Source organism: Afifella marina DSM 2698 (assembly GCF_900102695.1).
GTDB classification, from domain to species: domain Bacteria; phylum Pseudomonadota; class Alphaproteobacteria; order Rhizobiales; family Afifellaceae; genus Afifella; species Afifella marina.
This window is the reverse complement of sequence record NZ_FMVW01000006.1, coordinates 115,343-172,416: the sequence shown is the minus strand read 5'-3', so window position 1 is coordinate 172,416 and position 57,074 is coordinate 115,343. Positions and strand designations below refer to the sequence as shown.

At 62.9% G+C, this 57,074-nt stretch carries 49 protein-coding genes and 1 riboswitch (1 of these 50 cut by a window edge); of the genes, 29 read left to right on the top strand and 20 right to left on the bottom strand.

The annotated features are described in order from the left end of the window. The first annotated feature begins 112 nt into the window (after window positions 1-112). Genes BLP76_RS13555 through BLP76_RS13545 form a run of 3 tightly spaced genes read left to right on the top strand, consistent with a single transcriptional unit; the run spans window position 113 to window position 3,612 of the window. A complete protein-coding gene (locus BLP76_RS13555) occupies window positions 113-742 on the top strand; it encodes a TetR family transcriptional regulator C-terminal domain-containing protein (protein ID WP_092814385.1) in 630 nt (209 codons plus the stop codon). Between the two features lie 45 nt (window positions 743-787). After that, window positions 788-1,987, top strand: a complete 1,200-nt coding sequence (locus tag BLP76_RS13550) for a pyridoxal phosphate-dependent aminotransferase (protein WP_092814217.1) — start codon at window positions 788-790, stop codon at window positions 1,985-1,987. Beyond that, a complete protein-coding gene (locus BLP76_RS13545; protein WP_244514582.1) occupies window positions 1,984-3,612 on the top strand; it encodes a 5-guanidino-2-oxopentanoate decarboxylase in 1,629 nt (542 codons plus the stop codon). Before BLP76_RS13550 ends, BLP76_RS13545 begins: the two co-directional genes overlap by 4 nt. A 59-nt stretch (window positions 3,613-3,671) precedes the next feature. On the opposite strand, the gene BLP76_RS13540 is transcribed toward BLP76_RS13545, so the two are convergent. From BLP76_RS13540 to BLP76_RS13530, 3 genes are read right to left on the bottom strand one after another with little or no spacing between them, the layout of a single operon-like run. Beyond that, on the bottom strand, window positions 3,672-4,490 hold the full coding sequence (locus BLP76_RS13540) for an ABC transporter permease (RefSeq protein WP_092814214.1): 819 nt from the start codon (window positions 4,488-4,490) through the stop codon (window positions 3,672-3,674). After that, window positions 4,487-5,740, bottom strand: coding sequence for an ABC transporter permease (locus BLP76_RS13535; protein WP_200170559.1), 1,254 nt, complete (start codon window positions 5,738-5,740; stop codon window positions 4,487-4,489). The genes BLP76_RS13540 and BLP76_RS13535 overlap by 4 nt, the downstream gene beginning before the upstream one ends. Before the next feature lie 10 nt (window positions 5,741-5,750). After that, on the bottom strand, window positions 5,751-6,797 hold the full coding sequence (locus tag BLP76_RS13530) for an ABC transporter substrate-binding protein (protein WP_092814211.1): 1,047 nt from the start codon (window positions 6,795-6,797) through the stop codon (window positions 5,751-5,753). 316 nt (window positions 6,798-7,113) lie between these two features. On the opposite strand from BLP76_RS13530, the gene BLP76_RS13525 reads away from it, so the two are divergent. Continuing rightward, window positions 7,114-8,895, top strand: a complete 1,782-nt coding sequence (locus tag BLP76_RS13525; RefSeq protein ID WP_092814208.1) for a M10 family metallopeptidase C-terminal domain-containing protein — start codon at window positions 7,114-7,116, stop codon at window positions 8,893-8,895. A 104-nt stretch (window positions 8,896-8,999) separates the two neighbouring features. Here the strand turns inward: BLP76_RS13525 and BLP76_RS19180 are convergent, their stop codons facing one another. Beyond that, a complete protein-coding gene (locus BLP76_RS19180) occupies window positions 9,000-11,738 on the bottom strand; it encodes a calcium-binding protein (protein WP_092814205.1) in 2,739 nt (912 codons plus the stop codon). Between the two features lie 524 nt (window positions 11,739-12,262). Between BLP76_RS19180 and BLP76_RS13515 the strand changes: the two genes are divergently transcribed. Then, complete coding sequence (locus tag BLP76_RS13515) at window positions 12,263-12,496, top strand: hypothetical protein (RefSeq protein ID WP_092814202.1); 234 nt, start codon at window positions 12,263-12,265, stop codon at window positions 12,494-12,496. A gap of 201 nt (window positions 12,497-12,697) precedes the next feature. On the opposite strand, the gene ald is transcribed toward BLP76_RS13515, so the two are convergent. Beyond that, window positions 12,698-13,813 carry an alanine dehydrogenase gene (gene ald, locus BLP76_RS13510; RefSeq protein ID WP_092814199.1) on the bottom strand — a complete coding sequence of 372 codons (1,116 nt, stop codon included), beginning with the start codon at window positions 13,811-13,813 and terminating at the stop codon, window positions 12,698-12,700. 131 nt (window positions 13,814-13,944) lie between these two features. On the opposite strand from ald, the gene BLP76_RS13505 reads away from it, so the two are divergent. Further along, entirely contained in the window at window positions 13,945-14,427 is a 483-nt protein-coding gene (locus BLP76_RS13505) for an Lrp/AsnC family transcriptional regulator (RefSeq protein WP_092814376.1), read from the top strand. Window positions 14,428-14,459: 32 nt separating this feature from the next. Here the strand turns inward: BLP76_RS13505 and pncA are convergent, their stop codons facing one another. From pncA to BLP76_RS13480, 5 genes are all read right to left on the bottom strand, one after another. Next, window positions 14,460-15,092 carry a bifunctional nicotinamidase/pyrazinamidase gene (gene pncA, locus BLP76_RS13500; RefSeq protein WP_092814196.1) on the bottom strand — a complete coding sequence of 211 codons (633 nt, stop codon included), beginning with the start codon at window positions 15,090-15,092 and terminating at the stop codon, window positions 14,460-14,462. Window positions 15,093-15,215: 123 nt separating this feature from the next. Then, window positions 15,216-16,061 (bottom strand): carbohydrate ABC transporter permease, encoded by an 846-nt coding sequence (locus BLP76_RS13495; protein ID WP_092814194.1) that lies wholly within the window; start codon window positions 16,059-16,061, stop codon window positions 15,216-15,218. Next, entirely contained in the window at window positions 16,058-16,951 is an 894-nt protein-coding gene (locus tag BLP76_RS13490) for a carbohydrate ABC transporter permease (protein ID WP_092814191.1), read from the bottom strand. The genes BLP76_RS13495 and BLP76_RS13490 overlap by 4 nt, the downstream gene beginning before the upstream one ends. Window positions 16,952-16,963: 12 nt before the next feature. Next, window positions 16,964-18,217 (bottom strand): extracellular solute-binding protein, encoded by a 1,254-nt coding sequence (locus tag BLP76_RS13485; RefSeq protein ID WP_420867623.1) that lies wholly within the window; start codon window positions 18,215-18,217, stop codon window positions 16,964-16,966. Between the two features lie 275 nt (window positions 18,218-18,492). Next, window positions 18,493-19,674, bottom strand: a complete 1,182-nt coding sequence (locus BLP76_RS13480) for an ROK family transcriptional regulator (protein WP_171904406.1) — start codon at window positions 19,672-19,674, stop codon at window positions 18,493-18,495. A 153-nt stretch (window positions 19,675-19,827) separates the two neighbouring features. On the opposite strand from BLP76_RS13480, the gene BLP76_RS13475 reads away from it, so the two are divergent. The 5 genes from BLP76_RS13475 (at window position 19,828) to BLP76_RS13455 (ending at window position 25,823) form a co-directional block, all read left to right on the top strand. Then, complete coding sequence (locus BLP76_RS13475; RefSeq protein ID WP_092814180.1) at window positions 19,828-20,871, top strand: SIS domain-containing protein; 1,044 nt, start codon at window positions 19,828-19,830, stop codon at window positions 20,869-20,871. Further along, window positions 20,868-21,842 (top strand): ROK family protein, encoded by a 975-nt coding sequence (locus BLP76_RS13470; protein ID WP_170130457.1) that lies wholly within the window; start codon window positions 20,868-20,870, stop codon window positions 21,840-21,842. The genes BLP76_RS13475 and BLP76_RS13470 overlap by 4 nt, the downstream gene beginning before the upstream one ends. Window positions 21,843-21,856: 14 nt before the next feature. After that, entirely contained in the window at window positions 21,857-22,945 is a 1,089-nt protein-coding gene (locus BLP76_RS13465; RefSeq protein ID WP_092814373.1) for an ABC transporter ATP-binding protein, read from the top strand. A gap of 433 nt (window positions 22,946-23,378) precedes the next feature. Then, window positions 23,379-23,590, top strand: a riboswitch (cobalamin riboswitch). Between the two features lie 120 nt (window positions 23,591-23,710). Beyond that, window positions 23,711-24,961, top strand: a complete 1,251-nt coding sequence (locus BLP76_RS13460; protein ID WP_092814174.1) for a sensor histidine kinase — start codon at window positions 23,711-23,713, stop codon at window positions 24,959-24,961. Beyond that, window positions 24,954-25,823: a response regulator transcription factor gene (locus BLP76_RS13455; protein WP_170130458.1), complete on the top strand. Its 870-nt coding sequence runs from the start codon at window positions 24,954-24,956 to the stop codon at window positions 25,821-25,823. Before BLP76_RS13460 ends, BLP76_RS13455 begins: the two co-directional genes overlap by 8 nt. A gap of 12 nt (window positions 25,824-25,835) precedes the next feature. Here the strand turns inward: BLP76_RS13455 and eutJ are convergent, their stop codons facing one another. From eutJ to BLP76_RS13440, 3 genes are all read right to left on the bottom strand, one after another. Next, entirely contained in the window at window positions 25,836-26,684 is an 849-nt protein-coding gene (eutJ, locus tag BLP76_RS13450; protein ID WP_092814168.1) for an ethanolamine utilization protein EutJ, read from the bottom strand. Between the two features lie 10 nt (window positions 26,685-26,694). Next, complete coding sequence (locus tag BLP76_RS13445) at window positions 26,695-27,903, bottom strand: acetate/propionate family kinase (RefSeq protein ID WP_092814370.1); 1,209 nt, start codon at window positions 27,901-27,903, stop codon at window positions 26,695-26,697. Between the two features lie 98 nt (window positions 27,904-28,001). Continuing rightward, the gene (locus BLP76_RS13440) at window positions 28,002-29,123 is read right to left on the bottom strand and encodes a zinc-binding dehydrogenase (RefSeq protein WP_092814165.1); all 1,122 of its coding nucleotides are present in this window, start codon (window positions 29,121-29,123) and stop codon (window positions 28,002-28,004) included. A gap of 415 nt (window positions 29,124-29,538) precedes the next feature. Between BLP76_RS13440 and eutS the strand changes: the two genes are divergently transcribed. The 16 genes from eutS (at window position 29,539) to BLP76_RS13360 (ending at window position 43,528) form a co-directional block, all read left to right on the top strand. Next, window positions 29,539-29,901 (top strand): ethanolamine utilization microcompartment protein EutS, encoded by a 363-nt coding sequence (gene eutS / locus BLP76_RS13435; RefSeq protein WP_092814162.1) that lies wholly within the window; start codon window positions 29,539-29,541, stop codon window positions 29,899-29,901. Window positions 29,902-29,918: 17 nt separating this feature from the next. Continuing rightward, window positions 29,919-30,410 (top strand): EutP/PduV family microcompartment system protein, encoded by a 492-nt coding sequence (locus BLP76_RS13430; RefSeq protein ID WP_092814159.1) that lies wholly within the window; start codon window positions 29,919-29,921, stop codon window positions 30,408-30,410. Window positions 30,411-30,416: 6 nt separating this feature from the next. Further along, window positions 30,417-30,716: an ethanolamine utilization microcompartment protein EutM gene (eutM, locus tag BLP76_RS13425; protein ID WP_092814156.1), complete on the top strand. Its 300-nt coding sequence runs from the start codon at window positions 30,417-30,419 to the stop codon at window positions 30,714-30,716. A gap of 34 nt (window positions 30,717-30,750) precedes the next feature. Beyond that, window positions 30,751-31,548 (top strand): propanediol utilization microcompartment protein PduB, encoded by a 798-nt coding sequence (gene pduB / locus BLP76_RS13420; RefSeq protein ID WP_092814152.1) that lies wholly within the window; start codon window positions 30,751-30,753, stop codon window positions 31,546-31,548. Window positions 31,549-31,579: 31 nt separating this feature from the next. After that, entirely contained in the window at window positions 31,580-33,247 is a 1,668-nt protein-coding gene (locus BLP76_RS13415; RefSeq protein ID WP_092814150.1) for a propanediol/glycerol family dehydratase large subunit, read from the top strand. Window positions 33,248-33,271: 24 nt separating this feature from the next. Then, window positions 33,272-33,952, top strand: coding sequence for a propanediol/glycerol family dehydratase medium subunit (locus BLP76_RS13410; protein ID WP_092814147.1), 681 nt, complete (start codon window positions 33,272-33,274; stop codon window positions 33,950-33,952). Between the two features lie 19 nt (window positions 33,953-33,971). Continuing rightward, complete coding sequence (locus tag BLP76_RS13405; RefSeq protein WP_092814144.1) at window positions 33,972-34,487, top strand: diol dehydratase small subunit; 516 nt, start codon at window positions 33,972-33,974, stop codon at window positions 34,485-34,487. 129 nt (window positions 34,488-34,616) lie between these two features. Then, a complete protein-coding gene (locus BLP76_RS13400) occupies window positions 34,617-36,455 on the top strand; it encodes a diol dehydratase reactivase subunit alpha (protein WP_092814141.1) in 1,839 nt (612 codons plus the stop codon). Window positions 36,456-36,458: 3 nt separating this feature from the next. Continuing rightward, window positions 36,459-37,121: a glycerol dehydratase reactivase beta/small subunit family protein gene (locus BLP76_RS13395; RefSeq protein WP_092814138.1), complete on the top strand. Its 663-nt coding sequence runs from the start codon at window positions 36,459-36,461 to the stop codon at window positions 37,119-37,121. Then, window positions 37,112-37,804, top strand: coding sequence for a BMC domain-containing protein (locus BLP76_RS13390; protein WP_092814135.1), 693 nt, complete (start codon window positions 37,112-37,114; stop codon window positions 37,802-37,804). Before BLP76_RS13395 ends, BLP76_RS13390 begins: the two co-directional genes overlap by 10 nt. Before the next feature lie 79 nt (window positions 37,805-37,883). Continuing rightward, window positions 37,884-38,669 carry a PduL/EutD family phosphate acyltransferase gene (locus BLP76_RS13385; protein WP_092814132.1) on the top strand — a complete coding sequence of 262 codons (786 nt, stop codon included), beginning with the start codon at window positions 37,884-37,886 and terminating at the stop codon, window positions 38,667-38,669. 21 nt (window positions 38,670-38,690) lie between these two features. Beyond that, window positions 38,691-39,506 (top strand): flavoprotein, encoded by an 816-nt coding sequence (locus BLP76_RS13380; protein ID WP_092814129.1) that lies wholly within the window; start codon window positions 38,691-38,693, stop codon window positions 39,504-39,506. An 18-nt stretch (window positions 39,507-39,524) separates the two neighbouring features. Next, window positions 39,525-39,773, top strand: coding sequence for a EutN/CcmL family microcompartment protein (locus tag BLP76_RS13375; protein ID WP_092814126.1), 249 nt, complete (start codon window positions 39,525-39,527; stop codon window positions 39,771-39,773). Further along, the gene (locus BLP76_RS13370) at window positions 39,770-40,750 is read left to right on the top strand and encodes a cob(I)yrinic acid a,c-diamide adenosyltransferase (protein ID WP_092814123.1); all 981 of its coding nucleotides are present in this window, start codon (window positions 39,770-39,772) and stop codon (window positions 40,748-40,750) included. Before BLP76_RS13375 ends, BLP76_RS13370 begins: the two co-directional genes overlap by 4 nt. Before the next feature lie 27 nt (window positions 40,751-40,777). Next, window positions 40,778-42,202, top strand: coding sequence for an aldehyde dehydrogenase family protein (locus tag BLP76_RS13365; protein ID WP_092814120.1), 1,425 nt, complete (start codon window positions 40,778-40,780; stop codon window positions 42,200-42,202). A 414-nt stretch (window positions 42,203-42,616) separates the two neighbouring features. Beyond that, a complete protein-coding gene (locus BLP76_RS13360) occupies window positions 42,617-43,528 on the top strand; it encodes a DUF7973 family transport facilitator (RefSeq protein WP_092814367.1) in 912 nt (303 codons plus the stop codon). 276 nt (window positions 43,529-43,804) lie between these two features. Here the strand turns inward: BLP76_RS13360 and pflA are convergent, their stop codons facing one another. Beyond that, a complete protein-coding gene (gene pflA, locus BLP76_RS13355; protein ID WP_207145372.1) occupies window positions 43,805-44,623 on the bottom strand; it encodes a pyruvate formate-lyase-activating protein in 819 nt (272 codons plus the stop codon). Then, complete coding sequence (pflB, locus tag BLP76_RS13350) at window positions 44,586-46,871, bottom strand: formate C-acetyltransferase (protein WP_092814114.1); 2,286 nt, start codon at window positions 46,869-46,871, stop codon at window positions 44,586-44,588. Before pflB ends, pflA begins: the two co-directional genes overlap by 38 nt. Before the next feature lie 329 nt (window positions 46,872-47,200). Here pflB and BLP76_RS13345 point away from each other — a divergent pair, with 329 nt between their 5' ends. Further along, a complete protein-coding gene (locus tag BLP76_RS13345) occupies window positions 47,201-48,040 on the top strand; it encodes a MurR/RpiR family transcriptional regulator (protein WP_092814364.1) in 840 nt (279 codons plus the stop codon). A gap of 31 nt (window positions 48,041-48,071) precedes the next feature. Here BLP76_RS13345 and BLP76_RS13340 read toward each other — a convergent pair whose 3' ends face one another. The 5 genes from BLP76_RS13340 to ptsP form a co-directional block, all read right to left on the bottom strand. Beyond that, on the bottom strand, window positions 48,072-48,317 hold the full coding sequence (locus tag BLP76_RS13340) for a hypothetical protein (protein WP_092814111.1): 246 nt from the start codon (window positions 48,315-48,317) through the stop codon (window positions 48,072-48,074). A gap of 117 nt (window positions 48,318-48,434) precedes the next feature. Further along, window positions 48,435-51,092 (bottom strand): bifunctional acetaldehyde-CoA/alcohol dehydrogenase, encoded by a 2,658-nt coding sequence (adhE, locus tag BLP76_RS13335; protein WP_092814108.1) that lies wholly within the window; start codon window positions 51,090-51,092, stop codon window positions 48,435-48,437. 347 nt (window positions 51,093-51,439) lie between these two features. After that, window positions 51,440-53,194, bottom strand: a complete 1,755-nt coding sequence (locus BLP76_RS13330) for a PTS fructose transporter subunit IIC (RefSeq protein WP_092814105.1) — start codon at window positions 53,192-53,194, stop codon at window positions 51,440-51,442. 8 nt (window positions 53,195-53,202) lie between these two features. After that, window positions 53,203-54,192, bottom strand: coding sequence for a 1-phosphofructokinase (gene pfkB, locus BLP76_RS13325; RefSeq protein ID WP_092814102.1), 990 nt, complete (start codon window positions 54,190-54,192; stop codon window positions 53,203-53,205). Beyond that, window positions 54,189-56,705 carry a phosphoenolpyruvate--protein phosphotransferase gene (gene ptsP / locus BLP76_RS13320; protein ID WP_092814099.1) on the bottom strand — a complete coding sequence of 839 codons (2,517 nt, stop codon included), beginning with the start codon at window positions 56,703-56,705 and terminating at the stop codon, window positions 54,189-54,191. The genes pfkB and ptsP overlap by 4 nt, the downstream gene beginning before the upstream one ends. A 161-nt stretch (window positions 56,706-56,866) precedes the next feature. On the opposite strand from ptsP, the gene BLP76_RS13315 reads away from it, so the two are divergent. Then, window positions 56,867-57,074, top strand: partial view of a LacI family DNA-binding transcriptional regulator gene (locus BLP76_RS13315; RefSeq protein WP_092814096.1) — the 5' portion only. 839 nt of this gene lie beyond the right edge of the window; the window shows 208 of its 1,047 coding nt (coding positions 1-208); its start codon is at window positions 56,867-56,869; its stop codon lies beyond the right edge, outside the window.

Here is a 57,074-nt window from a genome sequence, read left to right as displayed (position 1 = left end):
GTACTGGACGGACAAAACTGCGCTCTTCACCCAGGATGGGACGGCTCGCGACGGTGATAACGTGCCCGCCGGTGGCGAGGTCTCGGGGCCTTCCGGCAAACGGTCGGGCCCCGTGACCCGGCGAAGCTTCAGGCGCGGGACACAGGACGAGCGGCGCCACGCCTTGATCCAGGCGACGCTCGATCTCATCGCCGAAAAGGGCCTCAAAGGGATCACCGTGCGCGAGGTCGCCGCCCGCGCCGGCGTCACCAATGGCCTCATCCGGCATTATTTCTCCGGCAAGACCCAGCTGATCGAAGCGGCCTATCAATCCGTCATGGAGGGCATGACGGAAGCCGCGAAAGCGGCGATCGCCACCACCGAGGGCAGCGCGAAAAGCCGGCTGCGCCACTTCATTGCCGCCAATTTGACGCCGCCGGTCGCCGACCCGCGCGCCCTGTCGCTTTGGGCGACGTTCATCAGCCTCATCCATGTCGATCCCGCCATGGCGGCAATTCACCGGGCTGGTTACTTGCAGTTTCGCCGTGAGTTGGAGGATCTCATCGCCTCCTTGTTCGCCGAAATCGGGCGCGAAGCGGAGGCTGCGGAGCGCGTGCGCCTCGCGATCCAGATCAATGCCGTCATCGATGGGCTTTGGGTCGAGCGCTGCCTGGCGGAAGACATGTTCGCCGAAGACGAATTGGTCGCTGCCGGTATCGAAGCCGTCGAGGCGCTCCTCGGCCTCAGTCTCGCTCAGTCATGACTCCAGCAAGCCAGCCATAACGCCAAACAAGAAGGTAGAAACGACATGCGCTACGCCTCCATCACGGAGCGGCTCGCCGATCTCGGCTCGGGCAAATGGGCCGTCCACTTCCGCGCTCGAGCCATGGCGGCAGAAGGCGCGGAGGTTCTGGAGTTGACGATCGGCGAGCCTGACATCCCGCCGGAGAAGGAGCTCTTGGACGAATGCAGCCGCGCCATGCATGCCGGCCGCACACGCTATTCGGCTGGGCGCGGCGATCCGGCGCTTCTCGACATCCTGGCCGAGAAATACACAAGCCGGTCCGGGCGTACGGTCACGCCGGAAAACGTATTGTGTTTTCCGGGCACGCAGACGGCGCTCTTCGCGGTTATGACGGGGCTCGTCGAAACGGGCGATGAAGTGCTCGTCGCCGATCCGCTCTACGCGACCTATGAAGGGGTTATCCGGGCAAACGGAGCCGAACTGCGCTCCGTGCCGCTTTATGCGCGCAACCGCTTTCACCTTGACCCGGCGGATCTCGAAAAGGCGATCACGCCGCGCTGTCGGGTTCTTCTTCTCAACTCGCCGCACAATCCGACGGGCGCCGTCCTGAGCCGTGACGAGCTTGAGGCGATCGGCGAGGTCTGCCGCCGCCACGATCTCTGGATCGTCTCTGACGAAGTCTACGAGGAACTCGTTTTTGAAGGCGCATTCGCTTCGCCCTTCGACATCCCCGAACTGGCAGAGCGCACCATTGCTCTTTCCTCGATTTCCAAATCGCATGCCGCGCCGGGCTTTCGCAGCGGCTGGGCCATCGGCCCTAAGGAATTCTGCTCTCGCCTTCTGCCGGTTTCCGAAACGATGCTCTTCGGCGGCCAGCCCTTTATCGCCGATATGACGGCCTATGCCTTGTCACGCCCGTCGCCCGCGGCAGCACGGATGCGCGAGGCGTATCACCGCCGGGCGCAATTCGTGACGACCTTCCTCGGGAATACGACCGGTGCGCGTCCGATCATGCCGGAGGGCGGCATGTTCATTCTCCTCGACGTGCGCGACAGCGGCCTGAGCGGCGAGGATTTCGCCTGGGGTCTCCTGGAGAGCGAAGGCGTGGCCGTCATGCCCGGAGCCTCTTTTGGCGAGGAAGCGCGGGGCTTCGTGCGCGTGAGCCTGACGGTGCCCGATGAGCGAATGGAAGAGGCCTGTACCCGCATTGCCCGCTTTGCCGAGAATGCGGTGGCGCCGAAAAGGGCAGGCGGCTGGGCATGAACGCTCAGGTGACGCAAGAAAACATGGCGGCAAGCACGGGCGAGGCGCTGATCGCGCTTCTGGAAAAGCACGACGTTGACGTCGTCTTCGGCATTCCCGGCGTCCATACGGCCGAGCTCTACCGCGGTCTTGCAGGCTCGAAGATCCGACACGTCACGCCCCGCCACGAGCAGGGCGCAGGCTTCATGGCGGACGGCTATGCGAGGGTCAGTGGCAAGCCCGGCGTCTGCCTCGTCATCACCGGGCCGGGCCTCACCAATACCATCACGGCGATGGCGCAGGCCCGAGCGGATTCCATCCCGATGCTGGTGATTTCCGGCGTCGGCCGCCGGGCGTCGCTTGGTCATGGCCGCGGCGCGTTGCATGAATTGCCGGACCAGCGCGCGATGATGGCAAGCTTCGCGCTCTTGTCCCACACGCTTTTGTCGGCCTCCGATCTTCCCGACGTGATGGCGAGGGCCTTTGCAATCCTGCATTCGGGCAGGCCCGGGCCGGTCCATATCGAGATCCCGGTCGATGTCATGCAGGAGCGGGTGGCCACGCATCCCGCCCGCCTGCCGGCCCTGCCGTCGCATCCGCATCCCGGAGCGACCGATCTTGAAGCCGCCGCCCGGCTCTTGTCCGCCGCGCGGCGGCCCGCGATCATCGCTGGTGGCGGCACAAAACGTGCCACTCAAGAGGTGACGGCGCTGGCGGAACGGCTCGACGCGCCGGTGGTGACGACGGCGAATGCCCGCGGTCTTCTCTCCGGCCACCCCTTGCGCGTGCCGGCAAGCCCGAGCCTCAAAGCCGTGCGCACCTTCCTGGCCGAATGCGATGCGGTCCTGGCGCTCGGCAGCGAGATGGGCCCGACGGATTTCGATGTCTATGAGGACGGCGGCTTTCCCGAGCTTAAAGGTCTCGTGCGTGTCGATATTGACGCTGGTCAGCTCGCTCGCGGGCCCCGTGCAGATATGGTGATTCTCGCAGATGCACGCGCCACCGTGGTCGAGCTTTGCAGTGCTCTCGCCGAGGCAAAGATCAGCGGCGAGCGAAGCGGTCGTGACATCGCGTGCAGGCTCCGAGCGGCAGCCTTCGAAGAGATCGGAGAAGCCTATCGCGGAGAGGTCGCGATCCTCGATACGATCCGCGAGACCCTGCCAGGCGCTCTTTTCGTCGGCGACAGCACGCAGCCCGTCTATGCCGGCAATCTCTATTGCGACATCGATACGCCCGGAGGCTGGTTCAATTCCGCAACCGGCTTCGGCGCTCTCGGCTATGGCGTGCCGGCTGCGATCGGCGCAGCGATCGCAGATCCTGAGCGGCCGGTCGTGGCGCTTCTGGGCGACGGTGGCCTGCAATTCTCGCTCGCCGAGCTCGGCTCCGCCATCGATGCCGGAACGCCTGTGATCTTCGTCGTCTGGAACAATTTCGGCTTCCGCGAGATCGAGACGTTCATGGTCGAGCGTGGCATTGTGCCGGAAGGCGTGAAGCCGACTCCGCCCGATTTTGACTCTGTCGCAAAGGCTTACGGTCTCGTCTTCGAACGTCCCTCGAACTTATCAGACCTGCCCGTGTCATTGCGGCGTGCACGCGACAGCGGTCGGGCGGCCCTCATCGAGCTGCGCATGCCTTTCGGCATGTGAGGGGCATTGCCCGAGCGATCTGATTGCTCGGGCGCCGCCTCGTTCTTGCTCCTCAAACGTCAGCCTTTCGCCTGGAGCCGCGAGGAGCGCCGGCGCAAAAACTCCGCGCTGAGGAGAAGAAGCACGGCGAGCACGATCATGATCGTGGCGGCCGCCGCGATCGTGGGCGAGATATTTTCGCGGATGCCGGAGAACATCTCGCGCGGCAGGGTGCGCTGGTTGGGCCCGCCGATGAAGAGCACAGTGATGACCTCTTCGAGCGATACGGAGAAGGCAAAAAGCCCGCCGAAGATGACGCCGGGCGCAATCAGCGGAAAGACGACGCTTCGTGCCACGCGGATTGGCGAAGCCCCAAGGCTGAGGCCGGCACGGATGAGCGTACGGTCGAAGCCGGAAAGCGTGGCGGTGACCGTGATGACGACGAAAGGCGTGCCGAGAACGGCATGGGCCAGGATGAGGCCGGTGAAGGTCGCCGTCAGATCGAAGGGCGCAAAATAGAAGTAGAGCCCGACCGCATAGATCACCATCGGCACGATCATCGGAGCGAGCAGGAAGGCGCTGATGAAGCGCTTGCCCGGGAAATCCGCAAGCCAGAGCCCTGTGGCAGCAAGCGTGCCGAGAAAGGTGGCGATCGTGGCCGCGACGACGCCGATGATCAGGCTGTTGCGGATCGACGACATCCAAGTGCCGGAGAAGAAGAAATCCTCATACCACCGCAGGGAGACGCCGCGCAGCGGGTAGGTGAGGAACTGACCGTCGTTGAAGGAAAGGGGCACGATGGCGAGGATCGGGGCGACGAGGAAGAAGAAGCCGCCGATCGCCACCACGTAAAGGACGACACGCCACGCCTTTTCCGTGCCTGTGATAGCGCCGCTCACATCACCCCCCGAACGCCACCGACGAGGCGGCTGTAGATTGTGTAAAGGATGAGCGTCGCGGCGAAGAGGCCGGTGCCGAGCGCCGCTGCAAGCCCCCAGTTCACCGTGTCGGTGGTGTAGAAGGCGATGTAGTAGGAGATCATCTGGTCGGCAGCCCCGCCCACGAGTGCCGGTGTGATGTAATAGCCGAGCGCGATGATGAAGACGAGGATCGAGCCGGCTGCGATCCCCGGCATCACCTGCGGAATGTAGACGCGGCGGAAGGCGGTGAAGGGCGGCGCGCCGAGCGAGCGGGCCGCGCGCATGTAGGATGGTGGCACGGTGCGCATCACGGCGTAGAGCGGCAGGATCATGAACGGCAGAAGCACATGCGTCATGGAGATGATGACGCCGGAGCGGTTGTAGACGAGGCGGATCGGCCCATCCGTGAGATGCAGGAATTGCAGCATCTGGTTGACGAGACCATGCTCTTGCAGAACCACGACCCATGCCGCGGTGCGCACGAGAAGCGGCGTCCAGAAAGGCAGAAGCACCAGGATCATCAAAAGGTTGGCGGTGTTCTCCCGCAGCCCGGCCAGGAGGTAGGCGATCGGAAAGCCGATCATGAGGCAGAGAAGCGTGACGGTGAGCGCGATGGCGAAGGTGCGCGTATAGATCTGCAGATAGACGGCGCGCTCAGTCGGCACCGGCACGATCGAACCGTCGATATCGCGCTGGTGGTCGATCGTCTGCAGAAGGAAGAAATCTGTGAGGGGGCCCGCCGCGCGCCTGACCGCCGCCCAGGTTTCGGCGCGGCCCCAATCCGGCTCAATCTCAATGAGCGTGTCGCGCCAGGAGGTGGGCGGTTGATCGAGGCGCGCGATCTTTCTCGCCGTTCCCATGACGAGCGAACGCCCGCCCGAAATATCGTAATTGAGACGCCGGGCAACCGCTGCGGCGGTGCGGTCCTCGTAGGAGCGGCTGAGATCCTGCGCGAGAGCCGAAAAGACCGTCTCGTCAGGCACGGCGCCTTTCTCCCAGTCATAGGCCCGCACGGCCTCGGCCGTCTTTGGCCAGGTCTCCATGAGGTCCGTGTCGACGACGCTCCGCTCCAGCATGCCGGCGATCGGCGCGACGAAGAAGATGACGACGAAGACGATGAGAGGCAGGACGAGCAGGAAGGCGTTGCGCTTGCGCTTGCGCTCGGCGCGCGCCAGATCCCTCTTCAGGGACCGCGTTTGACGCGGCCCCACGAGCATTTTCTCGGCCATTGGACCGCTACTAATTGGTCGACGCCCAGCGGCTCCAGCGCTCCGTCAACCGATCGATATTGTCGAGCCAGAACGTGTCGGAGATCTTGAGCGCATTCTTCATGTTCTCCTCCGCCGTCGGCAGCTCCTTGAGGCGCTCCGGCTCGATCATGGCGCTCGCATCGGGATTGGTGACGCCGTATGCGATCTTCATCGGCAGCTTGGCCTGGTTTTCCGCCTCTCCGACGAAGTCGAGATATTTGTAGGCGGCGTCGAGGTTCTTGGAGCCGGCGAGGATGACCCAGGAATCGAGCGTATAGAGGCTCTCGTTCCAGACGATGCCGAAATTGCGCCCGTCGGCCTTGTTGGCAGCGTCGACGCGGCCGTTGTAGATCGAGGTGAGGGCGACTTCGCCGGAGGCGAGAAGCTGCGGCGGCTGCGCGCCCGCCTCCCAGAAGACGAGATCCGATTTGATTGTGTCGAGCTTCTTGAAGGCGCGCTCCACGCCCTCGTCTGTCGCAAGCACGTCATAGACTTCTGAGGGCGGCACGCCGTCCGCCATCAGCGCGATCTCGAGATTGGTCTTCGGTCCGTTGCGCAGCGCGCGCTTGCCCGGATATTTGTCGAGGTCGAAGAAATCTTCCCAGCCGGCGGGTGCATCCGAGATCTTGTCCTTGTCGTAGCCGAGGACGAAATTGTAGACGATCGCGCCGACGCCACAGGGGCTGACGGCGGCCTCGATGTAGCGGTCCTTGCCGCCGATCTTGTCCCAGTCGAGTTCTTCGAAGAGGCCTTCATCGCAGCCGAGCTGCAGCTCTTCCGATTCCACCTGCACGACGTCCCAGGTGGCGTTGCCGCCTTCAACCTGCGCGCGGAGCACGCCGATGCCGCCATCCCAGCTCTCTTCGACGAGGTCGATGCCGGTCTGCTCTTCGAAGGGTTTGAAATACACTTCACGTTGAGCGTCCTGATAGGCGCCGCCCCACGATGTGACAGTGACCTGTTCGGCTGCGGCCATGCTGCTGCCGGTCATCAAGACGATACTCAAAGCCGCGATGACTTTGCTTCTGGTCCTCATATTCCCCTCCTGTGCCTTGTTCTGGCTCGAAGCGTTAACCGCTCCCTACCAATGCTTGCCGAGACGGAAGGCTTTCGCAATGGGCTTGAAGTCGTAGAGTGGCAACTTCTTCGAATTTCTGTAAATTTTGCTCCCGAGTTAGCTCCTGAAAGCTTCAGATTGCCGGCCGGTGGGGCGCGCATCCAAACGCGTTGATCCCGATTGAACGCACTGATTTTGCGTTGCACTTTTTAGTCGTTCAAATGCAAAATTTCTGCTCAAGCTCCACTCAAGCCCCGGTCGTTAGGCAACCCCCGCAACTGGCGAGGGAGCCGCGATGTTCTTTTCAAGCGACGAGATGGGTTTCGCCGCGACGGCGGAATCGACCGCCACCGCGACGGGCGGCGGCGTCGCTTCAGCGCCCAGCACCGCCACCATTATCGACCAGCTTCAGACCTCGTGGACGCACGAAGCCTCACCGAGCCCGATATCCTGGGCCGGTCACACCATCACCTACAGCATCCTTTCTTCCGCATCGGGAAGCGGCGAAGCTGCGGGTTTCCAGCCGCTCTCCGCTTACAAGGCGGCGATGGCCGACGAAGCTTTCGCGCTCTGGGACGATCTCATCGCTCCTGATATCGTGAGGAAGGCAGCGGGCGGCGGCATCTCCATCGCCGAGAGTTCGACCACCGCCGGCAACGGCACCTACACGTCATATAGCTTCCGCTATGACGGTCTCGGCTCCGGCCACGATTCCTTTATCAGCGCCGATGTCTGGCTGAACAGCTATTGGGGCAGTCTCAACGACGACAGTGACATCGCCTACGGCAAATACGGCTTCCTTACCTATCTCCACGAGATCGGCCATTCGCTGGGATTGAGCCATCCCGGCACCTATGACGCGTCCCTCGGGGCGGTCACCTATGCCGATGGCGCCGAATTCGCTGAAGACACGCGCCGCTTCACCATCATGTCCTATTTCGATGCCGACGAGGACGGCAGCGGCACCAACCATGTCGGCGCCGATGGGCTCATGCATTACGCCCAGACGCCGATGCTCTACGACATTCTTGCCATCCAGGACCTCTACGACGCGGACTATTCCACACGCGCCGGAGACACGACCTATGGCTTCGGCGCCTCGGGCCTCGGTTCCTATGACGCCGTCTTCGACTTCACCCTCAATCCCGAGCCGATCGTGACGATCTGGGACGGCGGCGGCATCGATACGTTGAATGTCTCGGGCTTTGCCGACAACGCCGTCATCGATCTGCGCGAGGGCGCCTGGTCTTCGATTGGCGGCATGAGCAACAATCTCGCGGTCGCCTATGGCGCCGAGATCGAGAATGCCGCCGGCGGTGCGGGCGATGAGGTCATCAACGGCAACGCTCTCGACAACGTGCTTTTTGGCGGCGGAGGATCGGACATTCTCTCCGGCTTCTCCGGCGACGATCTCGTCTTCGGCGGGCGCGGCGCCGGCAATGACACGCTTTATGGCGGCGACGGCGACGACAAGCTTTTCTCCGGCGATGGCGATGACCGCGTCGATGGTGGCGCCGGCAACGATTTCATCGGCTCCGGCATCGGCAGCGACATTGTCAACGGCAATGCCGGCAATGACACGATCTTCGGTGGCGCCGTGCCGGGCAGCGACCGCATCGACGGTGGCGACGGCGACGACGTGATCTGGGGCGGGGGCGGCAACGACAGCCTTTATGGCCAGACCGGCAACGACGAGATCGGCGCTGGCGGCGGCAACGACGTCCTTGACGGCGGCGCGGGCGACGACACGCTCTTCGGCGGTGGGGGCAACGACACCGTGACGGCCGGCGCTGGGCGCGACCTCGTTTATGGCTCCGGCGGCGACGATGTCTTCATCTTCGGGGTCGATGGCGACCGCGATGTCTATGCCGCCGTCTCCGGCAACGGTCACGACCTCGTCGATGGATTTGAGATCGGCACCGATGTCCTCGACGTTTCCGTCTATGCCGGGAGTTTCTCCGAGCTCACTTTCGCCGATACGGCGGCGGGGCTCGTGATCACACTGGCGCCCGATGCGAGCCTGACGCTTGAGGATGTGACGCGTGCCATGCTGAGCGAAGAGAACTTCGTCTTCTGATCGCTGGCGAAACCCGCAGATGCACATAAAAAGGCCGGCCGCTTTGGGGCGACCGGCCGGGGGATTGGGGCGGCACGCGGCCGCCCCGGCGTTGTCGCAAATCCTCAGAAGAGGAAGTCGGAGGCGTCGAGCTCGGAGGCTGCGACGCCGTTGAGCGTCAGGATATTGCCGTCGCCGAGGTCGATCGTGGCGTTGCCTTCGCCATCCTCGCCGATCGTCAGATCGGCAAACGAGGTGAAGCCGTTCGCGCGAACGTCGAGATGGTCGGTGCCGTTCTCGAAGCCGAAGACCACATCGGTGCCGTTGTCGGCGACGGAGGCATAGATGTCCGCCGCGCCGTCATTGTCGCCGAAATAGATCTGGTCGTTGCCGCTGCCGCCATAGATCGTGTCGGCATCGGCCCCGCCATAGAGCACGTCGTCGCCGGCGCCCCCGTAGAGGAGGTCGTTGCCGTTGCCGCCGCCGACCGTGTCGTTGCCGGAGCCGCCGCCGATTTCGTCGGTCCCGTCGCCGCCGGTCGCGAGGTCGTTGCCGTCGCCGGCAAAGCCCTGATCGTCTCCGTCGCCGGCATAGAAGGCATCATTGGCATCGGCGCCGAGGCCAGGCCGGCCGCCGAAGAGGAGGTCGTTGCCGCTCCCGCCGACGATTGTGTCGTTGCCTTCGCCGCCGCCGAGGAAATCGTCGCCGTCGCCGCCGTCGATATCGTCGTTGCCGGTGCCACCATAGGCCTGATCGTTGCCGGCCCCGCCGGTGACGACGTCGTCACCCACGCCGCCGAAGACCATATCGTCGCCGTCGCCGCCATCGACCGTGTCGTTGCCTTCGCCGGAGAACAGCGTGTCGTTGCCGCCACCGCCTTCGATCTCATCGTTGCCGCCGCCGCCCGACATGGTGTCGGCATTGTCGGTGCCTTCGAGCGTGTCGTCCTCCTCGCCGCCCGTGCTGCCGCCACCGATGTCGCCATCATCGCCACCGCCGCCGCCAGTGCCTCCCCCAGTCGTCGGCACAGTCATTGTGACATCATCGACTTGGATTCCACCGTTGACAGAAATATCGGTGAACCAGAAATAGCGATTGCCGCCCACCTCTGTGTCGATCGAATCCTGATCTGAGCTTCGAACTTCGGAGAAGACGAAATCGCCGTCGTCATCGTAGACGTTCATCGCGACTTCGAGGTTACCGGCGTCGTTCTCGTAGAAGTTCCAGTCGAATGTGTACCAGCCTGACGTGGCGATCGTGGCGTGGTTGTGCAGCTCAAGGTTGTCTTTCGGTTCGGAGCTCGAGTTGTTGTCCGCGCCGACGAGGAGCTTACCCGTGTCCTCATCCTGCGTGACGTGGAAAATGAAATCGCGCTGGTGTGCACCGTCCTTGCCATTGGCCGCGACGGACACGTCAAACCCCTCGCCGTCAGCCCATTCAGTGTCGAGATAGATTTTAGCGGAGACCGAGTAGCCGTCTCCGAAGTCGCTGCTGTAGCCGCCGAGCTTGGTGAATGCGGTGGAGCCATCCGGCGCCTCTGAGAAAAGCCCATAGGAATCACCGTCGCTGTAAGCAACAGAAATAACACCTGTAGAAGTGTCGCCATTCACGAGAAACGAATCTGTTGCTTTGCTGTCTTGAAAATCTTCCTGAAAGACAGTTTTGCTGTGGGCATAATTGGGGCTATTGGCGTCTAGCTCGTAGGTAATCTTGTCATTGCCAAACTGGAGTCCCTCGATGCCCGTAAGCTTGTCGGCCCCGTCGTTGCCATCACCATCGTTTGTATCGGTGACCGTGTAGCTGCCATCCTTGTTCTGGGTGATCGTATAATCGTCGCGGTTGCCACCGAAGAGGGCCACGTCGTCGCCAGAGCCGCCTGTAAGGTTGTCGTCGCCCGCGCCGCCGGAAAGCGTATCAGAAAGGCTGGAGCCTGAGAGGACGTTGGCGTCTTCACCCGCGGCCCAATCGACCGTCGCGCCATCGCCACTGATTGCCGAGATGTTCTGAATCTCGCCGTTGCCGACGATCTTAACACCAGCTTCCCCCACAGCGGTGAAGGTATTGCCGTTACCGAATGTCACTTTGCTCGTATCGTCGTCGAGGTAACCGACGGCGACCCCGAGGCTGAAACCTTCAAAGCTATTGCCGGTAATTGTCGCTTCAGAACCATCACCGAAATAGGTTGTGATAAGAATGGCTGCCGATCCGGATTGATCAGTCGAGGCCACCCCGGTAACCTTCGCAAAACTGTTGTCCGTGATAGAAGCAACGGCGCCACTTTCCACTTCAACGCCGTAATCGAGACCGTCGACGTCGCCCTTGCCGGTATAGGTATTGCTATCAAAGGTGCCAGTCGCCTCCTCGCCGTAATAGGCGCCGATGCGGCCGATATTGGTGAAGGTGGAATCGCTGACATCGAGGACGGCATCCGCACCCCGCGCCGCAACGGCGGTGCCGAGGTAAGTCGAATAATGGATCTCCTCGAAGGCGCTGTCGGTGACGTCGAGATCGCCGTGTGTGCGGATCGCCTCGTAGACTTGGTGCTTTTCGCCATCGACGGTGACGTCGCTGATGTCGACCGAGGTACCCTCTTTGACGAGGATCATCGCGCGTCCGTCGCCGTTCGACCCCGTATCTGCCCTGGGCACGATAAACGTCTTCCCGGCACCAGCCCCCGTAATAGTGATGTCGACGTCGATTGTGAGCTGGCCGTTCGTGTCACCGCTGTCCTCGGTCGACACCGTGCCTTCTCCGAGCTCGATGCGATAGCCGTCGCTGCACACTTTCACCGCCGCTTCGAGGCTGGTGTAGGTCTCGCCGACAACCTGATTATTGTCGTCGTAGACCGTGATGGTCGCTGCCATTTTCGTAATCCCCCATACTCAACGCTCTAGGGATCCGCCTGACCGACCGTCAGGAAAATCCCTAACGAAGGGTTAATGGTAAGCATAAGAGTTCAATTAAGAGCAATGCCAATTTGCGGCAAAAAGTTAATGCACGCGGAGGTGGCTGAGGCTGGGGTGAAGGAAACATTGCAGAACCGCGAAATCGGGCCGGCCAGTGCGAGCAGATTTTTTCGTCTGCGACGACGGGTTGCAGGAGAGCGTCGTGAGGCGGGTTTTGAGACGAGGCGGCTCCGCCCGGCGTGCTCGACTTCCCGTCGAGGGCCGTCATTCCTATCTGTGGTCGACCCTGCGAGGCGGTGGGGGGCGGCCGTTCGCCATGATTTTTCCCGCCACCGTTTTCTCGCCATTGTCGCCTGGATATTCGGCGTCCGCGGCCTCGCACTAACCTGCTTTAGTGCCGTCCCGGGCACGATCGCGGAAACCTTCGCCGTCTGCCGGGGCTGTCGGGGCCGCCTGCAGAAGCATGAAAAGGTTCAGAAAAGATGCTGGATGACGCCTACAATCCGGCCCGAAGCGCCGTGTTCGAGGAAATCCGCCGGGTGGTCGCCGAAGCGATCGAAAGCGGCATTTGCGTCGATACCGGCAGACAGGCTGAGCGGATCGACCGCATCTGGCCGCACAGCGGTCTGAGCGCCGACGATATCGCCAGTGCGCTTTCGGAAGCGGCGGTGAGCGCGCGCATTACCGTCAAGATGAGCCGACCGCGTCCGCATTGATCGCCATGCGGATCGAAACATCGGTCCCGGGCAGAGGATTGTTTCCCCGAAGGATTTCAGGAGCCGGTCGCCCCACCTGAAAATGGCGACCAGACACAAAGCGGGCGCGAGAAGGCTCTCGCGCCCGATCTAGAAGGATTTTTGCCGAGAGGGCTTTGAGAAAACGGCAAGCCGCCCAAAACCGGCTGGAGGCAGAGAGCCTCAGGCTTTCAGAGCTTCGGCCGCATCGACGAAAGGCTTGCCGAGGGCTTCCGCGACGGCGCGATTGGTGACCTTGCCGCGATGCACGTTGAGGCCGGCGAGAAGATGCGGGTCGGCGGTCAATGCCGCAAGGCCGCGGTCGGCAAGTGCCAGGCCGAAGGGCAGGGTCGCGTTGTTCAAGGCATTGGTCGAGGTGATCGGCACGGCGCCCGGCATGTTGGCGACGCAGTAATGCACGATGCCTTCCACCTCGAAGGTCGGCTCCGCATGGGTGGTGGCATGCGAGGTCTCGAAACAGCCGCCCTGGTCGATGGCGACGTCGACGAGCACCGCTCCCTTCTTCATGCCCGACAGCATCTCGCGCGTGACGAGTTTCGGCGTCGTCGCGCCCGGAATGAGGACGGCTCCGATGACGAGATCGGCGGTGAAAACGGTCTCTTCGACCGCCGTGGGTGTGGAGAACGCGGTCTTCACGCGGCCCTCGAAGAGGTCGTCGAGATCGCGCAGGCGCGAGATGGACCGGTCGAGAATGGTGACGTCGGCCCCGAGGCCGAGGGCCATCTTGGCGGCCTGCTTGCCGACGACGCCACCGCCGATGATGGCGACCCGCCCGGAGGCGACGCCCGCGACGCCGCCGAGAAGCACGCCGCGCCCGCCGCAGGCTTTCTCGAGCGCGCGAGCGCCGGCCTGGACGGACAGGCGGCCGGCGACCTCCGACATCGGCGCAAGCAGAGGCAACCCGCCATGGGCGTCGGTCACCGTCTCGTAGGCGACGCCGGTGACGCCGGAGGCGATGAGCCCTTCGGTCTGCTTGGGGTCCGGAGCAAGGTGCAGGTAGGTGTAGAGGATCTGGCCTTGTTTGAGCTGCGCCCACTCGCTGGGCTGCGGTTCCTTCACCTTCACGATCATTTCGGCTGCGGCGAAAACCTCTTCGGCCGTGGCAGCAATCGACGCTCCGACCGCCGCATAATCTTCATCGGATGCGTCGATGCCGGCGCCGGCGCCGCTTTCGATCATCACCTGGTGGCCATGCGCCACGTATTCGCGCGCCGCCGCCGGTGTCAGGCCGACGCGATATTCGTGGTTCTTGATTTCCTTGGGACATCCAACACGCATTGTTCTCTCCTCTTGGTGGGAAGGAAAAGAAAGCGCAGCAGATGCGCAATGTCTTTGCAGAAAGGGGCGGGCAGTCAGCCCGTGATGCAAATATCTTGCAGAGGAGCCCCAATCTGCGCAATCATCCACACATGTACGAGGTTGATCATTTTGATCTTGCCATTATGCGGGCGCTGGAGCGGGAGGGGCGGCTCTCCAACACGGCGTTGGCGGAGCGCGTCGGCCTGTCGCCCTCGGCATGTTCGCGGCGTCTCGACCGTCTGGAGAAAGAGGGCGCCATCAAGGGCTACTATGCCCGCCTGTCTCACCGCCATCTCGGGCGGCCCGTGACGGTTCTCGTCAACATCGCGCTTTCCGGCCAGAGCGAACGGCATCTGTCGGAGTTCGAAGCGGCCGCACGCCGCTGCCCGAACGTGCTGTTCTGTTTTCTGATGTCGGGTGAGTACGATTATCTTCTGCGTGTCGCGGCGCGCGATCTCCAGGATTTCGAGCGCATCCATAAGACGGTGCTGTCGGCCTTCCCGCATGTCGCGCGGCTGAACTCGTCCTTCGCGCTGCGGGAGGTGGTCGACCGGCCGGTGCGATCCTCCGACTTCCTGGAAGACGACGACTGAGTGCTACCGGGATAGCCGCCGCGGCGCGGCGGCTAGATCGCCTGCGAGGTGACGAAGCTGACACCGGCCGCAGCCATCTCGGCGCGCGCTTTGTCCAGGGAGCCGTCGAGATCGATCGCCCGGCACGCATCTTCCACGAGCACGGCCGCAAAGCCTTCCCGGCGGGCATCGAGCGCCGACCAGGCGACGCAGAAATCGGTGGCGAGACCTGTGAGAAAAAGACGGGCAAAGCCGCGCTCGCGCAGATAGCCCGCAAGACCGGTCTCCGTCGTTCGGTCGTTTTCGTAGAAGGCGGAATAGGAATCGATGCCGGGGCGAAAGCCTTTGCGCAGGATGAGCTCGGCCGGCACCGTCTCGAGCTTGGGGTGGAACGCCGCGCCGGCGCTTCCCTGTACGCAATGCTCAGGCCACAGAACTTGTTCGCCATATTCGGCGGCAAAGGTCTGGAAAGGGTCGCTGCCGGGATGCGTGCTGGCGAAAGACTGGTGCCCCGCCGGATGCCAGTCCTGGGTCAGCACCACATGCTGAAAACGCGGCATCAGCGCGTTGATGACCGGCACGACCGCGTCGCCATCGGGCACGGCAAGCGCGCCGCCCGGACAGAAATCGTTTTGAACATCGATGACGAAGAGGAGGTCTTTTGCCCCGATGCTGAAGTCGCCCATGTCGGTATCTCCGTTCCTGCCGTCACTGTGGCGCGGCGTTGGGCGAACGCAAGGCCTGATTGTCGGGCTAGCGAGAGAGAAGGGGACGCAAAGGAGAAATGCGTCCCTTGAAGATCGCCGGCCTCAGCCCTTCACGCCGCCTTGTGCAAGGCCGGAAACGAGCGCGCGCTGCAGGAGAATGCCGATGATGAGCGGCGGCAGCGCCGTCAGAATGCCCGCGGTTGCAAGCAGCCCATAATCGGAGACGCGGCCGCTGGCGAGATTGGCGATCGCCACGGTGAGCGTCTGGCTGCGGTCGTCATTGGTCAGGATGAAGGCGTAGAAGAATTCGTCCCAGACGAGGAGGATGGAGAAGAGCACGACAGTGGCGAGCGCCGGCTTTGCCATCGGCAGCGTGACGCTGCGCAGGACCGTCAGCATGCTGGCCCCGTCGACGAAGGCGGCTTCTTCGATCTCGTGCGAGATGTTGTCGAAATTGCTCTTCAGAAGCCAGGTGGTGAAGGGCAGGACGATGGAGCAGTCGACCAGCATCAACCCGGTCTTGGTGTTCAAAAGGCCGAGCCCGTTCAAAAACGCGAAGAGCGGCACGATGAGTGCGACCGGCGGCAGCATGTAGGTCGCGACGACGACATAGAGAAGGTTGCTCTGCCCGCCCTTGGAGCGGGAGAAGGACCAGGCCGCAGGAACCGCCGCGCAAAGTGCGATCGCTGTCGCGCCGAAGGCGACGAGGGCCGTATTGCGCATGGCGTAGAGGAACATCTCGCCGCGGCTGTTGGGCTCGAGCGTCGTGAGCTTGGCGTAATTGTCGAAATTCAGCTTCTCGGGAATCCACTCGAAGGGGAGGGTCGTCAGATGCGTCGTCGTGCTGACGCTGACGAGGAGGAGCCAGAGGATCGGCGCCAGGATGATGACGGCGACGAGGATCGCCAGAGCATGCAGGACGACGCGGAGGGCAAGAGGTTGTTTCATTGTGCCCCCTGGCGGCGCAGGAGCGCCACGTAGACGTTGATGAGGATGAGGCTGACGAGCACGATCAACAGGCCTTGCGAGGCGCCGGATCCGGCCCGGAAATTCGAAAAGGCTTCCTGGTAGACCTGAATGCTCATGGTCTTGGTGCTGTTGGCGGGGCCACCCCGCGTCATCACCCAGACGATATCGAAGACCTTGACGCCCTCGATGGTTCGAAGGACGGCCGCGACCATCAACGGTCCGACGATCGCCGGCATGGTGACGGTCTTGAAGCGCGACCATGGCGAGGCGCCGTCGATATGCGCGGCTTCCAGCTGTTCGCGCGGCACGCCTTGCAGGGCGGCGAGCGTGATCATCGCCACGAGCGGCACCGTCTTCCAGATGTCGGCGACGGCGATGGCGTAGATCGCGGTCGCGGGCGAGCCGAGCCAGCTCTGATAGGAATCGAGGAGGCCGATCTGCGTCAGAACCGCGTTGAGGCCGCCGAAATCGGGATTGTAGATCAGCCGCCACGACATGGCGTTCACCACTGTCGGCAGCGCCCAGGGGAGGATCAGGAGCGCGCGAAAGAAGCGCCTGCCGTAAAGCGGCTGATCAAGCAGCAAAGCCACCAAGACGCCGAGAACGAGTTCCAGCGAAACGGTGAGGGCGACGAAGAAGATTGTCGTCGCAAGCGCGCCGCGAACCTGCGGCGAGCGGAAGGCACGGATGTAATTGTCGAGGCCGACCCAGTCGCCTGTGTACTGGGTCAGCTGTGCCGAGGTGAAACTCATCCATATCGTGTCGAGGAACGGCCATCCGACGATGATCAGGACACCGACCGCGAGAGGCGCGATCATGAGCCAGGCAGTCAGACGCTGCCTGGAATGATACGATAGGGATGAGCGCATCGAAGGAAGGCCTTACTGGTCGGTCAGGGATTTAAGCTGATCGGCGGCCGAGCCGAGGGCGTCTTCCGGGGAGGAGGCGCCGAGAAGGGCTTCCTGGATCGACACCTGCAGGATGTTCGACGCTTCCTGGTAGTTCGGCAGTGTCGGACGGGCGATCATCGCGGTGAAGGCGTTGCTTGCAGCCTTCATGAGATCCTCGCGGCCAGAGATGACCTCGGAATTCTCGAAAGAAGCCTTCCAGATCGGCAGGCTGCGCTCTGCGTGGCTGTTCTGCATCTCCGGCGAGGACATGTGCTGGACATACTTCCAGGCGATGTCGGCGTTGTCGGTGTTGGCGGTGACGCCGAGACCCATGGAGCCGTTCACGCCGGACGCTTCGGTGCGGTCTTTGACACCGAGCGGTGCCATGACGCCGACCTTGCCGCTGATGTCGGATTCTTTCGGATCGTTGGCGAGGTTGTACATATAAGGCCAGTTGAGGGCGAACGCGGCCTGGCCGCTCGAGAACACCCGGCGCACATCCTCTTCGAGGTATTCCGTCGAGTTCGGATTGGTGATGCCGTCATCGAGCGTGGAGACCATGAACTTCAACGCTTCGAGGCCCCCATCCTCCTGGAAGACCGGAGCGCCGTCCTTGTCGAGGAACTTGCCGTCGAAGGCGTCGAGAAGCACGGTGTAGTCGCAGATCACGGCTTCGGCCTGCGCCCAGCTCCACACGATCGGGTATTCGACGATACCCTGCTCCTTCATCGCCTGGGCCTGCTCGACGAGTTCGCTCCAGGTCTGCGGAGCGTGATCGAAGCCGGCCTTCTCGACCATTTCCTTGTTGTAGAAGAAGAGCTTGGAGCTGTTCGTCCAGGGCATGCCGTAATAGTGGCCGTTATATTCCACGGTCGTCCAGGCGCCGGGGAAAATCTCGTCTTTGACCTCGGCGGAGATGTTGTCCGTGTCATCGGCGAGGATGCCGCGCTTGGCATATTCCGCGGTCCAGATCACGTCGAAGAGGACGACGTCGTAACCCTGGCTGGAACTGCTGGCGAGGAGGGTCTTGTCGCGCAGGCCTTCGTAGGGGACGAACTCGAGATTGACTTTGACGTCCGGGTTCGCCTTCTCAAAGGCCTCTGTCATGCTGCGGACATCGGCCTCGTTGTAGGAGGCCTGCGACATGTAGAGAGCATTGATGGTCGTCTCCGCCGAGGCGGGGCCGGCCATACCCAGGCCGAGCGATGATGCGACCAAGGCGGTGGCCGCACTGAGGCGTAAAATGTTCATGCACTTGGACTCCATTTCAGTTGCGGACAGTTCCAGCGACATCGAAACCGCAAGGATTAATAATTCAAATTGTTTTGCTAAATAGATCAAGGGCAAAATTGTCTGTCAACGGGCGCTAGCCTGGCCTGTCGCCCTTATTGCACTGCAAAAATCTGCCGATAGGGCCTGAGTGGGCGCGCCTTGTGGGCGAGGGAGCGCGCCCTTTCGAGAGAGGTGCGAGCGTCTGTTCCGAGCTGCGGAAAGATCGGCACAGCGCCCCACTTTGGCGCTCAAAGCGCTCCGAAAAGGCCGGCTCCTGCGGCATTTTCCAGCTCTGGCCCGTCTTCCTTCGCAAGCGGATGCAGAAGGCGCGACATCGGCAGAGCTGCAGCTCCTGCCGCCGGCGTATCGAAGCGCACTTCGCCCTTGATGAGCCGCGCGCCTCGGGTCCCTGGATCCGCCGCGGAGCTCGGCAACAGTGGAAAAGTCTTCTCGACGAGGGCGGTCAGGATCGGGTCGGGAAGCAAGCCACCCACGACGATGCCGCTCGGGTCGAAGAGATTCTCAAGCCCGTTGACAGCGATGCGCAGATAGTAGGCGGCGTCGTCGAGCCACTTTGCGAGCGCGTTATTGCCCGTCTGAAAGGCTTTCAGGAGCAGGTCGGGGCTTGCGCCCTGCCATTCGTTCTCTGTTTGAAGGATCGCCTCGTAGGCGCTGTGCAGCGAGACGTAGCGCTCCAGGCAGCCCCGATTGCCGCAGGCGCAGGGCTTGCCGCCGGGATTGACGATGAGATGGCCGAGTTCCGCCGCTCTTTGCCGCACGCCGGTAAAGGGGCGTCCGTCGATGACGATGCCGCCACCGAGGCCGAGGCCGAAATAGATGTAAATGAAGGTCGGATGGGTCTGGCCGAAGCCGTAGAGGCTTTCGCCGATCGCCGCGGCTGTCGCGTCGTTGTCCACAAAAACCGGCAGGTTGAGACGTTCGGAAAGCTCCTGGGCGAGCGGAAAATCGAGCCAGCCTTCCATCGTGAGGGGGCCGCGCGATGCGAAGGTGCCGCTCTCGAAAAAGCCCGGCATCACCGCGCCGAGCCCGAGAAGGCGCCGCCGGATTTCGTCGTTTCCGTTGACCAGGCCATCGACGGCCCGCTCCACGAGAGGCAAGACCTCGCCCGGATTTTGGCGTGCGATCGGAAGCGCGGTGCGTGCAACGATGTGGCCCAGAACGTCGACGAGCAGGCCGACCAGCTGGTTTTGATCGAGGTGGATGCCGATCGTGTAGGCGCCCTCGTCGTCGACCACATATTCGGTGGCGGGCTGGCCCTTGCGGCCGAGGCGACGCCCGGTCTCCTTGATGAGGCCGAGTGCGATCAATTCCCCGGCAATGTTGGACGCGGTCTGCGAGGTGAGGCCCGTCATCCGGGCGATTTCTGAGCGGGACAGCGGGCCGTGTTTCAAAACCGCTTCAAACGCCACGCGGCGATTGCGTCTTCTCGCATGTTCGAGGTTTGTGCCCTGAAGCGACATCGCACTCCGTCTCTGTAAATGGTTGAGTTTTCCAAAACGTTTTGATTAATAGGGACCCATCACGTCAATCAACTTCCTCGATACGGACCCTCAGGCTGCGTTATGACCATGAAAATCAGTGACTTTATCGCCCAACAACCGGCGACGGTCGAGAAAGTCCTGTCCGACTTGCCGTTACAGATCGAAGCGGCGCTCCCGGAATCGGAGCCTGAACGCGTCATTTTGATCGGCACCGGCAGTTCGATGAATGCGCTCCTTGCCGCCTCCGACAGCTTTTCCGGCCTCCCTGCCGAGCTTGCGTTGCGCAGCCCGCTGACCTTCCTGGCCGAGACCGGCGAGCGCCGCGTCGCCAAGAGCCTTGCCATCGTCTTGTCCCAGTCGGGCAACAGCAGCGATACGATCGCCGCGACGAAACAGGCCCGCAAAGAGGGCATGGATGTCATCGTGGTGACGGCCGGACGAGAGGCGCCGCTTGCCGCCTGTGATGTGAAGGTCGTCTGGCTTCCGGTCGAGGACGAGACCGTCGGGCCGAAGACCAAGGGCTACACGGCGAGCGTTCTGGCGCTTCGCTTGATCGGCATGGCGCTGAGCGGCAAGACGATGCCGACAGCGGCGCGTGGTTTCGTCGAGGGTTATGCACAGCTGATCGAGACGGCGCGCATCTGGTCGACCAACATGGCGCCGAAGCTCGCCGGTGCCGATGTGATCGCAGTCCTGGGGCAGGGACGGCATTACGGTTCTGCCCTGGAGGGATCGTTGAAAGTGGCGGAAATGGCCGGCATTCCCTCCTTTGGCCTCGAAACCGAGGAGGCGAGCCACGGCCGTCTGCACGGCCTCACCAAGAAGAGCGTGACGATTGCGCTTGCTTCGAATGCGGACGAACTCGATCTGGCACGCCGTGTCGTGGCAGCGATGGCGCATTACGGCCTGACCGGCTTCATCTTCGATCTCACCGGCAAAGAGCCTGAGGGGATCGTCTGGCCGGCGTCGGAAGAGCCGACGACCGGTCTCGATACCTTGAGCGCCGTCGTGCCGTTTCAGTGGCTCGCAGTGGATCTTGCCGCGGAACGTGGGCTCGTGCCGGAGGATATGCCTTATCCGGGCATGACGAAGCGGCTCGGTATCAAGGTCGGAGAGGCCGTTTGACGCCCGAATTCCTTTTTGCGGTCGATGTCGGCGGATCCTCGGTGAAGCTTGGCATCGTCGACGGCAACGGCGTCGTCGTTGCCAAGAGCGCACTTCCCTTTCGTTCGCTGGCAAGCTTCGAAGCCCTCGTGGAGGGGGCTGCCGAAAGCCTCGATGCCTTGGCGCGTACGGTCTCAGCTGCGCCCGAAGCGATCGGGATCGCAGCGCCGGGCTATGCCGATCCCGCCACCGGCCTGCCGCTCGACGGCACCGGAAATGTTCCGCTTCTTAAGGGCGGCTCGCTTGCGGCTGAGCTCGCCAGACGCCTGAACGTGCCCGCGGCAACGGACAACGACGCGATCTCTGCCACGCTCGGCGAATTGGAGTTCGGTGTCGGCAGGCGCGTTTCGAGCTTTGCCCTCATCACGGTGGGCACCGGTATTGGCGGCGCCCTCGTCATCGATCGACGTATCGTGCGCGGCCGTGATGGCAAGCCGCCGGAATTCGGCGCCATGGTTTTGGAGCCGGGTCATCCGTATGAACGCTATGGTCTTCACGGTACGTTTGAGGATCTTGCGGGTGGCAAGGCCGTCATCGCCACCTATGCCGCGGAGACCGGAGAAGCGGCCGAAGATCTCAACATGAGCCTTTTGCGCGAACGCGCTCTGGCCGGTGATGCACGAGCCGACGCGGCGTTCGAGACGATGGGGCGCTACATCGCCCAGGCATTCGGGACGATGATCAATCTCACCGCCATCGAGCTTTGCGTCGTCGGCGGAGGCATCTCGCTCGCCGGAGGCTTCCTGCTGGACCGTATCCGTCGCCACCTTCGGGCAAACACCTGGCCGTATCTGTTTGATGATGCCCGGATCTTGGCGACCGAGCATGGTAACGATTCCGGCCTCATCGGAGCTGCGGCCATGGTGCGCCGCCGTCTCAATCCTGTGGCGGGCGAGAACGTCCCCGTCATCAAACCATCGGCATTCGGTTGAACGAGGTGACCGCCATGGCCCGAGAGCTGCAAGTTGAACTTCGAGGCGTGCGTAAGAAGTTCGGGGCCGCGGAGGTGATCCGCGGTGTCGACCTTGGTGTCGAGCCCGGAGAATTCGTCGTTTTCGTCGGACCGTCTGGATGCGGGAAGTCGACGCTCCTGCGCTTGATTGCGGGGCTGGAGGAGATCACCTCCGGCGACCTTTTGATCGAGGGGCGTTCGGTGAAGGATTTGTCGCCTGCCAAGCGCGGCATCTCGATGGTGTTCCAGTCCTACGCGCTCTATCCGCATCTGACCGTGGAAGAGAATATGGGCTTCGGCCTGAAGCAGGCGAAGGTCGAGAAGTCGGAGATCAAGCGGCAGGTCACGGAAGCGGCGGAAATGTTGCGCCTGTCGGAGCTTCTCCAGCGCAAGCCGCGGCAATTGTCTGGTGGACAACGCCAGCGTGTCGCCATCGGTCGTGCGATCGTGCGCGATCCGAAGGTCTTCCTGTTCGACGAGCCTTTGTCCAACCTCGACGCAGCTCTGCGCGCCCAGATGCGCATCGAGATCGCGCGCCTGCATCGCGACATGGACGCCACGATGATCTACGTCACGCACGATCAGACCGAGGCGATGACGCTGGCGGACCGCATCGTGGTGTTGAACGAGGGGCGCATCGAGCAGGTGGGCACGCCGCTCGAACTCTATGGCAAGCCGAAGACCCGTTTCGTGGCGAGCTTCATCGGCAGCCCGCAGATGAACTTCCTGCCGGTGCGCGTCGCCGGAGCGTCGGAGGGAGGTCCTCGCCTCAAGCTCCCGAACGGGGTCGAAATGGCTTTTCCGGAAGCGCCGGCGGCAGCGATCGATCGGGACGATGTCGTGCTCGGCATCCGCCCGCATGAGATCAAGTTCAGCCGCGAGAAAACCGAAGGTATTGCGGCCGAGATCGTCGTCGTCGAGACTTTCGGCAACCACACGCTTCTCTATGCCAATATCGGCGAGGATGATCTCGTGACCGTCGAGACGGCTGGGATCAGCGATGTGACGACGGGCGAGCGCGTTTGGCTGAGTTTCGATCCCGCCCATTGCCATTTCTTCGACGGGGATGGTCAGGCTCTATAGTTCGGGCCGAGGCTTTGACGGCATCGGCCACCCCCGTGCTCGAAGGGGTGGCCCGGAGGAGGCGACCCCGAGGAGGTTGCTGGACGGCACACGGGCAGTCCGCCTCTGTTGCAGAAATCCTGTACTGAAAGGCGCTATACGTCCCGCGGGGTGGTGCCGCTGAGGCCAGGCGAAGAGGGTGTCGAGGCCCGGCAACGTGCGGCATTATGGCCGGATCGGGGCGCGAGCGCCTGTAGAAATCGTCATACATCGAAGTATTATTCTCCAATTCCGATGTAAATATTACGAATATTGGAGCTTCGAGTGGCCGTTTTATGGCAGATAGCAACCTGCACGCGCTAAAAATAAACCGAAGATAGAATTTTCTCCTATTGCCGGTGGGTAACGAAAGCGTTAGCGGCCCTGCCGACTTGACATAAGCCGCCGTTGGCGCCAGTAAAAGCCTGTTACCGGTTTCCGAGCGTGAGAGCGCGAGGATGAAAAGGGAATACGGTGAGGCATACCCAAAAGGGGCCGAAACCGTAGCTGCCCCCGCAACTGTGAGCGGAGAGCAGGGCTGGGAGTGCCACTGGCGCGTGAGCGCTGGGAAGGTAGCCCTTGCTTGGTGCCGCGAGCCAGGAGACCTGCCGGTGATGTGCGTCGGGCTGTGTGGGCTGTCGGCGTACAACGAGGGATGTCGGGGTCTGCATCCAGCGACGAAAATCACGGCGGGCAGCGCTTGCGCTTGCTTGTCATCTTTCGGCGTTGGGCAGGTCGGTCATCCTGATGGAAGAGCATTTCCCAACTCATAAGTGGCGGATCCAGGACTTCGTCGACGTTCCGACGTTGCAGCGGATCCAGGACACTTTTGCCAAGGCCATGGATATGGCCGCGGTGACGGTTGATCGCGACGGGGTGCCCGTCACCAAAGCGAGCAATTTCCAGCCTGTGTGTCGTTTGATGCGCTCCACCCCCGAAGGGTTGCGGCGTTGTCATGCATGCGATGCCTGCGGGGGGCTCGCCGCCTACCGCTCAGGCCGGCCGGCGACTTATGTCTGCCATGCCGGGCTCGTCGACGTCGCCGCGCCGATCATCATCGAGGATGAATATCTCGGCTGCCTCTTGTGCGGCCAGGTGATGCTCGAAGACGAGCGCGAGCGCACGATCAGCAACGTGCTCGACCGAAATCATTCTCTCGGCATTGCTCCGGCAGAGCTTGAGGAAGCCGTCTATGCCATGCCGGCGGCCGATCGAGATCGCCTCGATTCCGCCGTCGAGATGCTGATGCTGGCGGCGAGCCACATCATCGAGATTGGCAAGACGAACCTGATCCAGGCACGCCTCCTCAAAGAGGTGAAAGCCAAAGCCGCCACGGAAAAGGCGCTGCAGGATGCCCAGTTGCGGGCGTTGCAGGCGCGCGTCAATCCGCATTTCCTGTTCAATTCTTTGACGCTCATTGGCTACACGGCCTTCGAGGAGAAGGCGGTGAAAACCGAGGAAGTCGCTTACATGCTGAGCGACATCCTCCGCTACAGCCTGCGCAATCTCGCCACTTCGGTGCCGCTCAGCGAAGAATTCGACATGATCGAACGCTGCTTGCGCCTCCACCAGCTTCGCTTCGGCGACCACCTGAGCATCGAAGTCGATCTCGACGAAAGCCTGCGCAATTGGCCGGTCCCGTGCATGGTTCTGCAGCCGCTTGCCGAGAATGCCATCGTGCACGGGGTGGAAGCGCTCTCGCGGCCGGTTCGCGTGCGCGTTTCGGCCCGGAGGGTGGACGATCGCGGCTTGATCGAGGTCTATGACAACGGCGCGGGGATGAGCGAGGCTCAGGTCGCCGCGCTCAACAACGATCGTTGTGTCCTGCAGCAGGCGGAGCGCAGCCGCGCCGCTCTCGGACTGCAAAGTGTCATCACCCGGCTCGACAGCGAGTACGGCAACGACTTCGATCTCAAAGTAACAAGCAGATTGAATGAGGGAACCCGAATTGAGCTTTCCTGGCCACTCGGCGACTATGCGCAGCTCGAAAATGCTTGAGCTCGCCCGCACTGAGCGTTTTGCGTCCATGTTCCAAGGCGCTTTTCAGCAGGAGTCCTCGGTTCGGCCCGGCCTTTTGGTGGCCGACGACACGCCCATCATTCGCTCGACGATCAGCCGCGTCGTGGCGGCTGAGGCGCTCGACTTCGCCAATGTCTGGGAGGCTAAGAACGGCTCCGAGGCGGTGGAGCTGGCGCGGCGTGAGCGGCCCGAGCTCATTCTGATCGACATCAAGATGCCCGGCGTGGACGGGTTGGACGCGGCGGCGATCATCAAGGCCGAGCTGCCGCGCACGCGGCTCATTTTCCTCACGGCTTATGATGAATTTGCCTATGTGCAACGCGCGCTCAAGATCGGTGCGCTCGACTATCTGTTGAAGCCGATCCGTCCTGCGAAGCTGGGCGAATTGTTGCGCAAGCTCCACGGCGAGATCTGCACGGAATTGAGTGCGTCGTCGTCCGCTGCCGATGCGGAGGTCGCCCGTGACGTGACGTCCGCGGCAACGCCCTGTGCGCAGGAGAGAGATCCGGTCAAGCGAGCGATCGCCTTCATCTCCGAGAACTATGCCGATGAAAACATGTCGCTCGCGGCCGTCGCCAACATTGCGCATCTGAGCCCGTCGCATCTTGCGCACCGTTTTCGCGAATGCGTCGGCATCAGCTACAAGCAGTTTCTCACCGAGAAGCGCATCGAGGCGGCCAAAGACCTGCTTTTGACGACCGACACGACCAACGAAGCGGTCGCCGAACAGGTCGGCTATGCGAACGTCACCAACTTCTACCGCCTGTTCCAGCGTGAGACCGGGATGACGCCGGCGCAGTTCCGCCGAAGCGAAAAAGAGCCGGTGCCCAACGCGCAGTGATTTTCGTGCCGCCTATTTCTGGGGCGGCGTGGCCGTTTTGTCTTCGCGATCATGCATGGCGATGCCGATCGGCGTCACGAACATCGGGTGAGACGGCAGCTTCGTCGGGATTCCGGTCATCTCGGCCACGATGTCGGCCATGCCGGGCATCCCGCTAGTGCCGCCCACCAGATGGATGGTTTTGACGTCGTAAGGGGCGATATGATGGGCAACGATGCTGCCGACTTTCTGCATCACCGGTCTGACCAGTGGATAGAGGGAACGGGCCCTTTTCGGGTCTTTCTTGATGTTCTCGGCTTCCTCGAAGGAGACGCCGAGGGCGCCTGACAGCACCAAAGTGAACTGGGTCCCGCCGGTCGCCTCATCGGCCGTATAGACGACTTCGCCATCCTTGAAGATCGCAACGCCCGTCGTGCCGCCGCCGACGTCGACCACCGCCCCGTCTTTGATCTGCAGGAGGGCATTGGCCGCTGTCGGCTCATCGACGAAATGCTCGCATTCGAGCCCCGCACCGATGACGACATTCTGCGTTGCCTTCACCTCTGCCGGTGCAACGCCGGGAGGGTAGGAGGTCGCCGCACTCTCGAGCGCGAAGCCGAGATCCGCCTCAACCTCCGCCTTCATGCGCGAAAGGATCTGCATGGCGCCGATGAAATCCACCACGAGGCCGTCCCGCACGATTTGGGCGAACTGATAGCGCCCTGCGAGCGGCTGCCCATCCTCGTCGAGGACGACGAGGACGGTATAGGCCGTGCCGAGATCGACCCCGACATGAACGCGGCCCTTGTAACCCTGCCGAGCCGGCGCCTTGTTGAAGACGCTGACTGCACGGGCGAGGATGTCGTCGGCGTGGCTGTTCATCGTTCCTGCCTCACGCGGCTGCTGCTCTCGCCTTTTCGGTCAGGCGAAGTGTGTCGATGGCGATCATCTTTTCCTCGTCGGTCGGCACGACCATTGCCGCGGTCCTGGAAGCGCGGGTGCTGATCCGCCCATCGTCGCCAGGCGCCTCGTTGGCGTCGCTATCGATGGCAATCCCGAGGAAGCCGAGCTTCTCGCAGATTCGCGCTCGCATCGAGGGGCTGTTCTCGCCGATGCCCGCGGTGAAGACCAACGCATCGAGCCCGCCCAAGGCGGCCGCATAGGAGCCGATATATTTCCGCGTCATGTAAGCGAACATCTCGAGTGCGAGCTCGCAACGTTCGCAGCCGCCCTCGGCACGTTCCTCCACTTCGCGCATATCGTTGCTGATGCCCGAAACGCCGAGGAGGCCGCTCCTTTTGTACAGCATCGCCTCGATATCGCCGAGGCTCATGCCGAGCTGTTTGTTGAGATAGAAAATCAGCCCTGGATCGACGTCGCCGGAGCGCGTGCCCATCATCACGCCGGAAAACGTCGCAAAACCGATGCTCGTATCGACCGAGCGCCCGTTCTCGATCGCGTCGATGGTGACGCCGTTGCCGAGATGGCAGATGACCATTTTGAGCTCGTCCACCGGTCTGCCGAGCATGTCCGCCGCTCTTTGATTGACGAAGCGGCAGGACGTTCCGTGGAAACCGTAGCGACGGATCCGGTGCTCGCTATAGAGCTCGTAGGGCAGGGCGTAGACATGCGCATATTCGGGCATGGTCTGGTGGAAGGCGGTGTCGAAGACGACCACCTGCGGTACGTCCGGCAGCAATTTGCGCGCCTCAACGATGCCGACGAGATTTGGCGGGTTGTGAAGTGGGGCGAGCGGGACGCATTCTTCGAGCTTGGCGATGACTTCGTCATTGATCACCGACGATTTGACGAAAGTGTCGGCGCCGTGAACAGCGCGGTGGCCGACCGCCGTAACCTCGCTGATGTCTTTGATGACCCCGACCTCGGGATCGATCAAACGGTCGATCATGGCAGTGAAGGCCGTGTGATGATCCGGAACTGGCATCACGCGGACATGTTTCGATCCGTGAGCGGCATGTTCCACCCTTGAGCCATCTTCGCCGATCTTGCTGATGAGGCCTTTGGCGGTGACGACCTTCAGATCGGTCGTGTAGAGCTGGTATTTCAGCGTCGAGCTGCCGCAATTGATAACCAAAATCACCGGTGAACACTCCGCAAGCATGGCCGCACTGCCTTCGAAAGGCGTGGGGCGCCGGTTTTCGTTAAGCCGTGCCGCATGGCGGCCGTTGGCGAGGGATGTCAGAGGCTGGCCAGGACGCGCCCCACGATTTGTCGAATGAACTCGTTGTCGTTGGAGACGCCGCTGCCAGCTTTCTTGGCGGCATCGGTGGAGAGGACGACCTTGATCGCCTCCTCCTCAGCCGCGTTCTTGAAGATCTCGTAGGCGTCGAGGATCTCGTTGATGTGGAAGTGGTGTGAGACGAGGCTCGTCGGGTCGAGCCTTCCCGCCTGAACCATCTTCAAAAGGACCGGCACCGTGCTGTTGTCGACCACGCCCATGCGCAGGGTGATGTTGTGCGTCCAAAGCGTTTCGCTGTGCAGTTCGGTGCTCTTGTGGAAGATGCCGATATTGGCCATGCGGCCGCCGGCGGCGAGGATCTCCTGCGCCAGCTGGAAGGTCGCCGGATTGCCGATCACCTCGATGACCGCGTCGGCGCCACGCCCTTCGGTGAGCGCCATGACCTTCTCGCGCGCCTTGCCGTCCTTGTTGTTGATGATGTTCGTGGCGCCGATTTCGAGAGCCTTGGCCAGGCGATTGTCGTCCAGGTCGATGGCGATGATCCGGGCCGGCGAGTAGAATTCCGCAGCGAGGATGGTCGCCAGACCGACAGGCCCCGCGCCGATGACGACGAGAGCATCGCCGAGGCTCACCTCCGCACGCTTGACACCGACCTCGAGGCCAGTGGGAAGAATGTCGGCAAGCATCAAAGCCGCTTCCTCGTCGACCCCGTCCGGAATGCGAAAGAGGCTCGAATCGGCAAGCGGGATGCGCGCATATTCGGCCTGAACGCCGTCGATCGTGTTGCCGAGCAGCCAGCCTCCCCGCTCGCAGCTTGAGTGGAGCCCCCTACGGCAAGGGTCGCAACGCCCGCACGACGTGTTGCAGGGAATGATGACGTGGTCACCGACCTTGAAGTCCTGGACGGCGGGCCCGACCTCGGTGATGTAGCCGGTGGCCTCGTGGCCAATCGTGCGGCCGGGCTGAACGGTGGGCACGCCGCCGCGCAGAATCGCAAGGTCGGTGCCGCATAGCGTCGTCTTGCTGATCCGGACGATAACGTCCGCCGGGTGCTCGATCTTCGGGAGGGGTTTGTCTTCCCAAGAGATCTTTCCAGAGCCGTAATAGACTAAAGCTTTCACAGTAGACGCTCCAGATGGGCACATTTGTCCGCGGCTCAACGCGGATTCCGTGAGCCACGCCGCGCATTGTTCGGCCTATGGCAAAACCGGCAAATATCTCTGGTTGCATTTTGGGGGCAGAAGATATCGTCGGCCACTGCTGGCGTAATCAGCGCCCTCACGCACAACACTATCGGTGGCCGCAAACCCTTATGAATGCGGCAGAACCAGCTACCTTAGCTCGTACCTTCTTATGTGGCGGGGGAGGGTGCGGCAATGCAATTAGCCGCTATGGTTGTGCACTTTTCGGCTGACTTCGTACACGGCTAGGCGGAACAAAAGTCGATTTGTGGAGTGCATCCGCCGGTCCGTGCATTGAAGGCGTGACCCCCGACGTCTAAAACTGCGACTGTCTCAAAAGGAAGAACAACTAAGCATGTCGCGGACACAGTTCGACCAGGAAGAAGTTTCAACACGTATTATTCAAGAATACGTGCCTGGCCGACAGGTAACGATTGCTCATGTTATTGCAAATCCGGACGCCGCTTTGTGCCAAAGGGTCGGTCTGGAGGATGCGGAAGCGGTCGGGATTTTAACCGTGACGCCGGGCGAAGGCACGATCATAGCGGGCGATCTGGCGATGAAGGCGGCTGATGTCACCATCGGCTTCCTGGACCGCTTCAGTGGCACGCTGGTGGTGTGCGGCAGCCTGGATAGTGTCGAGGTCGCCGTCGAGGCGGCCAATCGTGGGCTCCAAAGTGTCCTTGCCTTCTTCCCGGCCAAGGTCACGCGGACATGAGGCGGGGCGGAGTAGCAATGGCTACAGCGGAAACTCCCTCCGAGCAGCGCTTCATGGTGCTCGGCTCCGTCGGCTTCGGCAAGACGACCCTGCTGCGTGCTCTTGAAGGTGCGGGCGAGGCGGCACGCAAGACCCAGATGGTCGACTACGCCGGCTGGGGCATCGACACCCCCGGGGAATATTCCGAGATGGGGATGTTCCGGAACCATCTGATCACGACGGCGAACGACGCGGCAGTGCTCCTGGTGATCCAGGATGCCACGCGCGCGCGCTCCAGCTTTCCGCCTGGGTTCTTCCTGATGTTTTCCCAGACCGTCATCGGCCTGGTCACAAAGATTGATCGTCCCGACGCCGACATCGCTCATGCCTCACGGCTGCTTCGCGATGCCGGGGTGCGTGGGGACATCTACCCCGTCTCTGCGGTTGAAGGCACCGGCATTGAGGAATTGCGCCAACGTCTTCTTGCCCTGGGACTGGTTCACCACAGCGCTTCTAACACAGAGGAGTGAAGCAACATGGCAAATACACCGGGTGAAGCCCTTGGCCTGCTTGAGACGAAGGGTCTTGTCGCGATGGTCGAGGCGGCCGACGCGATGGTCAAAGCGGCCAACGTCACGCTGATTGGCACGGAGAAGATCGGTTCAGGTCTCGTGACCGTCATGGTCCGTGGCGATGTCGGCGCCGTGAAGGCTGCCACTGATGCGGGTGCCGCTGCGGCCCAGCGCGTCGGTGAAGTGGTTTCGGTCCACGTCATTCCGCGGCCGCACATGGATACGGAAAAGCTGCTGCCGAAACTGCCGGGCAGCCAGAGCTGATCTGTACGCACTAGTCATTAAAGGATGACACGCCATGGACGATAAACTCCTCGACCAGATGGTGCAGCAGGTGATGCAGAAGATCGGCGGCAACGCCGGCGCTGCTCCGGCTGCTCCGGCTGCGTCGCAGCCCGCCACCAAGCATCCCGGCCTGACGGAATTCGTCGGGACTGCGGTCGGCGATTCGATCGGCATCGTGATCGCCAACCTCGATCCGAAGCTGCACGAAATGCTGGGCTACGACCCGAAGTACCGCTCGATCGGCATCCTGAGCTCACGCACTGGCGCCGGCCCGCACATCCTCGCCGTCGACGAGGCCGTGAAGGCCACCAACACCGAAGTCATCTCGATCGAGCTTGCTCGTGACACCAAGGGCGGGGCGGGCCACGGCTCCCTGATCATCCTCGGTGCCGAAGAGGTGTCGGATGCCCGTCGCGGTATCGAGGTTGCCCTTAAGGATCTGCAGCGCACGTTCGGCGACGTCTATGCAAATGACGCCGGCCACATTGAGCTGCAGTACACCGCACGTGCCAGCTACGCCTGCAACAAGGCTTTCGGTGCTCCGATCGGGCGCGCTTTCGGCCTTTGCGTCGGTGCTCCCGCCGGTATCGGTGTCGAGATGGTCGATGCCGCAGTGAAGTCGGCAGACGTCGATCTGCTGGGCATCTCTTCGCCGGCCAAGGGCACGTCTTTCTCGAACGAGGTCATTGGCTTCTTCAGCGGTGATGCCGGTGCGGTCCGCCAGGCGGTCGTCACGGCACGCGAGATCGGCGTGAAGCTCCTCGGAACGCTTGGCTCGGAGCCGAAGACGGACGGAACTCCGTACATCTGATCGAGAGCCAGCCTTAGCGAGGAATAAAAGTATGGCCAAAAGGCATAAAAGATTTGAGGCTCTGGAGAAGCGGCCCGTCAACCAAGACGGGTATGTGACGGAATGGCCCGAAGTCGGCATGATTGCCATGGGCAGCCCGAACGATCCGAAGCCGAGCATCAAAATCAAGGACGGTGTGATCGTCGAAATGGACGGTCGCACGGTTGACGAGTTCGACTTCAACGAGCTCTTCATCGCCAAATATGGCATCAACGCCAAGGTCGCCGAAGAGATGATGGCGATGTCGGCTGTTGATATCGCCAGGATGATCGTCGACATCAACGTGCCGCGCGAGAAGGTCGTTCGCGTCTTCTCGGGTCTCACGCCCGCCAAGATCGCAGCGGTTGTGGACGAGCTCAACGTCGTCGAGATGATGATGGGCGTGCAGAAGATGCGTGCCCGCCGCACCCCGGCGAACCAGGCTCACGTGACCAACACCCAGGACAATCCCGTCCTGATGGCGGCCGACGCGGCTGAGGCGACCTGCTACGGCTTCGCCGAGATCGAGACGACCGTCGCGGTGTTCAACTATGGCCCGTTCAACGCGCTTGCGCTTCTGATCGGTGGCCAGGTCGGCCGTCCGGGCGTCCTCTGGCAGGACTCTCTGGAGGAATCGATCGAGCTCGAACTCGGCATGCGCGGTCTGACCGCCTATGCGGAAACGGTCTCGGTCTACGGCACGGAGCGGGTGTTCATCGACGGCGACGACACGCCGTGGTCGAAGGGCTTCCTGGCTTCCGCCTACGCCTCACGCGGCATCAAGATGCGCTTCACCTCCGGTACCGGTTCGGAAGTGCAGATGGGTTACGCCGAAGGCAAGTCGATGCTGTACTTGGAGATCAAGTGCATCATGCTGACCAAGGCGGCCGGCGTGCAGGGCCTGCAGAATGGCTCCATCTCGTGCATCGGCGTTCCTGCCGGCGTCCCGGGTGGTATCCGTGCCGTCCTCGGCGAGAACCTCGTCACGGCGTGCCTCGATCTTGAGAACGCGTCGGGCAACGACCAGACCTTCTCGCATTCCGACATGCGTCGGACGGCCCGCCTGTTGATGCAGTTCCTTCCGGGAACCGACTTCATCACCTCTGGCTACTCGGCCACTCCGAACAAGGACAACATGTTCGCCGGTTCCAATGTCGACATCGACGACATTGACGATTGGCTGATCATTCAGCGCGACCTCAAGGTCGATGCTGGCCTCGTCCCGAGTTCGGAAGAGAAGATCATCGAAGTCCGCAACAAGGCCGCCCGCGCCATGCAGGCAGTCTTTACGGAACTTGGTCTGCCGGCGATCACCGACGAGGAAGTCGAAGCAGCAACCTACGCCTATTCGAGCGACGACATGCCGGCGCGCGACAAGGTGCGGGACACCAAGGCTGCCCAGGACATCCTGAAGCGGGGCATCACCGGTCTCGATGTGATCAAGGCTCTTGCCAAGCAAGGCTTTGCGGATGTGGCGAACTCCGTTTTGTCCATCCAGAAGCAGCGCGTGGCGGGCGACTACCTGCACACTTCGACGATCTTCGACACCGACTTCAACCCGATCGCTGCCGTCAATGACCTGAACGACTACCAGGGCCCTGGCACTGGATATCGGGCCGAAGGCGAGCGCTGGAAACAGTTGCAGACGATCCGTCAGGCCATTCGGCCTGAAGATCTCTAAGCCGCGGTCAGGAGATAGACAGAAATGGCACAGATCACAGAAGCAGCTGTCCGAGACGCGGTTCGGGAAGTCCTGGCCCAGATGCAGCTGGCGGAGAACAAGGGTGCGAAAAGCACTCCGGTTTCCGCCTTTGCACCGGTCGATAACTCCGCCGCCAAGATGACACTGCGTGAGGTCGGCCCTGCCAAGCAGGGTACAGAGCCGAACGAAGTCGTCGTGGCGCTTGCTCCGGCCTTCGGCGACAAGCTGAAGGAGCAGACGATCACTGGCATCCCCCACGCCAAGGTGCTGCGCGAAATTCTCGCGGGCATCGAGGAAGAGGGCTGCAAGGGACGCGTCGTCCGGGTCAAGCACACCTCCGACGTCGCCTTCGCCGGCAATGTCGGTGCGAAGCTCGCCGGTTCGGGCATCGCCATCGGCATCCAGTCGCGGGGCACCTCGGTCATTCACCAGCGAGACCTGTTCCCGCTCCAGAACCTGGAGCTGTTCCCGCAGGCGCCGGTGCTCGACCTTGAAACCTACCGATCAATCGGCCGCAACGCTGCGCGCTACGCGAAGGGCGAGACGCCCGATCCCGTGCGGCAGAAGAACGACCAGATGGCCCGGCCGAAATACCAGGCCATCGCAGCGGTCCTCCACATCCGTGAAACCAGCTTCGTCGATCGCAGTGCGAAGCCGGTCGATCTTGAAGTGAAGTTCAGCTGAGCGGACAGGGAGAAAAGCAATGTCACAGCAAGACCTGATCAACTCCATTGTTCGCGAAGTGCTCGCTGAGCTCGGCAACGGCGGTTCCGCCGCTGCCCCCAGCAAGGCGGTTGCAAGCGGAAAGCTCGACCACACGAAGGACTATCCGCTGGCCAAGCTCCATCCGGAGCTGGTCAAGACGCCGAGCGGCAAGTCGCTTGAGGACATCACTCTTGAGGATGTGCTCAACGGCAAAATTGGCCCGAACGACATCCGCATCACGGCTCAGACTTTGGAATACCAGGCTCAGATTGGTGAGAGCGTTGGTCGCCCGCAGTTCGCGGCGAACCTCCGGCGCGCTGCCGAGATGACCCGGGTTCCCGATGAGCGGATCCTGGAGATGTACAACGCCCTGCGTCCGAACCGCTCCACGAAAGCCGAATTGCTGGCGATCGCGGACGAGTTGGAGAGCAAGTTCGACGCACAGATTTGCGCGGGCTTCGTTCGTGAGGCGGCCGACGTTTACGAACGTCGCGACGTCCTCCGCAAGGACTGACCAAAACGGGCTGACCAAACTCCTGCACGTTGCTCCCCCTTGGAGTTTGGTTCTCTGCGAAACGGCGGGTGTACCCCCAATTGGCCCGCCGTTTCGCACCTTCCTCAAAGCAAACCTATTGGAAGTGAAATGAAGGTCGCGGGCGTCGATATCGGAAACTCGACCACGGAAGTTGCCCTGGCCGAAGTGGGCGCACCTGGTGGCGTACCGAATTTCCTGGCCTCCAGCCGTATGCCGACGACGGGCATCAAAGGCACTCTGGCGAACGTGCCGGGTGTGGTGCGAGCGCTTGAGACAGCGGTGCAGCAGGCCGGCCTCGCGCTGGGCGACATCGACCTCGTACTTCTGAATGAAGCGACCCCGGTGATTGGCGATATCGCCATGGAAACGATCACCGAAACGATCATCACCGAATCCTCGATGATCGGCCACAATCCGAATTCTCCGGGCGGGCTCGGCATCGGTGTCGGCGTAACGCATGACATCAGTGAGCTTGAGACAGCCCCGACGGACGAGGCGATTATCGCCGTCGTCCCGAAGACCTACGATTTCACCCGCGCCGCACAGATGTTGGCAGCGGCGATCGAGCGCGGCGTCGATGTGACGGCCGCGATCGTGCAGGGCGACGACGGTGTTCTGATCGCCAACCGGCTTCCCAAGAAGTTGCCGATCGTCGATGAGGTGAAGCTCATCGATCAGGTGCCGCTCGGCATGCTGGCAGCGGTCGAAGTGGCCGATCACGGCCAGTCGATCCAGCAGCTCAGCAATCCCTATGGCATCGCGACGCTCTTCAAGCTGACGCCGCAGGAAACGACGATGATCATCCCGATCGCCAAGGCCCTTATCGGCCTGCGCTCGGCCGTGGTCATCCGCACTCCCGCCGGCGACGTGCAGACGCGGCACATTCCGGCAGGTTCGCTGAAGCTTATCGGCGAGCGCCGCACCGTCGACGCGCCGATGGATTCCGGCGCTGACGCGATCATGGATGCGCTTGCCCAGGCCTTCCCTCTCAAGGATGTGGAAGGCGAATCCGGCACGAATGTCGGCGGCATGGTGGCACGCGTGCGCCAGACCATGAGCAACATGACGAAGAAGCCGGCGTCGGAGGTGCATATCCGCGACGTGCTGGCGGTCGACTGTCTCGTGCCGCAGCGGGTTTCGGGTGGCCTCGCCCAGGAATTCTCGATGGAGAATGCCGTCGGTCTCGCGGCCATGGTCAACACCGACAAGCTTCTGATGGAGCAGCTTGCCGAAGGTCTGCACAAGGAGCTCGGCATCAAGGTGCAGCTGGGCGGTGTCGAAGCCAACATGGCGATCCTCGGCACACTCACCACACCGGGTCTCGACACGCCGTTGGCGATCCTCGACCTTGGTGCCGGTTCGACCGACGCCGCGATCCTCGAAAAGGATCGTGACGTGCGCTCCGTCCATCTTGCCGGCGCGGGCGACATGGTCACCCTCCTTATCCAGCGTGAGCTCGATCTCCCGGGCGGCAACGAGACGGACGTCGCCGAGCAGATCAAGCGCTTCCCGCTGGTGCGTGTGGAGAGCCTGTTCCACGTCCGCCACGAGGACAACACCGTGCGCTTCTTCGAGGAGCCGCTCGATCCGAAACTCTTCGGCCGTGTCGCCCTGATCACCCCGGACGGGCTCTCTCCGATCCCGACGCATCACACGCTCGACCGCATCCGCGAGGTGCGCCGCGAGGCCAAGCGCCGCGTCTTCGTGCGCAACGCCATGCGTGCGCTCTCTGCCGTTGCGCCGGCCGGCAACATCCGCGAGATCCAGTTCGTCGCTGTCGTCGGCGGTTCTGGGCTCGACTTTGAAGTCGCCCGCATGCTGACCGACCAGCTCGCCCATTACGGCACGGTCATCGGCACCGCCAATATTCGCGGCTCCCTCGGCCCGGTGAACGCCGTGGCGACCGGCCTCGTCCTCAGCCATGCGCGGCATCAGGGAGCCGTCTGAGCTATGGCCGAGAAGTCCGAACGTCCCACCATCAATGTCGCGGTCGTCCGCGGCGCAGCGCCGTCGCTTTACGACTGGGTTTTGATCGGCGCTGAGGAAGAGGGCGTCCCGACCAAGCTTGCCGAGGCCGCTTCCGGAGACGTCGTGGATGCGGCCTATGCGGCCGCGATCAGCTCGCGGATCGATATCGGTGTCGCGATCGGCGCCGACGCGATCGTTCTGCACGAACGGCACATGCCGCCCGAGAAGCCGGTCCTGACGATTCCCTACGAAGGCAAATCCGAAGCCGTATGTCGCCGGGCCGGCGCCAATGCGGCCCGCATGGTCGCACGGCTTCCGCTACTCTTCGAAGACGCGGTCGAGGATGTCGACGAGCAGGTTCGGCCGGCCTCCGAACGGCGGGCGGCGGCACGATCGGCCGCATCCGCACCGGCCAAGACGGCGGCCGCGTCGTGGGACGGCAACGGCGGCGGCATGCCGGCACAAGGCCAGGCGCGCGCCGAAGGCAGCGCCGCGCGGACCTGCACAAATCAACACGCGGCTGAGACAGCGAGACCGACGGCCGGTGAGGCCGCTTCGCAGCTTGCTCTGAGCGAGGCCGAGATACGCAAGATCGTCAAGATCGTCGTGGCGATCATAAAAGAACGAGGAACACAATGGCGCTGAAGGCTCTGGGATTGATCGAGGCCATTGGCCTGCCGACTGCAATCGCGGCGGCGGACGCGGCGGTGAAATCCGCCAATGTCGTGCTGCTCGGCTCCGAGACCGCGAAAGGCGGTGGACGGATCACCATCAAGCTGGCGGGAGACGTCGGTGCGATCCGCGCGGCGGTGGCGGCTGGAACGGCGGCCGGTGAGAAGGTCGGCCGGATCGATGGTCAACTGATCATTCCGCGTCCGCACGACACGCTCGAAAGCCTGATCCTGCAGGCCGGCGGCAAGCCGAAGTCGGAGGCGCCGAGCGAGGCCGCCCCAGAGACGCCGGCGGCAGAGCCTGCCGCCGCTGAAGCTGCACCGGAAGAGGCGAGCTCCGAAGCCGCCGGTTCCGAGGACAGCGCCGAAGGCGAAAGCGACGCCGAAGACGACCAACCCAAGGCTTCGGAGGTGACCGCGCCGGTCGCTGAAGAAGCCTCCGAGGTCGAGACGTCCGCCGCAGCCGATGCAGCCCCGCAAGAGGATGCTGCAGCCGAGACAGCGGTCGAAAGCAACGATGAAGCATCCGACGAAGCGGATGACGAAGAGGCCGACGACACCTCGGATGCTGAGGCGGGCGAGACGAATGCGACCGGTGAGCCGGCAGCCTCGAGCGGCCGCCCCCGCAAGGGACGGCGCTCCAGAAGGAAGTACTGACGATCGGTGAAGACCGCGTCGCCGACGATTGGAACGGACGAAGAAGACCGCGCCGAAGGCGCGACTGAGGAGTATCTCGATGGAAATCACCGCCGAAACGATCGATGGGGTCACCAAAGAAGTGATCCGGCGCCTTTCGCAAGCGGAAGCGGCTAAGTCGACGGCGAGTGCACCACCGGCTGCGGCCAAGACCGAGCCGCCCAAGGCTGAGGCGCCCAAGCCTGAGGCTATCCAAAGCGAAACGCCGACGAAGCCGGTCATCCGCAACGGCAATCTCGAACTGCCGGTCTACACCGGCGTGTCCGTCCGCCACATCCATCTCTGCGACGAACACGTGAAGGTGCTCTTCGGCGAAGGCTACGACCTGCAGGTCTATAATGAGCTCTATCAGAAGGGCTATTTCGCCGCGAAAGAGCAGCTGATCGTTGTCGGTCCGAAGCGGGCGATCGAAAAGGTCCGTGTCCTCGGCCCGACCAGGGCGTTCTCGCAGGTCGAACTCGCGCAGACGGATGCCACCAATATCGGCTTGAAACTGCCGGTGCGCACCGAAGGCAGCGAAGAGGGCACGCAGCCCGTGACGCTCGTTGGTCCGCGGGGCACCGTGCGCCTGCCGGGCGGTAAGGGCGGTGGTGCCTTCCAGGCACGGCGTCACATTCACCTCAGCGACGATGTTGCCCGCGAGCTTCGTGTCAAGGCTGGTGATCTTCTCGATCTGCGTGTCGACGGTCCGAAGCCCACGACGCTGCACGGCATCTTCGTGCGGGTGAAGGCCGGTTGGCGCACCGAACTCCACGTCGACACGGACGAGGCGAATGCGGCCGGCATCCGGACCGGCCAGATGTGCACCCTCATCATTCCGCGTTGAGGAGGCTGAAGGGAGAGGGCGATGGACGAGGCAATCGCCGACATGGTCGTCGCCAGGGTGATGGCGCAGCTCGAGGGCGAGACGCTCGACACCTCGCCGCGGCGCGTCGTCATGCTGCTGAGCGGCGCGGCGAGCGGCTTTTACGCCGCGCGCGAAGGCATCCGCCGCCTGAGCGCCTCCAAGCACGAGCTCAAAGTGCTGATGACGCCGGGCGCCCAGCATGTCCTGACCGAAGATCTCGTTCGCCAGGAGGGAGCGAAGACGATCCTTCCTTACGACCCCTGGCTCGACGTGCCGGAGCTGATCAAGGAGTGCGATCTGCTCCTCGTGCCGTGTCTGACGATGAATCTCGCCGGCCGATTGGCTCTTGGCCTGATGGATTCTCCCGCAACGACGCTCTTCCTGGGCGTCCTTCTCGCGGGCAAGCCGGTCATTGCCATTCGCAACGGAGCCGACCCTGCCGACAAGCGCGGCGAGGTCATGGGTTCAAGGCCCGATGGTTCGCCTGTCCTCTGGTCGCTTCTGCAGGAATACCTCGCGCGGCTCGCGGCGTTCGGCGCGGAAATGGTCGACAAGCAGGATTTCCTGATGCGGATGGAGCGGCGTCTCGTGACCTCGCCCCAACTGACAGGGGGCGCCGCCACGGTTCCGCAGCCCTCGGCGCCGGTCGCCGCTCGGATATCGAACGCGGTGACGCCGGCCTCGAAATTCGTGACTGCCAACGAGCTCTTGGGTCTTGCACCCGGCTCTTCGATCAGCCTCGCGCCGGGGCAGGCTTTGACGGCCCAGGCCCGCGATGCTGTCGAGCGCCTGCATCTCAAGCTCGTAGCGGTCTGACAGCAAAGGACGACTGACATGCAACTTGCAACGGTAATCGGAACTGTCGTCGCCACGCGGAAGGACGACGCGCTCGTCGGCTACAAGCTCCTCGTCCTGGAGGTCTCGGACGGCTCTCGCATCGTCGCCATCGACCTGGTCGGTGCCGGCGGCAGCGACACGGTTCTCTACGTCACCGGCGGTGCGGCGCGCGTCAAACTGGACAAACCGAGCCCTGTCGACGCGGCTGTCGTCGGCATCGTCGACACAGTGGATGTGCGGTCATGAGCGTCTACACCAAAGGCGGAGACAAGGGCGAAACCTCGCTTCTCGGCGGCCTGCGGGTCTCCAAGGACAGCCTGCGGGTGGAAGTTTACGGAACACTCGACGAGGCCACGTCGGCGATGGGCCTTGGACGCGCATCCTGTGAGGATGACGAGTTGCGCGGCGACCTCCACTGCCTGCAGCGCGAGCTGATCGACGTGATGGCAGAGGTCGCTTCCGGCTTTGATCCCGACAAGCCGCGCAAAGGCAAAGTCTACCGGGTCGAGCCGCACCAGGTGGAGCGTCTCGAGAAACTGATCGACGCTTACCAGGAAGAGCGGGTCCCCCAGAGGGGCTTCGTGACGCCTGGCGGAACACAAGCCGCAGCAGCCCTCGACATGGCCCGCACCTTCGTGCGCCGCGGCGAGCGCCGCCTCATCGCGCTCGGCAGGGAAGAAGAGATCAATCCGGTCCTCTTCAAGTATTTCAATCGCTTGTCTGACTATCTTTATATGGCGGCACGCATCGACGAGCAGCGTGCGGTCGTTCGTGAAGTCACCAAGCAGATCAAGAAAAGCACGGCCGAACCTGAGGAGGGGACGATGACGGAACTCTGCCTGTCAGATTGTGACCGCCTGGTGGAGGCCGGGATGGCCCGCGCGGACGCCATTTCCGTACCGATGGTGCTGGTCGTCGTCGACGCGGCAGGAGATCTGATCGAGCTGCGCCGTATGAAGGGGTCTCTGGGCGTGAGCCTGAAGCTTGCGCCGAACAAAGCCTATACGGCCGCCGCCGTGCGGACGGCGACCCATGAGATCGCCAAACTCTCGCAGCCCGGGGGTCCGCTGTTCGGCATCGACAGCAACATTCCGAACTTCACGCTGGTCGGCGGGGGACTGCCTCTTGAGCGCGGTGGCCGCGTCGTCGGCGCAGTCGGGGTGAGCGGAGGATCCGTCGAGGAAGATATCGATGTGGCCCGCGCGATGGTCGCGGCGCTTTGAGAATTCTGTGAAAGGAAAAGACACGCTATGGCTGTAGAAGACAACACAATCAGCGAGATTGTTCGCCGGGTTCTCGGTGAGATGGGTGGACGGCCGGATGCTGACAGCTCCGCTCTCCGGCCGCAGCCGGTCACGACGGGCCAACGTGGCGTCTTCGCGAATGCGGACGATGCCATCCTTGCCGTCGAGCGAGCCAATACGGAGTTCCGGCGTGTCAGCCTCGCCAAACGCAAGGCGATCGTTGATGCGTTGCGCGAAGTGACGATCGAACATGCGCAGGAGCTGGCCCAGATGGCGGTTTCCGAGAGCCGCATGGGCCGCGTCGAGGATAAGGTGAAGAAGCACCTGGCGATCGCCGAAAAGACGCCCGGTGTGGAAGGCCTGCCGACCAACGCCATGGTCGGTGATTTTGGCCTGTCGACCGAGGAGCCGGCGCCGTTTGGCACGATCCTCGCCGTGACGCCGACCACCAATCCCACGGCTACGTTGCTTAACAATGCGATCAGCATGCTGGCGGCTGGCAACACAGTGTATTTTGCGCCGCATCCGCGTGCCCTGAAGACCTCGCTGCACTGCATCGACCTCATCAACGAGGCCGTGGAGAAGGCCGGCGGCCCGGCCAACACCTGCGTGACGACGAGCTCCGTCGATCTCAAGGTGGTTCAGGGCCTGATGCGCCATCCGAAGATTGCGATCTTGTGCATCACGGGTGGCACCGGCGTCGTGAGTGAGGCGATGACGAGCGGCAAGCGCGTGATCGGTGCAGCTGCAGGCAACCCGCCGGTCTTGGTCGACAACAGCGCCGATCCGGCGAAGGCCGCCCGCGAAATCATCGCCGGCCATTCCTTCGACAACAACCTGCCTTGCATCGCCGAGAAGGAAGTCATCGCGACCTCCGGCATTGCCGACAACCTTATGGCGGCCTTCGGTCGCTGCGAGAATGCCGTCGTGCTCGGGGCAGACCGGCTGCCGGAACTTGAGCGCATCGTGCTCAATGAAAAGCGGACGGGTGGTGCGCCGAAGATGATCGGCCAGAACGCCAACGTCATCCTTCGCGAGCTCGGCATTGATGCGGGCGACGACATCCGCGCCATCATCGTGGAGACCGACCGGAAGCATCCGTTCGTCGTCCACGAGCTGATGATCCCGGTTCTCGGCGTCGTGCGCGTCGGCAACTTCAAGGAAGCGGTGGATGTCGCCGTGGAGCTCGAAGGCGGCAACCGTCACTCGGCCATCATCCATTCCTCCGACGTCTATCACATGAGCGAGTTCGGCAGGGCGATCAACACGACGATCTACGTCAAGAACGCTCCCTCTTATGCCGGTATCGGTATCGGCGGCGAGGGTCATACGGGCTTCACCATCGCTGGGCGGACCGGCGAGGGCATTGCGACCGTGCGCACCTTCACGCGTGTTCGCCGCTGTGCGCTCGTCGGGGCGTTCTCGCTCTAGATACGACTGCGAAAATGCATGCGAGAACGGCATCGCTTCCGCCCGATGAAGGGCATCGCGACCGGGGCTGGGGCACAAAGGCGCCCGCTCGCTGAACCGTCTTGCAACCATTGCCAGCCCTCCGCGCGAGGGCTGGCAACGGGCCCCGGACGCCACGCCATCGGCGTGCGCGGACGGTGCGCAGAGGCTTCCGCCTTAAAGCTGGGAAGCCAAATCGGAATCTGAAACAAAGAAATCTGCCGGAAACGGCGGAGCGGGGAAGATTTTCCCAAAAACTGCAGGCCGGCGGGGGATTGAGAAGCAAAGTACATCTTATGGAGCTCGGTATGGCAAGTGGCGGCAGCTTCATTCGTGCTTCGACTTTTGGCCAAGGCTTGGATCTTGTGAAACAGTGACGACCTCTTGGAGGGCAAAATGACGGTCCTAGGAATAATTGCCGCATTTGGCGGGGGGATATTTGGAGCTGCCATCGGCGCCTTGCCGGCGTTCGAGATGGTTGGCTTCCTCGTGATGATCGGTGTGGCGGTGCAGCTCGGTGTTGCGCCAGAGGCGACCGATTTCTTCGGTCTGCCGTTTGGTGCCTTCGGACCCCATGTCGGCGGCTTTGCCTCAGGTGTCGCCGCAGCAGCCTATGCCGCGCGCCGCGGCAAGTTCGATTCGGGCAAGAACATTCTTGCCGGGATGATGGGTCTTAAGGCGCCGGACGTGCTCCTCGTCGGCGGCGCATTCGGTATCTTCGGTTACATCGTCCAGTACTATCTTGCTCTCGTGCCGGCTTTCGGCGAAGGGCTCGCCTGGACGGATACGGTCGCTCTGACGGTCGTCATCAGCGCCATCGTTACCCGCCTCATGTTCGGCAAAGCCGGTCTGTTCGGTACGCCCAAAGAGGGCACGACGCGCTGGAATCCGGGGGAGGCCGATCGCTGGCTGCCCTTCCAGAGCACGCTTGGACAGTTGGTCGTGATCGGCCTGGGTGTCGGCATCTTCGGCGGCTATCTGGGCGATCTCTACGGTGGCGCCGGATGCTTCCTTGCCTTCGGCATCTCTGCCGCTTCGCTGATTTTCCTTCAGTTTGGCGTCTCAGTTCCGGTCACCCACCATATGGCTCTGCCGGCGGCTCTGGCGGCTGCGGGGTCGGGTAGCCTGCTGTGGGCTGCGGTCGTTGGCGTGCTTGGTGCGCTGCTCGGCGAATTCTTCGCCCGGCTCTTCCACGATCACGGCGATACGCACTTTGATCCGCCGGCGACGACGATCGCGACGTTGACCCTCGCAGTGAATTTCCTGCTGTCGATCGGCTTCTTCGATCTGGTGCCGCTGCCCTACTAAGCTAGGGACGAACGCACCCGAACGACTTTGCCCTCCCGTCGCAGACCGCGGCGGGAGGGTTTTTGTATGGCCGAAGAAACGATTGTGTGCAGGTGCAAGCCGAGGCGATGGGGTTGAATGGCATACGCCAACTCGTGCCGAAGCGATGGCGCCAATGAGTTGGCACAAGCATCGCTCGAACACGGGCAGAGCTGTCGTCAGATCGCGGATGGCTTAACGGGGAGGTCCGCCTTCAGAGCGAGAAGCCGGGCAAAGGATGCGCCGCGCTCAGTTCCTTTAGGTCGCGAGAAGACCCCGCCCGCGGAAAATGTTGCGCACCCGCTCCGTTTCTTCGAGCTTTGGCGGCTGCGTCCCCGCCAGACGATAGGCCTTGTCCAGCCGGGGCCATTTGTAGGCGCCGAGATCGTGATAGGGCAGAACGTCGACCCGCTCGACATTCTTGAGATCCGCCACATAGCGGGCGAGGGCTTCGATCTCCGTCGTATTGTCGGTGAAATCCGGCACGAGGACATAGCGAAGCCACACCGGCTTCTTCATGGCGGAGAGCCGCTCGGCGAAATCGAGCGTCGGACGCAAACGAACGCCCGTGACGTTGCGATAGGTGGCTTCTGAGAACGCCTTGATGTCGAGGAGAACGAGGTCGACATCTTTCAGAAACGCGTCATCGGCCCGCGCGCCCAGGAAGCCCGACGTGTCGAGCGCTGTGTGCAGGCCGAGTTCTTTCGATGCCCGCAGGATCGCCCGGCAGAATTCGGGCTGCACGAGCGGTTCGCCACCCGTCAAGGTGACGCCGCCACGTCCTCGCTTCAGGAAGGGTGCGAAGGAGGCGATCTCCGCCGCGATGTCGTCCGAACTCTGCAGCTTTCCCTTGCGCATGTGCCACGTGTCCGGGTTGTGGCAGTAGCAGCAGCGCAAAGGGCAGCCGGAAAGAAACAGCACGTAACGCAGGCCCGGCCCGTCGAGCGTGCCGCCCGTTTCGAGCGAATGCACCCAGCCTTTGACGCAGGGCGTCGCTGCGGCCTCGGGTGCTTCGCTCTGCGTCACTTCCTGAACGAGATCAGTGGCGCTGGTGGAACGTGCGACTGATGACGTCAAGCTGCTGCTCCCTGGTCAGCTTGATGAAGTTCACGGCATAGCCCGACACGCGGATGGTGAGCTGCGGATAGAGCTCTGGATGATCCATCGCGTGCAGCAGCGTCTGCTGGTCGAAGACGTTGACGTTCATGTGGTGACCGCCGGCCGCCACATAGCCATCGAGCATCCCGACCAGATTTTCCGTCCGCTCGTCCTCGGTCGGCCCGAGTGCGGATGGAACGATCGTGAAGGTGTAGGAAATGCCGTCCTGGGCATGTTCGTACGGCAGCTTCGCGACGCTCGCCATGGAGGCGAGGGCGCCCTTGCTGTCACGGCCATGCATCGGGTTGGCACCCGGGGCGAAAGGCTCGCCGGCTTTGCGCCCGTCCGGGGTCGAGCCCGTCTTCTTGCCGTAGACGACATTGGACGTGATGGTCAGAACCGACTGTGTCGGCGTCGCCCCGCGATAGGCCTTCTGCTGACGCAGAATGCCCATGAAGGTTTCGACCACCCAGGAGGCGATGTCGTCGACGCGTGCATCGTTGTTGCCGAAGGTCGGATATTCGCCGTCGATCTCGAAATCGGTGGCAAGCCCGCGCTCGTCGCGGATGACCTTCACCTTGGTGTGCTTGATGGCCGACAGGCTGTCCGCCACGACGGAAAGACCGGCGATGCCGCAGGCCATGGTGCGAAGCACGTCACGGTCGTGCAGCGCCATCTCGAGGCGCTCATACATGTACTTGTCGTGCATGTAGTGGATGGCGTTGAGCGCGTTGACATAAACCCGCGCCAGCCATTCCAGCATCGGCAGAAACTTCTCCACCACCGTGTCGTAGTCGAGGACGTCAGTCGTGATGGGGGCGAAAGCCGGCACGACCTGGACGCCGGACTTCTCGTCGCGGCCGCCATTGATGGCGTAAAGCAGGGCCTTCGCCAGGTTGGCGCGGGCGCCGAAGAACTGCATCTGCTTGCCGATCTGCATGGCCGAGACACAGCAAGCGATGCCGTAATCGTCGCCGTAATACGGCCGCATCAGATCGTCGTTTTCATATTGCAGCGAGCACGTCTTGATGGACGTCTCGGCGCAGAATTCCTTGAAGCCCTTGGGCAGCTTCTCCGACCAGAGGACCGTGAGATTGGGCTCCGGCGCGGGGCCGAGGTTGTGCAGCGTCTGCAGCATACGGAAGCTCGTGCGCGTGACGAGCGTCGAGCCGTCGAGAGCCATGCCGCCGAGAACTTCGGTGACCCAGGTTGGGTCGCCCGAGAACAGGGCGTCATATTCCGGTGTGCGCAGGAAGCGGACGAGACGCAGCTTGATAACAAACTGGTCGATGAGTTCCTGCGCCTGGGCTTCCGTGAGGGTGCCCTCTGAGAGGTCGCGCTGAATATAGATGTCGAGGAAGCTCGATACCCGGCCGAGCGACATGGCCGCGCCATTGGCTTCCTTCACGACGGCCAGATAGGCAAAATAGGTCCACTGCACCGCTTCGCGCGCATTCGTTGCCGGCTGGGAAAGATCGTAGCCGTAGACCGTACCCATCTCCTTGAGTTCGTTGAGCGCCTTGATCTGCTCGGCGATTTCCTCGCGCAGCTGGAGAATATCGGAATCGAGCGGGCTCACCTCCAACGAGGTCATCTGCTCCTGCTTGTCGGCGATGAGGCGGTCGACGCCGTAGAGGGCGACACGCCTGTAATCTCCTATGATACGTCCGCGCCCGTAGGCATCCGGAAGACCGGTGATGAGACCGGACTTGCGGCAGCGCAGGATTTCATCGGTGTAAACGTCGAAGACGCCGTCATTGTGCGTCTTGCGGAGGCTCGGAAACACCTCTTTGAGCTTGGGCGAGGGCGTAAAGCCATAGGCTTCCAGGCCCTTGACGACCATGCGCCAGCCGCCGAACGGCATGATCCCGCGCTTCAGCGGCTTGTCTGTCTGCAGTCCGAAGACGACTTCCAGATCGCGGTCGATGTAGCCCGCGCCATGCGCGGTGATGGAGGAAACCACCTCGGTGTCGGCGTCGAGAACGCCGCCCTTGGAGGCGCGCTCCTCTTTCAGGAGCTCGGCGACCTTGTCCCAGAGCGCTTTCGTCCGTTTGGTCGAGCCGCTAAGGAAGGAGGCATCGCCCTCGTAAGGCGTGATATTGTCGAGGATGAAGTCGCGGAGGTTGACTTCGTGCTGCCACGCGCCGGGCTTGAAGCCACGCCACGGGTCGTTCGTCGTCGGGAAGTCGTTGAGATCGACGCGAGAGGACATCACTATGGCGTTCATTGTCACTCCTTGGGAAAAGGGCGCTGTGGCATGAACCTATCATATTTCTGATGGTTCCGCCGGTTGGATTGGATCCGTTTCACGAACCGTTGACTTTCTGTAGTTTTACTACACAAATGGGCATGGTTGAAGGGCGAAAGAGCGAGAATCGTAGCTCGCTCGAATTTTCCCCAAGGGTAAAAACATAAAACTGTCAGAACGTTAGTCTTAATCCAGATCGGATTTGCGGTGTGTAGCATGCTGTCATGCGTACCACGCAGGGCTTGTCTGTGCTGGCCCCCGTCACGGATGACCGCTTTCGCCGCCTGACGCAACAAAAGAGGGCGGAGATGTTGGGAAGAATCACCTCGGTCAAGGATCAGATCCGGCCGTCGGAGCGCAAGCTGGCGGACTTCGTGCTCTCGCATCCTGGCGAGGTCATCAATCTGTCGATGGCCGAAGTGGCGCGCCGTTCGGAGGTGAGCGAGCCGACGGTGGCGCGCTTCTGTTCCGCGCTCGGCTGCAAGGGATTTCGCGAGTTCAAGATCAAGCTGGCGCAGGATATCGCCGGCGGAATGCCGTTTCTCGATCAGGATGTGCTTCCCGATGACGGTGCGAGCGGCATCGCCGGAAAAGTCTTCGATCGCACCATCAACACGCTGATCGGCGTGCGCAACAATCTCTCCGCTTCGATGCTCGACAAGGCCGCGGACATTCTGGCGTCGGCGCGGCGCATCGAGTTCTACGGCTCGGGCAATTCCGGCACCATCGCGGAGGATGTTCAGCGCCGCTTCTTCCGGCTCGGAATGCCGACTGTCGCCTATTGCGATCCGCATGTGTATTTCATTTCGTCGCTGTCGCTCGCACCGGGTGACGCGGTCGTGGCCGTGTCCAATTCCGGGCGCACACGCGATATTCTGGACAGCGTGCAGAACGCGCTGACGGTCGGCGCCGATGTCGTGGCGCTGACCCGCTCCGATTCTCCGCTGGCCCGCCTCGCGACCGTGAGCCTTCTGACTGACGTCGCGGAGGAATACGACGTCTACTCGCCGCTCACCTCCCGTATCAGCCATCTCGTTTTGGGAGATGCGCTCTCCATCTGCGTGGCTCTGCGCAAGGGGAAAACCCTGCATGAGCGCGTGGAACGCAGCAAAGCCCTCTTGAAGGAAAACGGCGGGTTGCGGGACTGACGACACGGTCCGCAAAGTCGTCAGCGTGTCGTCAGAAATCGCCGAGCGAGCGCGCGGCGTCGTGCATGAGCCGGTCTGCGACCTGCACCGACAGCGCCCTGTCGTTCGGATCCATGCCGAAGACGGGCTCGGTGCTCGCCAGAAAGGCCTCGCTGCGACATGCCCGGGCGGATTGGGCCGAGACGGTCATCTCGTAGCTGCGAGCATCTTCATTGAAGAGGCACTGAACCGTGAGGCCCCGCGCGTCCTTGGCGGTCCACATCAAGCTCTTGCTCATCGTCTCGTTCCTTCTGTCCTGCGGCGACAGCCGTCCGGACTGACCTGGCGTCGGAATTGATTTGGCGGGTCCGCTCTCTTCGGGAGGAGGGGTGAGTGCGGACCCGCCAATGCGCCGTCATTCGGCGGCAAGAGAGGCCGGGGAGGAAGCCTGCGTCTGGTCTTCAGCTTCGAGCGATGGCTCGACCCAAGCCCGGCCGTAATAGCTGTCGAGGAGGAGCTGCTTCAGCTCGCTGACAAGCGGAAAGCGCGGGTTGGCGGTGGTGCATTGGTCGTCGAAGGCCGCCTCGGCGAGGCTGTCCACCTTGTCGAGGAAGTCCGCCTCCTTGACGCCAAAGGCCTGAATGCTGCCCGGGATCTCCAGCGCCTCCTTCAGCTCGTCCACCCAGACGATGAGGCTCTGCACCCGCTCGTGGTCGCGCTCGCCGGAAAGGCCGAGATGGCGGGCGATCTGCGCATAGCGTGCGACGCCTTTCGGGCGATCGTACTGACTGAAGGCCGTCTGCTTGGTCGGAATGTCGGCCGAGTTGTAGCGGATGACATTCGAGATCAGGAGCGCGTTGGCGATACCATGCGGAATATGGAATTCCGCACCGATCTTGTGCGCCATGGAATGGCATACGCCGAGGAAGGCGTTGGCAAACGCGATGCCGGCGATCGTCGCGGCATTGTGCACCTGTTCGCGCGCCTTCGGATCTTCGTGTCCATTGCGATAGGCCGACGGCAGATAGTCTTTGAGGAGCTTGAGGGCCTGGAGCCCCTGGCCGTCGCTATATTCGTTCGCCAGCACGGAAACGTAGGATTCGAGTGCGTGCGTCACCGCATCGATGCCGCCGGCCGCCGTCAGCGATTTCGGCATGGTCATGACGAGATTGGGGTCGACGATCGCCATGTTGGGCGTGAGTTCATAATCGGCGATCGGGTATTTGATGCCCGTTTTCTCGTCGGTGACGACGGCGAAGGGGGTGACTTCAGAGCCGGTGCCCGAGGTCGTCGGCACCGCGACGAACTGCGCTTTGATACCCATTTTCGGGAATTTGTAGATGCGCTTGCGGATATCCATGAAGCGCAGCGCGAGTTCTTCGAAGGCGACGTCGGGGTGCTCGTACATCACCCACATGATCTTCGCCGCATCCATCGGCGAACCACCGCCCTGCGCAAGGATCACGTCCGGCTTGAAGGCATTGGCGAGCGCGGTCGCCTTGCGCACCGTCTCGAGCGTCGGATCGGCGTTGACCTCGTAAAACACCTCGACCTCGAGGCCCAGATTCTTGAGGAGGCCGATGGTTTCGCTGACGGCACCGCTTTCGAACAGGAACTTGTCGGTGACGATCAGGCAGCGCTTGTGCCCCCGCAACTCTTCGAGCGCGAAAGGCAGGCTGCCGCGGCGGAAGTAGATGGATTTCGGGAGCTTGTGCCAGAGCATGTTTTCCGCTCGCTTCGCCACGGTTTTCTTGTTCATGAGATGCTGGGGACCGACATTCTCCGAGATGGAATTGCCGCCCCAAGAGCCGCAGCCGAGTGTCAGCGACGGTGCCAGCCGGAAATTGTAGAGATCGCCTATCCCGCCCTGCGAAGACGGTGAGTTGATCAGGATGCGCGCCGTCTTCATGCGGTCGCCGAATTGGTGGATGCGCTCTTCCTGCTGGTCCTGCTCTGTATAGAGAACCGAGGTGTGACCGATGCCGCCGAGCGCGACCAGCTCAGCCGCGATATCGCAGGCATGGCCAAAATCCTTGGCGCGGTAGAGCGCCAGCGTCGGTGACAGCTTCTCATGGGCGAAGACTTCCGCCTCGCTCACGTCCCTCACTTCGCCGATCAGAACTTTGGTGAAGGGTGGCACCGAGAAACCGGCCATTTCGGCGATGGCGGCCGCCGACTGGCCGACGATACGCGCATTCAGCGTACCGTTCGGCATGATGACATGGCGGACCGCATCGGTCTCGTCGGGCGAGAGAATGTAGCCGCCATGCTTGGCAAAGCGCGCACGCACCGCGTCATAGACCTCATCGACGACGATCGCCGATTGCTCCGAGGCGCAGATGACGCCGTTGTCGAACGTCTTCGACATGAGAATGGAGGCGACGGCGCGCTTGATGTCGGCGAATTCGTCGATGACGGCCGGCGTATTGCCGGCGCCGACGCCGATTGCGGGCTTGCCAGAGGAATAGGCCGCCTTGACCATGCCCGGCCCGCCGGTCGCGAGAATGAGGTTGATGTCTTTGTGGCGCATCAGCGCGTTCGAGAGCTCGACCGTCGGCTCTTCGAGCCAGCCGATGATGTTCTCGGGCGCGCCGGCTGCGACCGCTGCCTCGAGCACGATGCGGGCCGCTTCGCAGGTCGCGCGGCGCGCGCGTGGATGCGGCGAGAAGATGATGCCGTTTCTCGTCTTCAGGCTGATGAGTGCCTTGAAAATGGCTGTCGATGTCGGGTTGGTCGTCGGGACGATGCCGCAGATGAGGCCGATCGGCTCGGCGATCGTCAGCGTGCCATACTCCGGCTCCTCGGAGAGGATGCCGCAGGTCTTCTCGTCCTTGTACTTGTTGTAGATGTACTCCGACGCGAAGTGGTTCTTGACCACCTTGTCTTCCATCACGCCCATGCCGGTTTCTTCGACGGCGAGTTTGGCGAGCTTGATGCGGGCGTTATTTGCCGCGAGCGCGGCGGCGCGGAAGATCCGATCGACCTTCTCCTGGGAGTACCCAGCGTAGACGCGTTGGGCCTCCTTCACGGGAGCGATGAGAGCGTCGAGGCTGGGGAGCGTATCGGATGGCATGGCTCTGGCCCTTCCAGGAATATTGGGTTTCTGCGCGCTGCCCTCTAGGGCGGAACCCTAGGGCAGGGATGGCCGCGCCACTCGCTGATTGATGCCGGGATGGTCTGTGTTTTCCGGCCGAGCGGTCGGCTTATGTAGTAAAACTACACTACCCACTACAAGCGACTTTAGCAAGCGAAATCGGGTTTTTCATGACGGCGTTTTGCGCAGGCAATGCGGTTGTTCCGGTGCCGCGCGAAACCCACGTTCGGGCCCGCCATGATGCGTCCTTCAATACGATGAGGCCGGCGTTTTTGGCGCCGGCCTCTGCCTGGGTTCTTGCGGGGGGGAGGGCAAGCTCCGCAGGCTTATTCAGCGGGCGCGAGAGCCGGCGCGGCAGCCGCTATCGGCTTCTTGAGAAGCCGCAGGAGCAACGCGCTCACCACCGTGCCGACCAGGAGCGCCACGATATAACCGCCGAGATGGGTGACAGCGTTCGGGATCGGCAGGACGAAGATGCCGCCATGCGGGACCTTGAGCTCGGCACCGATCGCCATCGAGATGGCGCCTGTCGTGGCCGCGCCCACCATCATGGCGGGGATCACCCGCAGCGGGTCGCGCGCCGCGAACGGGATGGCGCCTTCCGTAATGAAGGCGATGCCCAGCACGGCCGCGGCATTGCCGGCTTCCCGCTCGTCCGCGGTGAAGCGGTCGGCGAAGAGCTTCGTCGCAAGCGCCACGGCGAGCGGCGGCACCATGCCCGCGGCCATCGCGGCCGCCATAGGCGTATAGACCTGGCTGGCGAGCAGCCCGGTGGAGAAGGTGTAGGCCGCCTTGTTGACGGGGCCGCCGAGATCGAAGCCCATCATCGCTCCGATGATGAGGCCGAGCATGATGGCACTCGAACCCTGCATCGACTTCAGCCAGTTCGTCAGGAAGGTCATGATTTCGGCGACGGGCGTGCCGATCACATACATCATCAACAGGCCGGTCAGGAGCGTGCCGAGGAGCGGCAGAATGAGAACCGGCTTCAGGCCTTCAAGATTCTTGTGCAGCTTGATGTGCCGATTCATGAAATCGGTGCCGTAGCCGGCGATGAAGCCGGCCACGATGCCGCCCAGGAAGCCGGCGCCGACATTGGCGGCAAGAAGGCCGCCGATCATGCCGGGCGTGATGCCGGGCCGGTCGGCGATCGAGTAGGCGATATAGCCGGCAAGGGCCGGGACCATCAGCGCGAAGCCGCCCTTGGCGCCGATCTGGAAGAGATTGTAGGCAAGCGTGCCTTCGTTTTCGTAAGCGTAGATACCGCCGATTGCGAAGGCGACCGCGATCAGCAGGCCGCCCGCAACGACGAAGGGCAGCATGTACGACACGCCGGTCATCAGGTGCTTGTAAGGGCCCGTACGGGAAGCGGCGCGTTCCGCCTTGCCGGCGGCAACACGGTCGGCGAGGCCCTGGCTGCCGCCCTGGATCTCTGCTTCCTTGAAAGCCCGCTCAACCAACGCCTTGCCGTTGTTGATGGCGGGTTTGGTGCCGGACAGAAAGACGGGCTTGCCGGCGAAGCGGCTCAAATCCACCTGCGTGTCGGCGGCGATGATGACGAGATCGGCCTTTGCGATTTCCTCGTCGGTCAGCTTGTTCTGGGATCCGACAGAGCCTTGCGTTTCCACGCGTGCCGAATAACCCAGAGCCTCGGCGCCTTTCTGCACGCCCTCGGCCGCCATAAAGGTATGGGCGATGCCGGTCGGGCAGGAGGTGATGGCGACGATGTGCTTTTGTCCGCCGGACGAGGCGGCTTGTGGGGAATCGGTGGTGGAACCGGCCGCCTGAACGGCCTGGGCGAGGACGCCGTCAGCATCCTCCAGCACCGCCTCGATGGTCGCCGTGCTTTGCTTCAGCGTCCCGAAACGGCTTTCCTCGTGCTCGCCGGGGCCGACCAGGAGAAGGGCGGCGGCGTCACTCGCAGCCTTGCTCGAAATCGAATTGCGGATGCCGAGGTCGGAGCGCACCTCGATGTCGATGCGATGGCCCAGATTGTCGGCCGCCTTGCGCAGGGCCTCGGCCGCCAACGCGGCCTGGGTCGTGAGGTCGCCTGCCGATATGACGGCAAGAACGTGTGTCATGGGTCCTCCTATGCTTGTTGCTTGAGGTCCCGGCCAGCCGGGAGCTCCGTCACGACGACCGCCCGGGCAAGACGCTGGACTTCCTCTGCATCGGGCAGATGCGGCCCGATGCGGCCCAGCTTCGCGGCGGCAAAGGCGATGGAAAGACGCGCCACGTCTTCAAGCGGCGCATCATCTCGAAAAGCGGCGACGAGGCCCGCCACCATGGCGTCTCCGGCCCCGACGGTGCTCAAGGTCTCGACGGGTTCGCTGCGGCCTTTGAGAACCTGGTCTTTGGTAACGAACAGGGCCCCCTCGGCGCCGAGTGAAACCACCACCACGGCGATACCGCTCGCCTGAAGAGCAGCGGCGGCTGCGAGAAGATCCTCGCGGCGCGGCAAGGGCTTACCCGCCCATTCCTCAAGTTCGTGCTGATTGGGTTTGACGCAGAAAGGGAGATTTTCGGCTGGTGCCGAGAGTGCGGCCTTGAGGGGCGCGCCGCTGGTATCGAGAACGACCCGCGCACCTCTTCCTCGCAGCGCCGCCGAGAGGCGGGCGAGCGTCTCGTCGGGAAGCCCGGCCGGCAGACTGCCGGCAAGCACGACGAGACTGTCCGGCGACACCGTCTCGTTGAGAACGGCTTTCACCCGTTCGAGAGCTGCGTCGTCGGCTACCGGCCCGGGGAGGTTGATGTCGGTTGTCTCGTTGCGCGTGGGATCTGCGATCTTGATGTTCGTGCGCGTTTCTCCAGGAACGCGCACGAAGAGATCGCGAATGGTCTTGGCGCTGAAAAGCGCCTCGAAGGGACCGGGATTGCCGCCGCCCAGGATGCCCGTCGCGATCACGGGCACCGACCAGTCGGCGAGGCAGCTCGCGACATTGACGCCCTTGCCGCCGGCATTGCTCTGCACGGACGAGGCGCGGTGGACTTCGCCGAGTGTCATCCCGTCCACGACGACCGTCTGGTCGATCGCCGGGTTCAGGGTGACGGTGACGACGGGGAGGGGTGAGGGTTTCACAATTCCTCCCGATCCAAGGCATGCACCTCGGCTGCCGTCTCGCAGGCAAGAGCTTTGTCGGCGAGGGCTTTGAGCGCGCTCAGCGACGTCTCGCGCAGGGCTGCTTTGACGGCGGGGATGTCGCGGGGCGTCATCGACAATTCGTTCACCCCGAGGCCGGTCAAAAGGGAGGCCGCGAAAGGCTCGCCGGCGATGCCGCCGCACACGCCCACCCAGCGGCCGTGCTTTGCGGCCCCCTCGACGGTCATGCGGATCAGGCGCAGGACGCAAGGATGCAGGGCATCCGCCTCCGCGGCGAGTTCCGGATGCTGCCGGTCGATGGCGAGGCCGTATTGCGTGAGGTCGTTGGTGCCGATGGAGAAGAAGTCGACATAGCGGGCGAGGATGTCCGCTCCGATCGCCGCGGCCGGCACCTCCACCATGGCGCCGAGCGGCACCTTTGGCGCATCGAGCTCGTCGCGGATGCTGTCGGCAACGGCCCTGAGCCGCTGCATTTCGCCAACGGAGGTAATCATCGGGAACATGATCGAAAGACCGCTGCTCTCGCCGTCGCGGGCGGCGCGATAAAGCGCACGCAGCTGCGTGGCGAGAAGGTCGAGGCGGCGCAGGAGAAGCCGCGAACCGCGCACGCCGAGGAAAGGATTGGCCTCGCGCGGCAGGTTGAGGTGCGGCACCTGCTTGTCGCCGCCGATATCGAGCGCCCGCACGATGAGCGGACGGTCTTCGAGGCCATCGAGCATGGCGCGGTAGGTCTCGTACTGCTCATCTTCCGTCGGTGCGGAGCTGCGCTCCAGGAACAGGAACTCCGTGCGCATCAGGCCGACGCCTTCGCCGCCTTGCGAGAGTGCGAGCTCGATCTGGTCGGGTCGGTTGATGTTTGCGGCGATCTCCACCTGATGTCCGTCGGTGGTGCGCGCCGGCAGGCTGCGCTCGGCGATCTCGCGCTTGTGCTGCTCTTCCTGCGCGGCGAGCCAGTCGCGCGCCGAAGCGATGGCCGAGGCGGACGGCTTCGGATAGAGGCGGCCGGCCTGGCCATCGAGAATGACTTCCGTGCCGTTTTCGAGGTCGAGCAGGGCCTCGCTGCCGCCGACCATCGCCGGCAGGCCGAGCGTGCGCGCCAGAATGGCGGTGTGCGACGTCGGTCCGCCCTGAACGGTGGCGAGCCCGAGCACCCGCTCCACATCGAGGCCTGCCGTATCGGAGGGCGAGAGGTCGCCGGCGACGAGGATGCAAGGCTCAGCCGGCAGGGGATCGCCATCTCTGTTCTCGAGCGAGGGGTCGATCCGCGCCAGGACGCGGCGTCCGACGTCGCGCAGATCGGCGGCACGTGCGGCCAGCACCTCGTTGTCGTTGGATTCAAGATCGCGGGCCGTGCGTTCGATCGCCTCGTTCCAGGACCAGGCGAGACCGTGTCCTTCGACCATCAGCTGACAGGCGAGGGTGATGAGATCGGTGTCGTGGAGGAGTTCGGCCTGAGCGCGGAAGATGTTTGCTTCCGCTTCCCCGAGACGGCGCAGCGTGTCGTCGGCGAGGACGCGCAGCTGCGTCTGCGTCACCGTCAAAGCCTCGTGCAGCTTGTTGCCGCCTTCGTTGAGGGGCGTCGGCGTATCCGCAATGGCGATTTCGGCGGGCGCGTAGATGTGGATCGGCCCGATGGAAAGGCCGGGGCTTGCGCCGATGCCTGCGATGACCGGCATCTCCTCCGGCGGCGTCCAGCCCTTGGCGGTCGGCTCCGGTCCTTTTGCCGCCTGGGCATCCGCTTTTTCCTGAGCGCTGAGCGAGGTGACGGTTGCCTGCATCCGGTCGATTGCGGAGCTCGCATCGGGGCCGTCGGCGGAAATGACGATCGTGTCGCCCTGGCGCAGGCCGAGCCGCAGGAGCGACACGAGCGACTTGGCATCGGCCACGGCGGTGCCCTTGCGCACCTGGACGGAGCCGCTCGCCTTGCGCGCGGCTGCAACCCATGCCGAGGCCGGGCGGGCGTGAAGGCCCGAAGGGTAATCGACGGTCCACTCGAAGCGTTCGTCGAGATCTTCCGCGGGCGCTCCATCTGCCTCGGGCTCGGCGTTGGCCTCACTCAAAGCGTTGATGATGTCGGAGGTGTCGTTCGTCGTGAACAGCTTCTTGAGGTGCTCTTCGTCCTGCAGAAGGTTCGTGAGACGCCTCAGCGTATCGATATGCGCGTCCGATTCTGCGGCGATGGCGACGACGAGATGCACCGTCTGGCCCGCATTCCATTCGACGCCCTCAGGCACTTGCAGGATGGAGAGGCCGTTGCGGCGGACCATGCCCCGATCTTCGACCTTGCCGTGGGGGATGGCGACGCCGTGTCCGAGATAGGTTTCGGCCACGTCCTCGCGCCGCATCATGCTGTCGGCATATTGGGGATCGATGCATCCGGCGGCGATCAACAGCTGCGCGGCTTCCCGGATGGCGGCCTCTTTGTCGGCGGGCGCGGCGCCGAGGCGAACCAGATTGGACGGTGGCAGGATGTCGGGCTGGGCGATTGTCATTGGTCCATTTCCTCCGTACCAGTTGATTTACTGAAAACGATTACATTCCGGATGTCAATCGTAACCATGCCGGAAATCCATGTTTTGCAGCGCACAATGGTTGCCTGTTCATGCGCAACGTGGCATCGTTTAGGTGTAATGTCTGAAAACGATTTCTGAAAATGTCCATCAGCATCAAGGACGTCGCCGAGAAGGCGGGGGTGTCGGTCGCCACGGTGTCGCGGGTCCTCAGCGAGGGGCCCGTGCGCGCGGACACCAAAGAGCGCGTTCACGCTGCGATCAAGGCGCTCGGCTACCGCCCCAATCTTTCGGCCAGGCGTCTGCGCACGCAGCACGCGCAGACCATCGGTCTCATCGTCTCCGATATCC

What these genes read in the sequence shown, in the direction of transcription:
- BLP76_RS13360 (WP_092814367.1), top strand. Translation starts at nt 42,617, where the DNA reads ATGACGGTCCTAGGAATAATTGCCGCATTTGGCGGGGGGATATTTGGA.
- ptsP (WP_092814099.1), bottom strand. Translation starts at nt 56,705, where the DNA reads ATGACAATCGCCCAGCCCGACATCCTGCCACCGTCCAATCTGGTTCGC.
- pncA (WP_092814196.1), bottom strand. Translation starts at nt 15,092, where the DNA reads ATGGGCGACTTCAGCATCGGGGCAAAAGACCTCCTCTTCGTCATCGAT.
- pflB (WP_092814114.1), bottom strand. Translation starts at nt 46,871, where the DNA reads ATGAACGCCATAGTGATGTCCTCTCGCGTCGATCTCAACGACTTCCCG.
- BLP76_RS13380 (WP_092814129.1), top strand. Translation starts at nt 38,691, where the DNA reads ATGGACGAGGCAATCGCCGACATGGTCGTCGCCAGGGTGATGGCGCAG.
- BLP76_RS19180 (WP_092814205.1), bottom strand. Translation starts at nt 11,738, where the DNA reads ATGGCAGCGACCATCACGGTCTACGACGACAATAATCAGGTTGTCGGC.
- BLP76_RS13490 (WP_092814191.1), bottom strand. Translation starts at nt 16,951, where the DNA reads ATGCGCTCATCCCTATCGTATCATTCCAGGCAGCGTCTGACTGCCTGG.
- BLP76_RS13370 (WP_092814123.1), top strand. Translation starts at nt 39,770, where the DNA reads ATGAGCGTCTACACCAAAGGCGGAGACAAGGGCGAAACCTCGCTTCTC.
- eutS (WP_092814162.1), top strand. Translation starts at nt 29,539, where the DNA reads ATGTCGCGGACACAGTTCGACCAGGAAGAAGTTTCAACACGTATTATT.
- BLP76_RS13495 (WP_092814194.1), bottom strand. Translation starts at nt 16,061, where the DNA reads ATGAAACAACCTCTTGCCCTCCGCGTCGTCCTGCATGCTCTGGCGATC.
- BLP76_RS13330 (WP_092814105.1), bottom strand. Translation starts at nt 53,194, where the DNA reads ATGACACACGTTCTTGCCGTCATATCGGCAGGCGACCTCACGACCCAG.
- BLP76_RS13525 (WP_092814208.1), top strand. Translation starts at nt 7,114, where the DNA reads ATGTTCTTTTCAAGCGACGAGATGGGTTTCGCCGCGACGGCGGAATCG.
- BLP76_RS13430 (WP_092814159.1), top strand. Translation starts at nt 29,919, where the DNA reads ATGGCTACAGCGGAAACTCCCTCCGAGCAGCGCTTCATGGTGCTCGGC.
- eutJ (WP_092814168.1), bottom strand. Translation starts at nt 26,684, where the DNA reads ATGAACAGCCACGCCGACGACATCCTCGCCCGTGCAGTCAGCGTCTTC.
- BLP76_RS13535 (WP_200170559.1), bottom strand. Translation starts at nt 5,740, where the DNA reads ATGGCCGAGAAAATGCTCGTGGGGCCGCGTCAAACGCGGTCCCTGAAG.
- pduB (WP_092814152.1), top strand. Translation starts at nt 30,751, where the DNA reads ATGGACGATAAACTCCTCGACCAGATGGTGCAGCAGGTGATGCAGAAG.
- BLP76_RS13395 (WP_092814138.1), top strand. Translation starts at nt 36,459, where the DNA reads ATGGCCGAGAAGTCCGAACGTCCCACCATCAATGTCGCGGTCGTCCGC.
- BLP76_RS13400 (WP_092814141.1), top strand. Translation starts at nt 34,617, where the DNA reads ATGAAGGTCGCGGGCGTCGATATCGGAAACTCGACCACGGAAGTTGCC.
- BLP76_RS13505 (WP_092814376.1), top strand. Translation starts at nt 13,945, where the DNA reads ATGTACGAGGTTGATCATTTTGATCTTGCCATTATGCGGGCGCTGGAG.
- BLP76_RS13390 (WP_092814135.1), top strand. Translation starts at nt 37,112, where the DNA reads ATGGCGCTGAAGGCTCTGGGATTGATCGAGGCCATTGGCCTGCCGACT.
- eutM (WP_092814156.1), top strand. Translation starts at nt 30,417, where the DNA reads ATGGCAAATACACCGGGTGAAGCCCTTGGCCTGCTTGAGACGAAGGGT.
- BLP76_RS13405 (WP_092814144.1), top strand. Translation starts at nt 33,972, where the DNA reads ATGTCACAGCAAGACCTGATCAACTCCATTGTTCGCGAAGTGCTCGCT.
- BLP76_RS13410 (WP_092814147.1), top strand. Translation starts at nt 33,272, where the DNA reads ATGGCACAGATCACAGAAGCAGCTGTCCGAGACGCGGTTCGGGAAGTC.
- BLP76_RS13545 (WP_244514582.1), top strand. Translation starts at nt 1,984, where the DNA reads ATGAACGCTCAGGTGACGCAAGAAAACATGGCGGCAAGCACGGGCGAG.
- BLP76_RS13375 (WP_092814126.1), top strand. Translation starts at nt 39,525, where the DNA reads ATGCAACTTGCAACGGTAATCGGAACTGTCGTCGCCACGCGGAAGGAC.
- ald (WP_092814199.1), bottom strand. Translation starts at nt 13,813, where the DNA reads ATGCGTGTTGGATGTCCCAAGGAAATCAAGAACCACGAATATCGCGTC.
- BLP76_RS13365 (WP_092814120.1), top strand. Translation starts at nt 40,778, where the DNA reads ATGGCTGTAGAAGACAACACAATCAGCGAGATTGTTCGCCGGGTTCTC.
- BLP76_RS13460 (WP_092814174.1), top strand. Translation starts at nt 23,711, where the DNA reads ATGGAAGAGCATTTCCCAACTCATAAGTGGCGGATCCAGGACTTCGTC.
- BLP76_RS13465 (WP_092814373.1), top strand. Translation starts at nt 21,857, where the DNA reads ATGGCCCGAGAGCTGCAAGTTGAACTTCGAGGCGTGCGTAAGAAGTTC.
- adhE (WP_092814108.1), bottom strand. Translation starts at nt 51,092, where the DNA reads ATGCCATCCGATACGCTCCCCAGCCTCGACGCTCTCATCGCTCCCGTG.
- BLP76_RS13475 (WP_092814180.1), top strand. Translation starts at nt 19,828, where the DNA reads ATGACCATGAAAATCAGTGACTTTATCGCCCAACAACCGGCGACGGTC.
- BLP76_RS13515 (WP_092814202.1), top strand. Translation starts at nt 12,263, where the DNA reads ATGCTGGATGACGCCTACAATCCGGCCCGAAGCGCCGTGTTCGAGGAA.
- BLP76_RS13385 (WP_092814132.1), top strand. Translation starts at nt 37,884, where the DNA reads ATGGAAATCACCGCCGAAACGATCGATGGGGTCACCAAAGAAGTGATC.
- BLP76_RS13340 (WP_092814111.1), bottom strand. Translation starts at nt 48,317, where the DNA reads ATGAGCAAGAGCTTGATGTGGACCGCCAAGGACGCGCGGGGCCTCACG.
- BLP76_RS13415 (WP_092814150.1), top strand. Translation starts at nt 31,580, where the DNA reads ATGGCCAAAAGGCATAAAAGATTTGAGGCTCTGGAGAAGCGGCCCGTC.
- BLP76_RS13530 (WP_092814211.1), bottom strand. Translation starts at nt 6,797, where the DNA reads ATGAGGACCAGAAGCAAAGTCATCGCGGCTTTGAGTATCGTCTTGATG.
- BLP76_RS13455 (WP_170130458.1), top strand. Translation starts at nt 24,954, where the DNA reads ATGCTTGAGCTCGCCCGCACTGAGCGTTTTGCGTCCATGTTCCAAGGC.
- BLP76_RS13550 (WP_092814217.1), top strand. Translation starts at nt 788, where the DNA reads ATGCGCTACGCCTCCATCACGGAGCGGCTCGCCGATCTCGGCTCGGGC.
- BLP76_RS13345 (WP_092814364.1), top strand. Translation starts at nt 47,201, where the DNA reads ATGTTGGGAAGAATCACCTCGGTCAAGGATCAGATCCGGCCGTCGGAG.